Origin of the sequence: Burkholderia sp. WAC0059, from assembly GCF_002870125.1 — a bacterium.
Lineage (GTDB): Bacteria > Pseudomonadota > Gammaproteobacteria > Burkholderiales > Burkholderiaceae > Paraburkholderia.
This window is the reverse complement of the sequence record NZ_PNEO01000024.1, coordinates 1-57,671: the sequence shown is the minus strand read 5'-3', so window position 1 is coordinate 57,671 and position 57,671 is coordinate 1. Positions and strand designations below refer to the sequence as shown.

Below are 57,671 nucleotides of genomic sequence, written 5' to 3'. Positions count from 1 at the left end.
CGCGCCGAAGCTCTTCTCGAGATGCGAAGCGCTGATCATCACGGGGTCTTCGCGGCTCATGCGGCGTGCGCTCCGAGTTTGCGTTCGGCGTATTCGGCCAGCGTCGTGATCGGGAACAGCATCACGAAGTAGAGCACGGCGACCGTCGTGTAGACCTCGAGCGGACGGTACGTCTGCCCCGTGATCGTCGTGCCCTGGTACATCAGGTCGGCGACGGCGATGGTCGAGACGAGCGAGGTGTTCTTCAACTGCGTGACCGTCTGGTTGATGAACGACGGAATCATCACGCGCACGGCTTGGGGCAGCACGATCCGGCGAAACACCGTCAGCGGCATCATGCCGGTGGCGAAACCGGCTTCCCACTGGCCGCGATCGACCGCCGCGATGCCGCCGCGGAAGATCTCGGCGTAGAACGCGCCGGTGTAGAGCATCAGCGTGAGGAACGAGGCCTCGCCCGGGCTCAGCGACGCGCCGATCAGCACCGGCAGCGCGTAGTACATCCAGATGAGCTGCACGAGCAGCGGTGTGCAGCGGAACACTTCGATGTAGACGCGGAACGGCGCGGCGACGAGGCGGTTGCCGAAGGCGCGCGCGCAGCCGGCCGCGAGCCCGATGACGAGCCCGGTCGCGACCGTGCCGGCCGTGTAGAGCAGCGTGAGGACGAAACCCCGCAGGAACAGTGCCCGGTACGCAAAGACGGTCCCGAAGTCCCAGGAATAATGCATGGCGCGAGCCGGCTCAGAAGTGGACGTTGGAGGGGATGTCCGATTCCTTGATGCCCTGCTGCGCGAGGCCTTGCAGCATCCACGCGCGCGTGTTGCCGAGCGAGCGGTTGTAGTCGGCCCACACGCTCAGGAAGTCGCGCCAGCGGCGGTCCGGCTCGAGCCGCACGCCCATGTTGGTCGAGAGCGTCAGTTCCGGATGCGGGATCGACAGCGTGCCGAGCTGCGGGTTCTTCTTGAGCGCGCTGATGGCGAGCACCGTCAGCACGACGACGTAGTCGGCGCGGCCCGAGGTCAGGGCGAGGTACGCCTCGTCGCGCGTCTGGAAGCCGGTGATCGTCGAGTGCGGCAGGTAGTGGCGCGCGATCGTTTCGTGCGAGCTGCCGATATCGACCGCGACGCGCGCGCTCGGCTTGTTGATGTCCGCCCAGTTCTGGACCGGCGGCAGGCCCTTGCGGCCGATCACGGTGTACGACTGCATCAGGATCGGCGTCGTGAAGTCGATCGACATGGCGCGGGCCGGCGTCGGGTTCAGCGCGAAGGCGATGTCGACCTTGCCGCTTTGCAGGTCGAGCACCGAGTTGCCGTAGCTCGATTCGACGTAGATCACCTTCGCGCCGAAATTCGACGCGATGTCGTTCGACATTTCGATGCAGGCGCCGGACCAGTTGTTCGACACGAGGTCCTTGTGGAAGTACGGCTCCTCGCCCGTCAGCGCGGCGACGCGCAGCTCCTTCGACTGCTTGACCCGGTCGAACGTCGACGCGGGCGCACCCTGCGCATGCGCGCCCGTCACCGCCGCCAGCGCCGCGACGCCGGTGCCCGCGAGGACGGATTGCTTCAACAGTTCACGTCTTTTCATCTTCACGATCCCGTTAGTGGTCGGTCCGGCGCGGACGGTATCGACCCGGTCCACCCCGTGCGCCGTGTGCTTTCGGCCATATGGATACATAAATGTATCCATATGGCATGGTCGGAGTCCAATATGCGACTGTCAAGCGCTTTTTGCCGGCCGCCGGCTCGACCCGGGCATCGTGATGCGGCGCTCGCTTCGCGCCGGTTCGACCTCAGCGGAAGCGGCTCGCGGCGAACGGCGTCAGGTCGATCGACGGCTGCGCGCCGGACAGCAACTCGGCGACGATGCGACCTGTCGACGCCGCCGCCGTCAGCCCGACGTGCGCATGGCCGAACGCATAGACGGCGTTGCCGAAGCGCGAGGCGCGCCCGAGCACCGGCAGCGAATCCGGCGTGCTCGGCCGGAACCCGAGCCAGCGATGCTGGCCTTGCACGCGCTCGATGTCGGGCGTCAGCGCGGGATACATCCTCGCGAGCTGGCGTTCGAGCAGCGTGGCGCGAGCCCAGTTCGGCGGCGCGTCGAGCCCGGCGAGCTCGACGGTGCCGGCGCAGCGCAGGCGGCCGTCCATCGGCGTCGCGAAAATCTTTGCTTCCGACCAGAGCGTCGGGACGCGCGGGCCATGCGCCGCGTCCGGCACTTCGACGTGGTAGCCGCGCTCGGTGTCGAGCAGCACGCGGTCGCCCAGTTGCCGCGCGAGCGGCGCGGACCAGGCGCCGAGCGCGACGACGGCCCCGCGCACCGGCAGCACGCCGGCGGCGGTCACGACGCCCGTCACGCGGTCGCCGGCTGTCTCGAGGCCGCGCACGTCGGCGGTCTGGAACCGGCCGCCCGCGTCGATCACGTGCTGGGCCAGCCCCTTGACGAACGCGCCGGGGTCCGTGACGTGCCCGGTCTCGGCGATCCGCCGCGCGCGGATGAACTTCGGCGAGAGGTCGGGTTCGATCGCGCGCAATTCGTCGAGCGCGACGTCCTCGACGACGACGCCGTTGCGCGCGCGCAGCGCGGTCGCGCCGGCGTCGCCGGCATAGCCTTCCTCGGTCGTGTAGGCGACGAGATGGCCGTGCCGATGCAGCATCCGCTCGAGGCCCGCGTCGCGCACGAGCGGCGCGTAGTCGTCGAGACAGCGGCCGAACAGCGCGCGCAGCGCGCGGGCCTGGGCGTCGACCTTGTCCGGGCGGCTCGACGCGACGAAGCGCATGAGCCACGGCAGCATCCGCGGCACGTAGCCGAGGCGCAGCACGAGCGGCCCGTCCGGATCGAGGAGCCATTGCGGCACCTTCGCGAGCACGCCGGGCATTGCCGACGGTACGATCGACGAGCCGTTCAGGCAGCCGGCGTTGCCGTACGATGTCGCCTCGCCGGGCGGCTGCCGGTCGATCAGCAGCACCTGGTGGCCGGCGCGCTGCAGATAGGCGGCCGCGCAAACGCCGATGATGCCCGCGCCCAGCACGGCGATGGGCGCGTTGCTGTCAGACTGGGAGTTCGTGGTCATGGCCCCTCGTATTCGACGGTATCGGCGGGCGCGCGCACGGCGACGCCCTCTTCAGGTGGATTTTGTGTTTGTATACGATATCACATCCATAATTGGATACAATCTAGCATACCGATAGCCGGGATTGACAACGTCCAACCGCGCGGGATAGTTAGACTCGTGCCCCATACCGACAAGCCGCCGTATGCCAGCAGACCCGATCAAGCCCAGGAGTGCCGCCACGCGGACGAATCTCGCCGAAGAGGTGCTCGCGCGCCTGCGGGAAATGGCGATTCATTACGAGTTGAAGCCGGGCGAGCGGCTCAACGAGGTCGAGCTTGCCGAGCGCCTCGGCGTGAGCCGCACGCCGATTCGCGAGGCGCTGTACCGGCTCGAGCAGGAGGGCTTTCTCGTCGAATCGGGCCGCGGCTATAGCCGGCGGCCGCTCAGCGTCAAGGAGACGACCGAGCTCTACGAGGCGCGCTGCGCGATCGAATCCGAGTGCATCCGGCTCGCCATCGAGCGCGCGGACGACGAAACGCTCGAGGGCATCGGCACGTTTCTCGAGAACACGATCCGCAATTCGGCCGACATGCCGGCCCACGAACTCGTCGCGCTCGACGAGGCCTTCCACGAACGGATCGCGATGGCCGCGGACAACGCGGAGTTGCTGCGGCTGCTGCGCAATCTGAATGGGCGCATCCGCTTCATCCGCCGGATCGGGATGGAGATCATCGATCACCACACGCACGCCGAGCACCGCGCCATTTGCGCGTCGCTGCGGCGGCGCGACGCCGCCACGGCCGGGCGCCTGCTGCGCGAGCACATCGGCCAGCGTACCGACCAGATCGTCGAGTCGATCGCGACGGGCCTCGCGCGGATTTACCTCGGCGCGGCTTACGACAGCGCGAAGTCGTGACGGGCACGCGCGCCGCCGCGCGCGTCGAGCGGCGGTCGGAGCGGTCGTGCCGTCCCGCCGGGATCGCTTACCGGCCCGCGGCGGCCGGCTGAATCGCGTCGAGAAACTGCCGCAGCGACTGGCCGATGAAGTCGACCGTGGCCGGATCGTTCAGCTCGCCGTTCGCGACCTTCGCGCCGATCTGCGTGATCGCGATCTCGGGCAGCGGGACGAGGCGGCAGAGCATCGACGCGAGCGTCTCGCGCAACTGGTATTGAGCGCGCACGCCGCCGAGCGCGCCCGGCGACAGCGTCGCGAAAAAGACCGGCTTGCCCTGCATGCAACTGGCGAACGCCGGGCGCGACAGCCAGTCGAGCGTGTTCTTCAGCACGCCGGGCAGGCCGTGGTTGAACTCGGGCGTCACGATGACGACCGCGTCGCAGGCGAGAACGTGCGCGCGCGCGTCGGCGACGGCCTCGGGAAGGGTCTGGCGCTCGATGTCTTCGTTGTAATGCGGCAGCGCGCCGATATCGAGCGTTTCGACCCGCGTGCCCGCGGGCAGTGCGCGAACGATGGACTTGAGAACGAGGTGCGAATAGGACGCGGAACGCAGGCTGCCCGCGATGCCGACGATCTTGAGAGAAGTTGTCACACGAACTCCACGAGAAACGGCGCGGTCACGGCGACCGGCACGATCGGCGTATTATTCGAAAAATAACCCCGGTTTTCTTTCTCCATCCTGCCATTTTTTGATGCGCGGTTGCCATGTTTGATCCGGCCCCTCCGGCCCTCGAGGCCTCGGCGATCGACCATCGGGTCGGCGTCGAAATTGCCCGCCATGCCCACGACCGCGGCCAGCTTTCCCTCGTGCTGCGCGGCACGATGATGGTCACGAGCGAAGACGGGTGGTGGCTCATCCCGCCGGGACTGGCGTTCTGGGTGCCGCCCGACGTGGCGCACGGCGCGCGCTACAGCGAGTCGTCGTCGCTGCTCCATCTGCGTTTCGACGCGCGATTCGTCGCGAGCGTGCCGCGCCATTGCGATTCGATCGTCATGACCGACCTGTTGCGCGAACTCGCGCACGAGGCCGTGCGCATCGACGGGCAGACAGCACAGGCCGATACGCTCGCGCTGATCGCGCAGTTGGTCGTGCAGCAGATCCGCCAGCCGAAGCCCGGCCCCGGGCTTTTCGTGCCGCATGGGCGGGATCGCAGGCTTCAGCATGCCGTCGCCGAGTTGCGCCGGCACCCGGGCGACGACATCACGCTCGACGCGCTCGCCGCCCGCGCGCACACGAGTTCGCGCACGCTCGCGCGGCTCTTCGTCACCGAAACCGGCATGACGTTCGGCCGCTGGCGGGAGCACCTGCGCGTCGTGTGCGCGGTCGACCGGCTTGCGCGCGGACAGTCGATCACGCAAACGGCGCTCGAACTCGGCTACCGGAGCACGAGCAGCTTCACGACGCTCTTCACGCGCCTGCTCGGCATGCCGCCGCGCAAATACATGCTTCGCCTGATGGCGCGCGAAAAGCAGGCGTAGGCGCGTCGGGCCGGTTCAGCGAAAACGCGCGACCGAAAACGGCGCGAGATCGACGTCGCAGCGTCCTTCCACGAGCCATTGCGCGACCGCCTCGCCGATGCCGGCCGAGTGTTTGAACCCGTGTCCCGAGCAGGCCGACACGACGAGGACGCGATCCTTTTCCGGATGCCGGTCGATGATGAAGCCGCGATCGGGCGTGACCGTGTAGAGACAGGCGGCCGCCTTCGCCACCGTGGCCGTTACCCCGGCGAGACGGCCTTCGACGTGAGTCCGGTACATCCTCGCCGATTCGTCCGGCGTGACCGTGCGGTCCACCGAGAAGGGCGTCGTCGTCGAGTCGTATTGCTCGGTGGCGACCTTGAGGCGGTGGTCGCCGGGCGCCGGCGGGAAACCGTAGAAATAGTCGGTTTCCGTCTGGTCGTGCATCCAGATGAAGACCGGCGCACGGCTGCCGTAGGCGCTCGTGTCGTCCAGCGCGAACCAGTGCAGCAACTGGCGCGTGACCGTGAGCAGGCGGTCGAACGGCGCGCCGAGCAGATGAGCGCACCAACTGCCGGCCGAGACGACGACCCGATCGGCGACGATCGCGCCCCGCGCGGTGGAAATGCGCACGCCGCCGCCGTCCTGTTCGATTGCGAGGACTTCCGTGTCGGTTTCGATCGTGGCGCCGAGTTCCGCGGCGCGCTTCAACTGCGCGGCGACGCACGCTTCCGGCATGACGTAGCCGCCGCCGGGCTCGAAATAGGCGCGTTCGTTGCCGGAGAGCCCGACGAACTGCGGGAAGCGCCGCGCGACCTCGCGGCTGTCGAGAATTTCGTGCGGGATGCCGAACGCCTCGGCGCCCTCGATCGAGCGGGAGACGAAATCGGCCATGCCGTGGTGCAGGGCCTGGCTGTCCCGCGGCGACATGATGAGCGCGCCGCAGTCGACGAACAGCGTCTCGCCCGTGGCGGCTTCGAGTTCGCGCCAGATGCGGTGGGAGCGCGTGACGAACGGAATGTAGTCGAGCCCTTCGCCGACGGCCTGTCGCGTGATGCGCGTCTCGCCGTGGCTGGAGCCCTGCGTGTGGGGCGGCGCGTAGCGGTCGATGCCGATGGCGCGGACACCGCGGCTCGCCAGTTGATAGAGCGCCGCGCTGCCCATGGCGCCGAGGCCGACGACGGCGAAATCCACCCGGTTTTCCATGCGAATCCCCTTTCTTCTGTTCGATGATCGGTTTCGGGGAAAGGGTAGCGTTGAACGATATGGATGGCTATACCGGCGCGATAACCGGTATGCCGTCTTCCGCCAAAAGCCTCCTGCGCAGTTCTATACTCCGCCATCGACGCTCCATGGATAACGCTCGCGTGAGGCGCTATTGCTGAGGGTTCTTCCCGTAAGCGCGCGACAGTCGCTCGCCGATGCGCAGACCCCACGCATAGATCGTCAGCGAGGGATTCATCTTCGAGAGCCTCGGCAGCACGCTGCCGTCGACCACGTACAGATTTTCCATCCCATGCACACGACCTTCCGCATCCACCACGGAGGTGGCCGGATCGGCGCCGGCCGCGAGCGTGCCCGCACAATGCGCGAGACCGCTGAGCGGAATCGACTGCCTGAAGTTCAGGAGGCCCGCGGTGCGCAGTGCCCGACGAAAGCTCCGGCACATCGCCTCATGTTCGTCGCGCAACTCGGGCATCCGGTCGACGGCATAGTCCAGCGTGGGCAGTCCGCCAGGCGGCTCGGCTATCACCCGATTTTCCGCAATCGAGCTGTCTTCCGTCTGCAGGAAAAAGCCGTAGCTGTGCAGCGCAAATAGATCGCGGACGAACTTCGGCCACGCCCGCAGGACATAACGCACCGTTTCGACGTCGGCCCAGCCGCCCAGCGGCTGCACAGAGCTATGCGCGAAGGCGTCGCTGGTCCACAGCTGCGTCTTGCACAGACGGTCCTGCTTTCGCCGAACGCCGAAACCGATGACCGCGCTCAGAATGTGGCGCTTGAAGTTGCGCCCCACGCTCGCCGAGGCCGGCAGCCTGCCGGCAAGCCCGACCGCGTCGAAATAGCGTTGCAGCAGCCTTGGCGAATGCAGCGCACCGGCCGCCAGCAACACGGTACTCGCGCGAAACTCCCGGCCGTCCTTGCAGCGCACGCCGACAATCTGTGCCGGTGTGGCGCCCGGCAGCAGGCTATCGACTTCCGCGTTCTTGACCAGTGCGACGTTCGGCAAGGTCAGGATGGGGTCCAGCAAATGAAACCGTGCCTCGGACTTCCAGGTATCCGGCAGCGCGTAACCATCCCAGTGGGTCTCCTGAACCGGATCCTGGTGAATCGCGTTCGAGATTCCAAGCGGCATGGGCCGCGATTGCCAGCCATGGCGGCCGAAAGCGGGTGCCATCCGCGCGAGGTCCGGTTCGGCGTCGAACGTACGGACCTCCAGCAGCCGCTCGGCACGTTCGAAATACGGCGTCATTTCGGCGTATTCGAGCGGCCAGCCCGGCATGGACAAACGTGCGTCCGCGCCGAATTCCGCTTCGTCCGGGCGCAGCAGGGCCGCGCCGTACCATCGCGTCTTGCCGCCGACGTTGAAATGTTCCTCGGGCATGAAAACCCCGCCGTTGCGGTCCTTCCAGGGCTCCTTGCTGTTGAACTTGCCGGCCACCACGAGCGTGGCATCGTAAGTCGATCCGTCGGCCGGCAATTCGTCGCCCTTTTCCAGCATCAGGACACGGTGCCCCGCCCGTGCCAGCTCGAATGCGCTGGCGCTACCGCCCGCCCCGGTGCCGATTACGAGAAAGTCGAATACGTCTTCAGTACGACTCGCGGCCATCTGTATTGCCCTCTCAAAGTGAAGTCGAAACGCTTTCGCCTTCTCCGCCGGCATTCAACGACCGGCGGGCGTCTCCGGTTTCGGCACGACGAACGTCAATAACAGTGCCAGCGCCGGATACAGCACGGACGCGCGGTACAGCGCTTCGAATGACAGATGCGCACGCAGCGCCCCCAGCATGAACGAGCCCAGCCCGTTGCCGGCCATCAGCGCGGCGATCATCATCGCCGACGCAAAGGCAAGGTGCCGCGGAAAACGGCGCGTCGTCAACGCAACCGTCAGCGGGAAAAATGCCGAACAGCCGAGTCCCGCGAGCGCGAAAAGACCGATACCCGTCGCGGCCGAATCGACCGAAGGCAACAGCAGGAACGCGGCGGCCATCACGAGCGGCAGGAACCGCCAGACGGCCCGCTCGGGCAGCTTCAGGATCAGCAGCGACACCAGCAGACGGCCTCCGACCACGCCGGCCCAGAACGCCGACAGGCCGAGTGCCGCCACATCCGCCGGCAGATGGCGGTCCTCCTGCAGGTAGACGGATGCCCAGTTGCCGAACGTCCCCTCCGCAAACGAATAGGTCACGGCGATGATTGCCAGCAGCCAGAACGCCGCGGAACGCCACGGCGCGGTCTCCGCGTGCCGGGCCGCCGCGTCGTCGCGTGCGCCCGGGTCGAACCGCGCAACCAGCGTCAATGCCACGAGCGCCAGCGCCAGCATTCCTTGAGCCAGCGGATAAGCGTTAAAACCGGCATGCGCCAGCGTGAACTGCAACAGCATCGGCCCGAAGATCAGGCCGCTGCCATTGAAGCAGTGGATGCCGACCGTCGCAGCGCCGGTCCGGGTCGGAAAGAACAGGGCCGGGCAGCCGTTCATGGGCGAGCCCATGAAGCCGAACCCGAGGCCCATCGCTGTCGCCGCCGCCAGCAGCATCGGCAACGCCAGCGGGACGGGCACCGACTCCACACTCGCGAGACCCAGTTGCGAGAGCGCGTCGAACAATAACGCGATCCAGAGCAGCCGCTGCATGCCGAGGCGCTGCGCCACGGTCGAGCCGAGCAGCGCGCCGACAATCGTGGCGCCGACTTGCGGCAGGAAAACCAGCCCGTATTGCGCATCGCTGAGATGTTGCGCCATTCTCAGCGTCGGCCCGCTGGCCGCGAAGCTGACGAGCGCCAGCCCCTGCATCGCGGCGCCCAGATAAACGCTGGCGACCGCAAGCCATGCGGACGGACGGCTGCCCGGATCCCGGTGCGAGCCCTGGACGTTCGCCGCGGCCGTCATTGTTCGGGATAGATCCAGGGCAGACTGCCGACGGCGGCCGTCGTCGTCGTCCCGATCGCATATCCCGCATCGGGACCGGCGAGACAGGCCGCCGTCCCCGTCATGTCTTCCGGTTTGCCGGGACGCGCAGACGGAATGTTGCCGGGCAATCCGGCCGGCAACTCCGGGCCCGGGCGCAATTTCGTGTCGATCGGCGTTTTGATCGTGTCGGGCGCGACGTTATTGCCCCTGACGTTGAACCGCGCCAGTTCGACTGCGAGATTGCGCATCATCCTCCTCAACTCCCTTCGCTGGTGAAACGCGGAAACGACAGTTCCTCACACCGAACTCACATGGATCACGCGGCCGGGCCGGTCGGTGTCGAGCAGATGCCTGACGAAAGCCGAGGGAGCAAAAAGCGTTCCCGTGAGATTTTTCGACCGGTTTGCCGTGATGGCGGTACATGTCCGACCCCGTCGAGCCGGCGCGACGCGATCGTTTTGGCCGGTTCGACGAAACTGTAGGGAGGCAGGCAGGGAGACAGGCCGCGTTATTGCTGGGTTCCACCGCAATGGCACCCAGGCGACCCCTATGTCGGGAAGACGCGGGTCCGAGCCGCTCTGTATGCTACCAGGATGTGCGGATCGGCAGCGATTCATTGCACCAGAAAATGCCTACGCGACGCCTGCACGGCGCCGGAAATGAAAAAGGCCTGCAAACGAAATCGCTTGCAGGCCTTTGAATTTCCTGGTGGGGCGTGACAGATTCGAACTGTCGACCTACGGATTAAGAGTCCGCTGCTCTACCAACTGAGCTAACGCCCCGACAGATTGAAGATTATGAAGTATTTCCCGGATTTTGCCAAGCCCCCCGGCGTATTCGCCGGAAAACCCGGTAAAACGCTCCAATTACGGCGTTTCTGCCCGTAGCCAGCCAATGCCGGCGCCGCATGCGCCCGGCACTATTGCTTGCGTCGCCCGCCCTGCAACGCCTCGGGATTCGCGACGCTCGACGTGTCGCCGGCATCGAAGGCCAGGATGTTCCGGAACGCCGCGCTGAAATAGAGCTCGTAGCTTTCGTGCTCCACGTAACCGATGTGCGGCGTGCAGATCACGTTCTCCATGCGCAGCAGGCTATAGCCCTGCAGGATCGGCTCGTTCTCGTAGACGTCGATCGCGACTATGCCCGGCCGGTTGTGCGCAAGCGCGCCCAGCAGCGCGTTTTCCTCGATCAGTTCGGCGCGGCTCGTGTTGACCAGCAGCGAAGTCGGTTTCATGCGCAGCAGGTCTTCCTGCCTGACGATGCCGCGCGTGTCGTCGTTGAGCCGCAGATGCAGCGAGAGCACGTCGCTTTGTTCGAATAGCGCCTCGCGGCTTTCGGCGGCGCCGTAGCCGTCGGCGCGCGCGGCTTCGAGCGAGTGCTCGCGTCCCCACACCAGCACGTTCATCCCGAACGCCTTGCCGTAGCCGGCAATGAGCCGGCCGATCTTGCCGTAGCCCCAGATGCCGAGCGTTTGGCCGCGCAGGACGTAGCCGAGCCCGAAATTCGGCGGCATGGCCGAGGTTTTGAGCCCCGACTGTTGCCACGCGCCCTGCTTCAGGTTGGCCACGTACTGCGGGATGCGACGCTGCGCGGCCATGATGAGAGCCCAGGTCAGCTCGGCGGGCGCGACGGGAGAGCCCGAGCCTTCGAGCACGGCGATGCCGCGCTCGCTGCAGGCGGCGAGATCGATGTGGGTGCCTGCTTTGCCGGTCTGGCTGATCATGCGCAGATGCGGGAGTTTGTCGAGCAGTTGCGGGGTGATGCGCGTGCGTTCGCGGATCAGCACGAGTGCGTCGATTTCCGCAAGACGGCTCGCGAGTTGGCCGAGGCCGCGCACGGTGTTGTTGAAGACCTTGACTTCGTGGTCGGCCAGCAGCCGGAAACAGTCGAGCTTGCGGACAGCGTCTTGGTAGTCGTCCAGGATGGCGATTTTCATGGCTTCAGGGAATGGCGGGGCACGAGGTTGTTCAATGCGCGCTGGAATGATCAAGTGATGTCGCACCGGCGATCTGCACGGCGGGAATCCGGGCGATTCGGGCGCGTGGATCGGTTGGGTCTCGTTTTAGCAGTTTGCCGGGCCGAGAGGCAAGCCGCTTTACAGACAGTTGCGAAACCGCGGGCCGAGGGCTTGACGACGGGGGCGGCGTATCGGCGCGCGTGGCCGGATTCGCCCGGTTCGAGCGCCGGCTTTTGCCATTGGCCGCCCCGCTCACCATTGTTTCCTCGATTTGAACAATATCGGCCAACTCGGTGCATTCGCCGTCACAGTGGCGAAAATCCGGAATAATTTGTCGTGATCATGAGCAACTTCTGCACGAATTCCCGAGTCGTAGCAAAATTCGGTGTCTGCCTTGTCGCATCTGCGGCAAGCTGAAACTTCGGCAGGAGTTGTCCATGGATCATTTGCAGTCGATGCGAGTATTCGTCAAGGTGGCGGATCTCGGCAGTTTCGCCCGGGCGGCCAGCGCGATGGATATTTCCAATGCCGTCGCGACGCGCCACGTGGCGGACCTCGAAGGCCGGCTCGGCACGCGCCTGCTCAATCGCACGACCCGCAGCCTCTCGCTGACCGAATCCGGTCAGGTCTATCTCGAACGCGCGCGCCAGATTCTCGACGAGCTCGAAGACGTCGAGCAGATGGTGGTCGCGCGCAACCACGAGCCCGTCGGGACGCTGCGCATCGTCGCCCCGGTCGTGTTCGGGCTGCACAACCTCGCGCCGGTGCTGCAGACCTATACGCAGCGCTATCCGCAGGTGGTGCCGGACGTGACGCTCGTGGACCGCCAGGTGGATCTCGTCGAAGAAGGGTTCGACCTCGGCGTGGTGGCCGCGCGGCAGATGCGCAGCGCCAGCATCGTCACGCGCCGCCTGACGACGGGCTGCATGACGGTTTGCGCCACGCCGGCCTACCTCGAGAAGCACGGCACGCCGACGCGTCCCGGCCAGCTCTCGGAGCATCCGTGCCTGTCGATGCCCTCGGAATACTGGGGCGACGAGCGCGTGTTCACGGGGCCGGACGGCGAGGTGCGCGTGCGTCCGACCAACGTGATCGTTGCGAACAACACCGAGATGCTGAGACAGTTCGCGCTGCTCGGCATGGGTATCGCCATCCTGCCGAGTTACCTGATCGGCCGCGACATGACGCGGGGGCGGCTCGTGCGTCTGCTCGGCGACTATCGGCTGCCGCAGATCGAGATCAACATCGCGTACCCGAGCCGCCGGCACCTGCCCGCGAAGGTGCGGACTTTCATCGATCACCTGGTCGAGCATTTCAGCCAGACGCCGAACAGCCAGCTCGGCGAGCAATGGGTTCGGGATGGCATGACCGTGTCGACGCCCGTGGACGGGATGCAGGACGAGCAGTCGGCCGGCACCGAAATGTTCGACGGCGCCGAGCCGCTGGCGAGCGAGCTCGGCGACGGGCACGCGCCGACGGCCGCGCGTTCGTCGGCGCCGCGCGGCGGGAGAGCGCCGGTCGTTTCGCCGCTGTAGTTCGTTGCCCGCCGGCCGAGAGACTTCGAATCGGCCGGCCCAGAAAAAAAGGCGCGGCCCCGTTACGGGCTGCGCCTTTTTCGTTCATGGGCTTCGTCATCAGGTCGGGCGCAGAAGCGCCGACCCGTCACGATCCCGTCTTGCGTACCGCAGTCTTGCGCGCGGTCGTCGTTTTACGGGCGGCGGTCGTCGTTTTGGCCGCTACCGCGCCGCGCGCGGTCTTGCGCGGTTCCTCCGCGGCACTTTCGTCGCCGTCGCCGGCCGTGACCGCCGCCGCGGTCTTGCGGGCGGCCGTCTTCGCTGCCGTCTTCGCGGACGGTTCCTTTTTCTCGAATTCGAAGCCGATCTTGCCGTCGTTCTGCTTGACGAGGAACGCCTTGAAGTTGCGGCCCGTGCGCGACGACTTGAAGTTCGTCAGCAAGTCGGTACGGCCTTCGGCCAGCAGTTTCTGCATCTGCTCGCGCGCGATTTCCTGCTGCAGGATCACCTTGCCCGAGCGGAAGTCGCAGGTCTTCGGGTTCGCGACGGCGTGTTCGCAGACGTAGCTCATCCCGTGCTCGTACACGCGGCCCTGGCACTTGGGGCACGCGCCGACGGGCTCCTGCCCGGAGAAGTCGGGCGCCTCGCCGTCCTCGCCGCCCGTGTCCTGGCCGAAGTCGAACTCGAGCTTGTAGTTCTTCGTCTCGTCGTCGAACGAGAGCTTCAGGATGGCCGAGAACGGCCGGCCCATCTTGCTGCGGAATCCCGACAGCGGGCCGATCTGCTTCTTCTGCAGCAGTTCTTCCACCTCAGGAATTTCGAATTGTCGGCCGCCCGGGATCTTCGAGATCGAGAATTCGCATTTCGTGCAGGCGAAGCGGCGATAGTTCTCCTTCACCTGTCCGCCGCAGTTCGGGCACGGCGTTTCGAGCGTCGCGTAGTCGCCGGGGATCGTGTCGGAATCGTATTCCTTCGCGCGCTTGACGATGGTTTGCGTCATGCGGGCGATTTCCTGCATGAACGCGTCGCGGGGCAGCTTGCCGTGCTCCATCTGCGCGAGCTTGTGTTCCCATTCGCCGGTGAGCTCGGGCGCGGTCAACTCCTCGACGCCGAGGCCGCGCAGGAGCGTCATCAACTGGAAGGCCTTGGCGGTCGGAATCAGGTCGCGTCCTTCGCGCACCAGATACTTTTCGCCGAGCAGCCCTTCGATGATCGCCGCGCGCGTGGCCGGCGTGCCGAGCCCCTTGGCGGCCATCGCCTCGCGCAGCTCGTCGTCGCCGACGAGCTTGCCCGCGCCTTCCATGGCCGAGAGCAGCGTGGCTTCGTTGTAGCGCGCCGGTGGCTTGGTCACGAGCTGGTGCGCGGCGATGCTGTCCGTCTTGATCGTCTCGTTCGGCTGCACCGGCACGAGGTTCGCGTCGTCGCCGTCGGTGTCGCGGCCGTAGACCTGCAGCCAGCCCGGCTCGACGAGCACCTTGCCCTCGGTCTTGAAGTGATGGCCGGCCACCTCGGTGATGCGCGTCGTGACGCGGTATTCGGCGGCCGGGAAGAACACGGCGAGAAAGCGCTTCACGACGAGGTCGTAAAGCTTCTGCTCCGGTTCGGACAGGGCCTTGGGCGCCTGCAGGGTCGGGATGATGGCGAAGTGGTCGCTGATCTTCGAGTTGTCGAAGATGCGCCGGTTCGGCTTGACCCAGTTCTTGTCGAGCACCCGCTTTGCGTGCGGCAGGTAGTTGTTGCTCTCCTTGAGCATCTCCAGCGTGCTCTTCACCGTGTCGAGGTAGTCCTCGGGCAGCGCGCGCGCGTCGGTACGCGGGTAGGTCAGTACCTTGTGGCGTTCGTAGAGCGCCTGGGCAAGCGCGAGCGTGTTCTTGGCCGAGAAGCCGAAGCGGCCGTTGGCCTCGCGCTGCAGGCTCGTCAGGTCGAAGAGCAGCGGCGAGAGCTGGGTAGACGGCTTCGACTCCTCCGTGACCTTGCCTTCCTGGTCCCGACAGGCGGCGACGATCGTCTCCGCGGCCGGCAGGCTCCAGAGGCGGGATTCGCGCTTTTCCGGGTCGAATTCGTCGCGCTTGAATTTCGGGTCGTACCACCGGCCCTCGTAGAAGCCGGACGCGCAGACGAACTCGGCGCGCACTTCCCAGTAGTCGCGCGACACGAAGCGGCGAATCTTTTCTTCGCGCTCGACGACGATCGAAAGGGTCGGCGTCTGCACGCGGCCGACCGTCGTGAGGAAAAAGCCGCCGCCCTTGCTGTTGAAGGCGGTCATCGCGCGCGTGCCGTTGATGCCGACGAGCCAGTCCGCCTCCGAGCGGCAGCGGGCGGCGTCGGCGAGCGGCTGCATGTCTTCGTCGCTGCGCAGGTGCGCGAAACCGTCTCGGATCGCGGCGGGCGTCATCGATTGCAGCCACAGGCGCCGCACGGGCTGCTTCGCCTTCGCGTGCTGCGCGATCAGACGGAAGATCAGCTCGCCTTCGCGCCCCGCGTCGCAGGCGTTGATCAGGCGGTCCACGTCCTTGCGCTTCAGCAGTTTCGTCAGCACCTTGAGCCGCGATTCGCTCTTGGCGATCGGGTTCAGATCGAAGTGAGGCGGGATGACGGGCAGATGGGCGAAGCTCCATTTGCCCCGCTTGACTTCGTATTCTTCCGGCGCGGCGATCTCCAGCAGATGGCCGACGGCCGACGAGAGCACGTACTCGTCGCTCTCGTAATATTCGTCATGCTTCGTAAACCCGCCCAAAGCGCGCGCGATGTCGTTCGCGACGGACGGCTTCTCGGCGATGATCAATGCTTTGGACATGACTGATGGTAAGTGGGTAGTTTCGGGCGGAGGCCCTGTTTACGACCGCTTTATAGCACACGGTGGACCAGCGGCGTTTTTCTCGCCCTAAAAAAGCGCCCCATCATAAGCTCGCGCCGGCTCGCCCGGCAAGCGCGGCGCGGCGTCGGGCCGGATGGTTTCGGGCGGCGAGCATGCCAATGCGCCTGTTATGGAATTGATACCTGAACAACTGCGTCGGAACGGGTTCTCGAACTGCCTGGAACCGGGCTTGCCGGGCGCGCCGATGCGGATCAGGGTCCGGGTGCTCGGGCGGCGCTGGATAGCGCCGGACGAAACGTCAGGCGACGGCGAGCGCGGGGCGCAGCTTCGGCGCGTCATGCACGCCCGGCAGCGCGCTCAGGTCGGACAACATGCGTTCGACCACGGCGCCGTGTGGCAACACCGTACCGAAAAAACGCGTGGCCGAACCGTCCTCGATCAGGATGGTCGGAAAATTTTCCACGTCGAGGTCGTCGAAGCGGTCCGCATGCGTTTCGATGTCGATCCAGGCGAAGCACATGTCGGGATGCGCGTCGGCAATACGGTCGAACGTCGCCCGATAGTCGCGACAGGTGCCGCACCATTGCGCGCACAGGCATGCGACAACCAGCGTGTCGCTGTCGTGGACGCGTTCGGCGATCTGGCCGGCGGCGGTGTCGAGGTCAAGCGCGGGCATGGCGGTTCCTTGCGAATGGCGGGCACGTCGATCAGTGCAATTGGCGCGAATGTAGCATGACGGCAGGCTAGGGATGGACGGTACGGACGAACCGGCCGCCCGGCAGAACGGCGAGGTGCCCGGCCAGTTCGAGCTGCAGCAGCATGCCCTGTAACGCGGCCTCGGTCATATCGGTGCGCTGCGCGAGAATTTCCAGCGTGACGGGCGCGTGGCCGATCGCGTCGAGCAGGCGCTTCGCTCCGGGCCCGAGGGCGACGGGGGCGATGCGAGCGGGCGAGGTTGCGGCGGGGCGGATCGGCTCGCCGGTGCCTGCTGGCGTTGGTGCGGCGGCGCTACCGGGTGCCGACGGGGGTGAATGCCGCCGGTTGCAGACTGCCGGCGCAGGTTTTTCCGCGACGACGATTCCCAGTTCTTCCAGCACGTCTCCGGGCGTTTCGACGAGCAGGGCGCCCTGCCTCAACAGCCGGTGGCATCCGCGCGCAAGCGGCGCATGGATGGAACCCGGCAGCGCGAACACGTCGCGCCCCATTTCGTTGGCCAGCCGGGCCGTAATCAGCGAACCGGACCGTGCTGCCGCTTCGACCACGAGCACACCCTCGACGAGCCCGGCGATCAGCCGGTTGCGTTGCGGGAAATGGGCCGCGCGGGCGGGCGTGCCGAGCGGCCACTCGGAGACGATCGCGCCGTGTCCGGCAATACGCGCCGCGAGTGCATGATGGGCTGCCGGATACACGAGATCCGCGCCGGTGCCGATGACGGCTACCGTGCCGCCGGGACCTTCGAGCGCGCCGAGATGCGCGGCGCCGTCCACACCGAGCGCGAGCCCGGACACGACCGCGATACCCGCATCGGAAAACGCGCGCGCGAATCGCCGGGCATCCTCGAGCCCCTGGGGCGTCGCGTTGCGGCTGCCGACCACGGCGATTGCCCGTGCATGCAGCCGATCCGGCCTGCCCCTTATATATAGTAGCGGCGGCGGATCGGGCATCGTCAGCAGGCGCGGCGGGTAGGTCGGGTCGGCGAGCGTCACGACGGCGTTGCCGGGTAGCGCGAGCCACACGCGCAGGGCGGCGAGCCGTTGCGGGAAGTCAGGCGCGGGCGGGGCGAGTACCGCACGGGCGGCTGCTTCTCCACCCGCGACGGCGAGCGCCGCGAATGTCTGGCCGAGCACGCCGGCCGGTAATCCGAAAGCGGCGAGCAGCATGCGCAGGGCCGCTGGCTTCAGGCCCCGGGCCGTCGACAGCCTGAGCCATGCGGCGAGTTCGCCGTCGGTCAGCGGCAGCGGAGCGGGAACGGGCATGGAGCCGTCCTCGGGGACGGTACGCGGTTTGTCGCACGCCATGATAAAATTTTCATCATCCGAAATTAAAGCGATGCCCGCTGCGGGCAACCGCGAACGCTTGCCGGACGGGGCCTCACGAATTGAATCGAGCCGTTTCGTCTGCATATGGTCTGCGTTGCCCAGTGGGCCGGCAAGCCGGCCGAACGGCCAGCCGCGCAATGCAAGGCGGCTCCGGGCATCGGACACATTCCCGTTTGACATCATGGCGCTACTCAACATCATTCATTACCCGGACAAGCGGCTGCACAAGGTCGCGAAGCCGGTCGAGGCGGTGAACGACCGCATCCGCAAGCTTGTCGCCGACATGGCCGAGACCATGTACGGCGCGCCCGGCGTCGGACTGGCCGCGACCCAGGTGGACGTGCACGAGCGCGTCATCGTGATCGACGTGTCCGAGGCGCACGACGAATTGCGCGTGTTCATCAATCCGGAAATCGTCTGGTCGAGCGACGACCGCAAGCTTTCCGAAGAGGGCTGCCTGTCGGTGCCGGGCATCTACGACAACGTCGAGCGGGCCGAAAAGGTGCGCGTGCGCGCGCTCAACGAGACGGGCGAGACCTACGAGGTCGATTGCGAGGGGCTGCTGGCCGTCTGCATCCAGCACGAAATGGATCACCTGATGGGTCGTGTGTTCGTCGAATACCTGTCGTCGCTCAAGCAGACCCGCATCAAGAACAAGATGAAGAAGCTCGAACGGGCGATGTAATGGTCGTTTCGCGCGACGCTTTCCCTGCCGTCATGCCCGCCTGCTCATGAGCCATTCCCTTCGCGTCGTTTTCGCCGGTACGCCGGAATTCGCCGCCGCCGCGCTGGCCGCGATCCACACGGCGGGCTTTGCCGTGCCGCTCGTGCTGACCCAGCCGGACCGGCCGGCCGGCCGTGGCATGAAACTCCAGGCGAGCCCGGTGAAGCGCTATGCCGAGGCGCAGGGGCTGGCGCTCGCGCAGCCGCCGTCGCTGCGTCGCGCCGGCAAATTTCCCGCCGAGGCGGCCAGCGCAATCGATCTGCTGCGCGCGACGTCGCACGACGTGATGGTGGTGGCCGCGTACGGCCTGCTGTTGCCCCAGGAGGTGCTCGACATCGCGCCTCACGGCTGCATCAACATTCACGCGTCGCTGCTGCCGCGTTGGCGCGGCGCGGCGCCGATCCATCGCGCGCTCGAGGCTGGCGACGCCGAAACCGGCATCACGCTGATGCAGATGGACGCGGGCCTCGACACGGGCGCCATGATCTCGACGGCGCGCACGCCGATCGAACCCGCCGACACCACGGCGACGCTGCACGACCGGCTCGCGCAACTGGGCGCGCACCTGATCGTCGAGGCGCTCGGCGAGCTCGAGCGCACGGGGCGTCTCGCCTCCACGCCGCAGCCGGCGGAAGGCGCGACCTATGCGGAGAAGATCGCCAAGCACGAAGCCGCGCTCGACTGGCGGCGTTCCGCGGATGGGCTCGCGCGCCAGATTCGCGCGTTCGACCCGTTTCCCGGCGGCGCGGCGACACTCGAAGACGGCATGCAGCTAAAGCTCTGGTCCGCCGAGCACGCAAGCGGTACTGCCGTGCCCGCGAGCGCTGAGCCTGGCGAGATTCTCGACGTGTCGCCGGCCGGCGTGCTCGTGGCGTGCGGGGAAGCCGGACAGCGCAGCGCGCTACGCGTGACCCAATTGCAGAAGCCGGGCGGCAAGCGGCTTGCCGCGCGCGAATTTCTGGCCGGCCTGCCGCTCAAGGCTGGCCAGCGTTTTCAACCGGCCGCAGCACCCACGGACACACGATAACCGTTCGCGCGGCGGGGCGAAATCGGCCGTCTGGCCGATGCACACGCCGCCGTGCGGGCGCTAGAATCGTGGCAATCTGGTCAGCCATCTTCGGGGGCACGATGCCCGGTATTACCCATTTCGGTTTTTTCGTCATCGCGGTTTTTCTGCTGAATGTGACGCCCGGTCCGGACACGGCTTACATCGTCGGGCGCAGCGTCGCCCAGGGGTGCGGCGCGGGGCTGATGTCCGCACTCGGTATCTCGGCCGGCTGCTGCGTGCATTCGCTGGCCTGCGCGTTCGGGCTCACCGCGCTTCTCGCCGCGTCGGCCACGGCGTTTACCGTCATCAAGCTCGTCGGCGCGATCTACCTCGCCTATCTCGGCGTGCGGCTCATTTTCACGCGCGCGGCCGCGGCGCAGCCCGCGGGCGACGCTACGAAGCCGGCCGGCGGGGCCGCGCGGCCGCTGCGGCAGCTATTTCTCCAGGGGTTCTGGACCAACGTGCTGAATCCGAAAGTCGTGCTGTTTTTCGTGTCGTTCTTCCCGCAGTTCGTGGCGACCGACAGTCCGCACAAGGCGCTCGCCTTCCTCTCGCTCGGCGCCGTGTTCGTCGCGATGAGTTCGGTCTGGAACAGTTTCGTCGCCTGGGTCGCCGGCAGCGTCACGCGCCGGTTCGCGGGCAAGCCCGGCGTCAGGAAGTGGCTCGACCGCACCGTGGGCGGCGCGTTCATCGGCCTTGGCATCAAGCTCGCCACGACCGCGCACTGACTGGAATTTTCCCTGCTCGTCCCTATCTAACGATTGCATTACAGTGCGCCCGCCGGCAGGCGGGCGACAGACGATCGAAGCCGTAGTGGGCAAGGAGCACAGCAGATGTTCAACTGGGTGAAAACCGCGACGCTGATGGCCGCGATCACGGCCCTTTTCATCGTGATCGGCGGCATGATCGGCGGTCAGCGCGGCATGGTATTCGCGCTGGTGATCGCGCTCGGCATGAATTTCTTCTCGTACTGGTTCTCGGATCAGATGGTCCTGCGCATGTACAACGCGCAGGAAGTGGACGAGCGCACCGCACCGCAGTTCTACCGGATGATTCGCGAGCTCTCGACGCGCGCCGGCCTGCCGATGCCGCGCGTCTATCTCATCAACGAGGATGCGCCCAACGCGTTCGCGACGGGTCGCAATCCCGAACATGCGGCCGTCGCCGCGACGACCGGCATTCTGCGGGTGCTGTCCGAGCGCGAAATGCGCGGCGTGATGGCGCACGAGCTCGCGCACGTCAGGCACCGGGACATTCTCATCTCGACCCTTTCCGCGACGATGGCCGGCGCCATTTCCGCGCTGGCGAACATGGCCCTGATCTTCGGCGGCCGCGACGAGAGCGGCCGTCCCGCGAATCCCGTCGCGGGCATTGCGGTCGCGCTGCTCGCGCCGATCGCCGCAGCGCTGATCCAGATGGCGATCTCGCGCGCCCGCGAGTTCGAGGCCGATCGCGGTGGCGCACAGATTTCCGGCGACCCGCAGGCGCTGGCGTCGGCGCTCGACAAGATTCACCGCTACGCGCAGGGCATTCCGTTTCCGGCGGCCGAGGAGCATCCGGCCACGGCGCAGATGATGATCATGAACCCGTTGTCCGGGGGCGGCGTGGCGAATCTCTTCTCGACGCACCCATCCACTGAGGAGCGCATTGCCCGGCTGATGGAAATGGCGCGGACGGGGCGCTTCGACTGACGCGTCGAAGAAGAAATCCGGTGCGGGTTTCGATGGCGGGACGGGGAAGGGAGCGGGAAGGGAAAGATGAAGGGGCAGGCGAAAGCCTGCCCCTTCCCGTTTTACGGATGACGCATGCCGGAAGCGCAGGCGTGCCACGCTACAATGCGACGTTTTGCGGCGCGATGGCACTGCGCCGTGCCGACCGCTTTTCGTCCTTTCATGACCTCGAATTCCTCCACGCCCCGGGCCGGCCGGCCAGCGCAATCGCGCCGCACGCGGCACGCGACCGTTCATCTGGTACCCGATTCCCTCGGCTTCGCGCTCGATCAGGCGGCGCAGGCCGTCGGTGCGGTGCGCTGCGGTTCGGCGTTGCCGGCCGCACTGGCGAGCCTCCAGGCGGCGCTGCCGGCGGGGATCGCAGCGGTGTCGCGTGGTGCCGCGCAGGACATCGCCTACCGGACCATGCGCCGTCTCGGCACGGTCGACTGGCTGATCCGGCAGCGCGTCAGCAAGGCGCCGTCTCCCCTCGTCGCGAATCTGCTCGCCTGCTCGCTGGCGCTGCTCGTCGACGGCGAGGCGGCGTACGCGCCGTTCACCGTCGTCGATCAGGCCGTCAAGGCCGTCGGCGCGCGCCGGGAGTCCGCGTTCGCGAAGGGGCTCGTCAATGCGGTCCTGCGCAGCTTTTTGCGCGAGCGCGACGCGCTCCTCGCCGCCGCGCAGGCGGACGAGGTCGCCCGCTGGAACTACCCGCAATGGTGGATCGACTCGGTCCGTTCGGCCTGGCCCGACGACTGGCAGGCGGTTCTCGAAGCCGGCAACGGCCACGGTCCGCTGACGCTGCGCGTCAACGCACGCCGGTCGAGCGTCGAGGCCTGGCTGGCGCGGCTCGCCGACGAGGGAATCGCCGCCGCCCGGATCGGCGAGGACGCCGTGCGGCTGGCCGAGCCGATGCCGGTCGAGCGGATTCCGGGCTTCGCGGCCGGCGACGTCTCGGTGCAGGACGCGGGCGCGCAACGGGCGGCCCGCCTGCTCGGCGCGCGCGACGGCATGCGCGTGCTCGACGCGTGCGCGGCGCCCGGCGGCAAGACCTGCCATCTGCTCGAACTGGCCGATCTCGACCTCGTCGCGCTCGAAAGCGACGCTGGGCGCGCGAAGCGGATCGACGAGAACTTGGCGCGCCTCGGGCTCGCCGCGCGCGTCGTCGTGGGCGATGCCGGCGAGCCCTCGGCCTGGCACGACGGCGAGCCGTTCGACCGCATTCTCGCGGACGTGCCCTGCTCCGCTTCGGGCATCGTGCGGCGCCATCCCGACATTCGCTGGTTGCGTCGCGCGTCCGATCTGACCGCGCTCGCGGCCACACAGCAGCGCATTCTCGACGCGTTGTGGCCGCTTCTGAAGCCAGGCGGCGAATTGCTGTACGTTACCTGTTCGATCTTCCCCGAAGAGGGCGAGTTGCAGGCGAGCCGGTTTGAACGCAGCCGCCCGGATGCGGTACGATTGGACGCGCCGGGGCAGTTGCTGCCCACGGCCGGCGGCGCGCCTGTCGGGGTGCCGGCCGGGGGGGCTACAGACTGCGGCGCCGCAGAAGGTGCCAGCCCGGGTCCGGAACGCACCGCACTGGACTACGACGGATTCTTCTACGCGCGCTTTCAGAAACGGTGACAATCAAACGCTTCTTTCCGCTGCGGCTCGCGGCCCTCGTCTGGATCGCACTGCTGGCCTTGAGCCTGACCGCGGCCGGGCCGGCGCGCGCCGATACGATCGCGGTGCAGCGCGCATCGCTGCAGGCCGACGGCAACGGCTGGAACCTCGACGCCCGGTTCGACTTCGAACTCAACAGCAATCTCGAAGACGCCGTCAACAAGGGCATTCCGCTTTACTTCACGACCGATTTCGAGCTGACCCGGCCGCGCTGGTACTGGTTCGACGAGCGGCCCGTGAGCGTCTCGCAGAGCCTGCGCCTGTCGTTCCAGCCGCTCACGCGCGAATATCGCGTCTCGAGCGGCGGGCTGCAACTCGGCTTTTCGACGTTGAGCGACGCGCTCGCGGTGATCCGGCACGTCACGTCGTGGCACGTCATCGACCGCGGCCAGGTGCAGGCGGGCGAAACCTACACGGCGTCAGTGCGCATGCAACTCGACATCGCGCTGATGCCCAAGCCGTTCCAGATCGACGCGGTCAACAACCGCGACTGGAATCTCGACTCCGACTGGAAGCGTTTCAACTTCACGGTGACCGAACGTGCTAAATAGAGTGCGCCGCGCCACCAGCCTGAGCAGCTTCGTCGTGCGGCTGCTCGTCTCGACCGTCGCCTTCACGGCCGTGCTGCTGCTCGTGCTGCTCGCCGCCGCGAGCGCGAACACCGAGTTCTTCGACCGCTACTACAGTTGGCTCTACACGGCCAACATCGCGGTCGCGCTGATCTTCCTGCTCGTCGTCGTGGCGCTCGTGGGCGTCATCGCCTTGCGGCTGCGCCGCGGCAAGTTCGGCACGCGGCTGCTCGCGAAGCTCGCGTTTTTCTTCGCGCTCGTCGGCGTCGTGCCGGGCGGCATCATCTACATCGTCTCGTACCAGTTCGTCTCGCGCAGCATCGAGTCGTGGTTCGACGTGAACGTCGAGACGGCGCTCACCGCCGGCCTCAACCTCGGGCGCGGCATGCTCGACGCCTCGCTGTCGGACCTGCAGACCAAGGGCCGGCTCATGGCCCAGCAGATTGCGAACGGGGATTCGACCGGCACGACGCTCACGCTCCTGCGGCTGCGCGACCAGTTCAACGTGCAGGACGCGATGATCGTCGAGCCCGTGCGCAGCATGTCGGGCGCGGCGCCGGACATGCACGTGGTCGCGCAGGCGTCGAGCAACTTCGCGACGCTGTTGCCCGGCGACGTGCCGACCCCGATGATGATCGAGGAGGCGCGCGTGCACGGCTACGCGACGCTCGAGGGCGAGGTGGACGGCGACCCGCGCGAGCACGGACCGAAGGGCGCGCTGCGGCTGCGCGTCGTCGTGCGCATTCCCGACGCGAACGCATCGCTCCTGCAGCCCACCGAGCGCTTCCTGCAACTGACGCAGCCGGTGCCGCCGACGCTCGCGCGCAATGCGGACGCCGTGCAGCGCGCCTATCGCGAGTATCAGGAGAAGGCGCTCGGCCGCACGGGCCTGCGCAAGATGTACATCGGCACGCTGACGCTCGCGCTCTTCCTCGCGACCTTCATCGCGATGATGCTCGCGCTCGCGCTCGGCAACCAGCTCGCGCGTCCGCTCTTCCTGCTCGCGCAGGGCACGAAGGAGGTGACCGAGGGCGACTACACGCCCAAGCGCGAGGTGAAGTCGCGCGACGAGCTCGGCTTCCTCACGCAATCGTTCAACGCGATGACGCGCCAGCTCGCCGAGGCGCGCCAGGCCGTGGAGAAGAACCGCGTCGCGCTCGAGCATTCGAAGGCCTACCTCGAAAGCATCCTCGCGAACCTGACGGCGGGCGTGTTCGTGTTCGACCGCCAGTTCCGTCTCACGACGGCGAACCCCGGCTCCGAGCGCATTTTCCGCCAGCCGTTCCAGACCCAGCTCAGCGTGCCGCTCGACCACATCGCCGCGCTGGTCGACTTCGGCGCGATGGTGAGAAAGGCGTTCGCCGACCAGGAGGCGGCGAGCGGCGAGGGCGACGGCGACCGCGGCCACTGGCAGCAGCAGTTCTCGGTGCCGGCGCCGGGCGAGAGCGAGCCGCTCACGCTGCTCGTGCGCGGCTCGCGCCTCATGTCCGATACCGGCCGCGACGCGGGCGACCTGCAGACGTCCGGCTACGTCGTCGTGTTCGACGACATCTCCGACGTGATCTCGGCGCAGCGCTCCGTCGCGTGGGGCGAGGTGGCGCGGCGTCTCGCGCACGAGATCAAGAATCCGCTCACGCCGATCCAGCTATCGGCCGAACGGCTCCAGATGAAGCTCTCCGAGAAGCTCGCGCCGGCCGACGCCGACGTGCTCAAGCGCGGCGCCACCACGATCGTCAACCAGGTGGCGGCGATGAAGCAGATGGTCGACAATTTCCGCGATTACGCGCGCATGCCGCCCGCCGTGCTCGCCAACCTGCAGCTAAACGAGCTCGTGAGCGAGGTGCTCACGCTCTACGGCATCGAGGAGGGCAAGAGCGCGATTCGCGTGGAGCTCTCCGCGCTGCCCGTGATTCGCGGCGACGCGACGCAACTGCGCCAGGTGATTCACAACCTGTTGCAGAACGCGCAGGACGCGGTGGTGGATATCGAGCAGCCGCGCGTGCTGATCGAGACGCGCGCCGTCGAATACGGCGACCCCGACGAGGAGGGCCGCACGCGCGTCGCCGTGCGCCTGACGGTGTCGGACAACGGGCCCGGTTTCTCGGCGCGCATCCTCACGCGCGCGTTCGAACCTTACGTGACGACCAAGGCCAAAGGTACGGGACTCGGGCTGGCCATGGTGAAGAAGATCGTGGAGGAGCACGGCGCGCGCATCGACATCCGCAATCGACTGAAGGCGGGCGACGTGATCGAGGGCGCGCAAATCTCGATTCTTTTCCTTCAATTGGCGGACGACGCGGCGGCGCCCGGAGCGGGTGCGCGCGCCGCGCAGGGAACGACAAAAGCAACAGTGCAGACGACAAGGGCAGCGTAAATGGCAACCATTCTGGTGGTAGACGATGAAATGGGGATCCGGGAACTGCTCTCCGAGATCCTGAGCGACGAGGGACACGTCGTGGAAGCCGCGGAGAACGCGCAGGACGCGCGCAGCTTCCGCCAGCGCCAGGTGCCGGATCTGGTGCTGCTCGACATCTGGATGCCCGACACCGACGGCGTGACGCTGCTCAAGGAGTGGGCGGCGCAGGGGCTGTTGACCATGCCGGTCATCATGATGTCGGGGCACGCCACGATCGACACCGCCGTCGAGGCGACGAAGATCGGCGCGCTCAATTTCCTCGAAAAGCCGATCTCGTTGCAGAAGCTGCTGAAGGCCGTTGAGCAGGGCCTGGCGCGCGGCGCGGCGGCGCCTGTCGGGAGCGGCGCGGCGATCGACAAGCCGGCGTCGGCGGCGGGCGCCGCGGTCGCGGTGGCCTCGGCGGCCGCGCTGCCCGTGCTGTCCGCGGACGGCATGACCGTCGCGCCGGCCTCGCAAACCACCGCGTCGATTTCGTTCGACATTCCGCTGCGCGATGCGCGCGATGCATTCGAGCGCGCCTACTTCGAATACCATCTTGCCCGCGAGAACGGCAGCATGACGCGCGTGGCCGAGAAGACGGGCCTCGAGCGCACGCACCTCTATCGCAAGCTCAAGCAGCTCGGTGTGGACCTCGGCAAGAACAAGGGGGAGTGAAGGGGCGTGAGGGGCGGAAGGCGGGCACGGTGCTCGCATTCGCGAAAGCGCTTGAAACCGGTGCGAAGCTTCGCTATAATCCCCGTTCTTCGTTGGCCCGGTAGCTCAGTTGGTAGAGCAGCGGATTGAAAATCCGCGTGTCGATGGTTCGATTCCGTCCCAGGCCACCAATAGATTCAAGCATTTAGCCCAGTCCTCGTGACTGGGCTTTTTGCTTTTTCTGGCCAGAATCTGGCCGGCCGGTGGTTTGTCAATGGATGACCATTGCGGTCTGCCACGGCTGGCCGCGTCCGGTGACGTGTCTTTTCGCACCGGCCGGCCGTTCATCCTGCCTCCGCCTGCCTATACCGCAACTCCAGTTCCAGAGGAGTTGCCATGTGGTATCTGCTGCATCCGGCACATCGCCGGCCCACCCCGCCCGGGGCCGGATTTCTTCCCGGCATGCCGGCCGCACATTGCGCCGCGTTCTTCCGGGAGGGCCGCCATGTCCGGTAAGCCCGTCTTTCCCGAAGGTGCCGGGTGGGCCTTCCGCACCCGTGTCGGCGGGCAGCGCATCTACCGTTCAGGTTTTCCGTCCGAGGCGGCCGCTCTCGCCGAACGTGCCTATCTTCGCGCGCAGTACGACGGGCAGCCCCGGGTTGCTGGCCTGGGGCCTTTCCGGACGACGGTGGCCGTCGCATGGTCCAGCTATGCGCTCGAGCGCCTGAAGATGCTCAAGGGCGCGCGCCAGGACGCCAACCGGATCAACCGTTACCTGCGCGCCGCGGGGCTGCCGGTCGTCAGGCTCGGGCCACCCGATCCGGAGGCGACCGGCGGCGCGTGCCGCTGGAGTGTCTGGCTGGAAGCCGAATCGGGCCGCACCATCATCAACAGTCTGAAAGTGCATCGTGCGCGGCAGGCCGACAGGACAGCACGGTCCGACGCGTTGCGTGCGCAGCTCGCGGCGACACTGGTGGCCAGCGTTACCACCCATCAGTTGGAACAGCTGGTGGGCGCGATGATTGAAGAGGGCGCTAGCGCCGCGACCATCGACCACGAGCGTGCGGAATGGCGGCGGCTTTTCAGCCATGCCCGGACGGTCTGGCACTGGGCTCACCCGGCCCGCAATCCGGCAGGCGGCCTGAAAACGCCGCGCGTCGACAACGCGCGCAACCGCGTGCTGACCAATGATGAATGGCGCCGGCTGGCGGTGCATCTCGTGGCCTACCGGAACCGGAACGTCCTGCCGCTGCTGTGCCTGATGCTCGAGACGGCGATGCGCTCGTGCGAGCCGCTGGCCGGCGCGAGGTGGAGTCACGTCCGGTGGGGGCGGCGGGTACTCTCGCTGCCCGACGGCAAGACGGGCAGGCGCGATGTTCCGCTCAACCCTGGTGCGATGGCGCTGCTCGGCGAAATGAGGAAGACCGCAGACCTGGCCGGTGACGATGGCCCGATCTTCCCGGGGCTGACCTACGAGCAGATGAAAAAGGCGTGGGCCGAATGCTGCCGCAAGGCCGGTATCGAGAACGTAAAGGCGCATGACCTGCGCCATACGTCGGCAACGCGATACGCGCATGAGTTCAACGGCAATCTGCCGGTCATCATGCAGATCACCGGGCACAAGACCGTCAAGATGGCGATGCGCTACATCAACATCACGAGCGACGATGTCGTGCGTCTGATGCACGGTGACGACGGTGATGTCGGGCAGCTTCCTGCCGGCTACCGGATGGCGTTGCGTGAACCGGTGACGCCACCAGAAATTAAGGAATCCTGTGTCGGTGGCAGGGATCATTCACTTTCGTCAGCGCCGGGCGCGGCAGATCCAGACGAGACATCGCCGGACGGACCCCAGCCCCCGTCCGGTGGCGGTGCGCGCGTCATCCGGGTGGATTTCGGCCGCCGTGCCGCCTAGCCACTGAGCCGGCCGTCTCCGGCGGCCGATTCCGTTTTGCGGTCACGCGATCGCGAGACATCCCGAGGTCATATTGTGAAAACACCCGGCAAGACCACGAAGAAACGCGCATCCCGTGCGCGCCCACCTATACCGTCCGACCGCGATCCGCAACGGCCCTTGCCGCCGGCGGTGCGGGACCTGGCTGACCTGCTGGCGGATATCGTCGCAGCGAAGCTCAAATCTACCGTGAAGCCGCCGGCATGCGGCCAGTGAACATGGAGACTACGGATGCAGAAAGCAACACCAAGAGTAGCGGTTTACGCCCGTTACTCCGATGACAAGCAGCAGGCGACTTCGGTTGAGGACCAGATCCGGCGGTGCCGAGAAGTAGCAGCCCGGTATGGCCTCGCGATCGACCCGGAGCTGGTCTTCAGTGACTCGGCAATCACGGGACGGGAATCCGGGGAAAAGCATCGCGAGGGTTTTCGCCGGCTGCGCGAAGCTTGGGACGCGCGCGGGTTTGATGTACTGCTCGTGGACGAATTCTCGAGGCTGAGCCGCGATGCGGTTACCCAGGCCAAGCTCCAGCGGCAACTGGAGAACGACCGGCGCGTCCGCATGATCACGGCCGACGGTGTCGACACGGCCCGAGAAGGCTGGCAGCTCCAGCTCGGACTCCATGGTGTCATGGCTCAATATGAGTCGCGGCGGACCCAGTTCCGTGTGCCGCGCGGGATGCAGGGGCAGCTCGAACGGGGCTACATGATTGCCGCGGCGCCGTTCGGTTACGACAACGCCAGGCGGTTCGACGATTTTGGCACGCGCATCGGCACGCATTGGGTCATCAACGAATGGGAGGCCCAGATCGTCCGGAAGGTATTTGAGATGCGCGAAGCCGGCAGCTCCATGCACCAGATCGCCGCGTGGCTTAATACGGAAGGCATCCCGTGCTCGCGCGGTGCACGTACCGAGGACGGCGGGTACTGGCGCCCGTCTCGTGTGAAGATTCTGCTCGGAAATCCAGCGTACCGGGGCGTCTTCATCTGGCATGGCTCGACGACCTATCGCAGCCGCATGGAGAAGCTGGGTGACCCCGTCGAGACGGTGGAGTACCCACGTCCGGAGTTGCGCCTGGTCAGCGATGAGACCTGGTTCCGCTGTAACAGCCGGTCGATCAGCCGGACGGGTTATGGCGGCGGCAAGCATGTACTCGCGGGTCTCGTGACCTGCGGTTTCTGTCGTGGCACGCTGGCGCTCACGGCGCGCAGCAAGCGCTCGTTGTCGATGTATTGTCCCGCGTGCACCGTGGCGAAGGCGGTCAAGGGTGTGCCGCGGCTGACGTCGACCGTGCGTGCGACAGGTGTGCAGCAGGTCCTGTCCGAGGCGATCAGGTATTTCCTGAGCCCGGAATTCCTCCAGGCCTTCCGGCATTCGCTCGACCTGCGGATGAATGGCGACAACCAGGGGGAGATCGACGCCTGCCGTTCGAGGCTCGACAAGTTGCGCGCGACTCAGGAGCGGTTGTCGCGCATGCTCCAGCATGTGACAGACGATGATCCTGTGCTGGAGGCGCGATACGGCGAGGCACGGAACCAGGTGGTCGAGACGCAGCGGAAGCTGGCTGAACTTGAGGCTGCACGGGCGAAAGTGAACGCTGCGGATGTCGAACGGCAGAAGACCGTCGATCCGGCTGCGGAGCTTGTCGCTATCTTCGACGCAGAACTGCCGCCTGAGCGCCTGCGTGCTGTGCTGGCAAGGCTGTTCCCGCAGGTAGTGTTTGTGAGGGCAAGCCGCCACTCGAAGGTCGGGCGACAAGCATGACCTCGTTCTTCCGTATCCGCTTTGCGGCTGGGGCGGCACTGGCCACAGTCAGCGGAACGGAGGTCATCATCGGCGATGAACTGGAGTGCCGCTTCAAGCTCCGGTGTATTCCTCGTAACAGGGCACGTGACCGTGCACCCGAGTGGATGGTCGAGGCGCTGGGTGATCCGGCACCAGCCGGTAGCACGGATAACAGGGTGGTGGTCACCGAAACCGCATGATCCGAGTCCGGGGCAGGACTGTCATGAGCGAGTTCTGCCCTGTTTTGCCGGGGTTTTTGAGTGTCGAGTTTGTACAGTTGTGTTCCCAGAACAGTACAAAATCGACACGAGCTGCAGGCCTGCGAGCCATCCTGTATCAACGTTTCCTGGCCGGATGTTGACGACGTTTTTCCATCGGCTGTCTTGTCGTCTACCGGGTTTGATCTTGAACGACAAGCCTAACGCTGGAGGATCATCTGCGTCTGATACAAGGCCCACAGCAGCTGGGCGGTCTTTACCTGCCCGTCCTGTTCCGGACGGCCCAATAGCGCTTCCGGTGCGGGCTAGGAGGACAGGTCCAGGCGGAACTGGCGGAATGCCGCTGCGACCTCATCCGGTTGTGTTGTGATTAACCCGTGGAGGAAATCATCCGGTTTTAGCATCGTGATGCCCAGGCCGGCGAGTACCGCCTTCCTGAAATCCCTGGTATTGCGCGTGACCAGCGCGATCGGCGACGTGCCGGGGTAGGCATTGGCGGCGATCAGATAGTGCGCACACGCCGCGACGTGCGTGTCTTTCACCGGGCGGACCGCGGGTGCCACGGCCTGAAACTGGGCCTGCACGTCTTCCACCGCCACCATTGCATAAGGCAGGGCGTCGCGCATACGCGTCTCGTTCGCCCTGGCCTCTTCCAGTGTCTTTTTGCGTCCCGTATCTACCAATGCCCGGCTGACCTCATCGAGGATCAGCAGCGACCAGTGCAGCTTGATGAGCCCCTGGTAGTCGAGGTAGATCAGCAGCCCGCGCGTGGTGGCCGGGAAAAGGGTATCGGCATCCGCAACAACGGGAATGCTCACGACGGGAAGATTTCCTCGTCCAGATCCTGGGCCAGGCGTTTGAGTGCCTTGGCCTGCCGTGTCCGTTCGGTCGCCTGCCAGCGGATCACGGCGCTGCGCAGCACACGGCGCTGGTTGCCGACCATCTGATGCAGGTCCACTGCGCCGGAGTCGATCAGTCTGGCCATGTAGGGCCGGCTGACGCCAGCAAGTTGCGCCGCCTCCTCGGTGGTGAGAATCGGATCATCCGTGTGGGACTGCGCAGCCTGTCGGGTCGTCGGCCTATGCTCCGTGGGCCGTAGTTGCACAATTGCGTGGTTTAGTACCTCGACCAGTTCGTGCGTGATGGCCTCGTCGGCTTCCTTGCTGAGTTTGACGTGGCGCCGGACAACAGACACGACGGCTCCCACGTCGAACGACAGTTCGAACACGGGCATGACATGGGCCGGCTCCGCGCGCGTCTTGCCCATCCGATTGTGGGCTGGGGCAGCGCGCCGCTTGCCAGAAGAGGAAGTCTGCTTGGTCGTCATGCTTTACATCGTAGCATGGCCTCGAAACTCTCGAAATAATCGAAACGCCGTGCTGGCAATCGAGGCGCGCCTTCCACTTTTTCAGGTGTACCGGATTCGGGTAAATTGGCTCGCAATAAAAGGCAAATTTCTGCCTGAAATATGGGAATTTCCTGTTTTTCAGGCAAAATATTGCCCATAATTTCAAGGCGTAGATTGCCGGATATTTCGGAGCAGGGGGACGTCAATGGCGCTCAACAGGACAGCGGCGGAATGGGAAGTGGAGGTGGGGGCCAGCCTGAGAAAGCTCCGCCTTCATCGAAATCTCGATCAGGCGACAGTAGCTGAACGGGCAGGCATTAGCGTCCGGTCGCTCCGAAATCTCGAAAGCGGAAACGGCTCGTCATTGCGTACGCTCATCGAGGTCGTACGTACTCTCGGACGGACATCCTGGTTCGAAACGATCGCTCCCGTCCCGACGGTTAATCCCGTGGCGATGCCGAGGGGCGGGAATGCCAGGCAGCGTGCCAGCAAACCTCGGGAGAAGATGTCTTCGCAAACCACGGATTAGCCAGTAATTCATTGGCTAGAACGGCCGGTGCGGGAGAGCCGCTAATGGCATGGGTCTGTTTTGACGCCAGTTACCCACTGAAATAATATTATGGTGGGTAACTTGGAAATTCCAGCCATGCCGGCCCTTCACCATCTGGCGCTTCAGACCCTTTACTCCTCGGTTGTCGAAGGAGCGCAGGCACAGTCCGTCACGTTTCAGACCCCCGGCACGCGGGTCCAGCGGACCATCAGGGGCCGGATGTACACCTACTGGCGTACTTATCTCGCCAGTGGTCAGCGGCACGACGAGTACCTGGGCGCCGCAGGCGACCCCGACACGGATCGCGCGCTGGAGGAGCGCCAGCAGCAGGGCCAGGAGGCCCGTGACAGGACGACGGCCCTCAGGACGCTGCGCCTGTCAGGTTTCTCGGTCGCCGACAATTCGTCGGCCCTGACCGTCGCGTTGCTGTTTAGCGCGGGGATTTTCAGGCAGGGCGGCGTGCTGGTCGGCTCCCACACCTTCGGCGCGCTGCTGAACAGCCTCGGCGTGAAACTGGCCAGCAACTATCCGACCGAAGATGGCGACACCGGGACCGCGAACCGCGTGGCTCTCGCGGTTCCCGGCGACCGCCGCGTTCTGGACGTCCTGCGGGACACCGGGCTCCTGTTTCTCGAGACGGCTCCCGAGCCCGGCCCTCGCAAGTTGTCCACATCGTTCAGGCGGCGCGGCAGGCCCCTGAAGGTCGACCTGTTCGTCCCCGATACCGGCGACGACTACGAGATCAGATTGCTGCCCGGATTGAAGATGCATGCGACGGGGCTGCCGTTTTTTGAATACCTGATGGAAGGCGTGGGCGATGGTTGCCTGCTTGGCAAGGATCGTGTGATTCCTGTGAGGCTTCCCGCGCCTGCGAGATTTGCCCTGCATACACTGGCCGTCAGCTCATTGCGTCCGGCTGAGCTTGGGATGAAGGGCCGCCGGGACCTGGCGCAGGCCGTCGTGATGCTGGATGCTGTGCTCGCGCACTACCCGGGGTGGGTGGAAGAGGCGATCGACGCACTGCCCGACGCCGCGCGTGCATGCGTCGGGCTGGCCGCCGGCCATGCACTGGCGTATGCCGGAAAGGCCGGCGATGCTGCGCGCGACACGCTTGAGGACTTGGCAGCACTGGCACCCGACCACGAGAGTTCACCCGAGCCAACGCCGTTCGTTCAGCCGCCAGTATAGGGGCGCGGCACGCGCCGATGACTGCCTGATCAGAGGTCGTGTTTTGAGTGAACCGACTCGACGTGATAGTTCGTGTGAGACAGGCTGACTGTGCCCTTCTCACAGTCGAAGGCAATCCCTCCGTCTCCGTCCCCGCTGGCCTTGTCGTTGGAGTGATACAGGCTGACGGCGCGGGTGGCAAATTCCTTCAGTGCATCGTGCAACGAGTAGCTGCACGCGACATAGACGGGAACGGATTCCCGGTCTGCGCAGAGGTACTCGCGCATGACGGAGACAACGGCCTGGCCGTCGGGAATATCGTTGTCGTCCTGGTCGACGACCAAGATATGGTCGATGATGCACCGGCCATTGTCGCTGTAGTAGACAACTCCTGCGAAGGCGGCACCAGCATCGCGTAGAGCCGTGAGCAGTGTGGCGCGGTTGTGGACGAGGGCGGGGTCGTGTTTGGGAGGAAACTGGGACATGAATGGTCTCCGGGAAGAGCGCGGACATGCCGCGGTATAGCGCGGCAGACCAGCCATGAGCTGGTTTGTCGGGTTATGTCGCGCCGGTTGCATATTTCTTCTTCCGGCGGACAGTCATCCCCATGCCTCTCCCGGAAGGCGCGACTGGCAAAATATAGTTCTTATTGATTTAATTTATTAAATCAATAAAAAAATATCATTATTTGCCGTATCCAGCGATCGCTTCGGTCAAGGCGGAAAAAACAGGTATCGGAAACTGGGAGATTTCAGTCCGGAAGGCCAGATCAGAGCTGCGGGGTATCAGTTTGCGCGTTTCTGGCAGCCCCCTATACTCGGCTTGTCAGACCTCATGTGCAGGCTGACGTTGACCAGGTGTGTCAGGACCGCCTCTATGGAGCTTCGGCGCGCACCACCGGACAACGGCAGTGATGACCATGAGGGGCGGGACGAGCGTGGCCGAGCTGAAGCCGCCCGCGTAAGCGTACGACGCCACAGAGAAACCGGGAATCCGGGAGTAATGGCGCCGGACGTGTTTCGCTAACTTGACCGCCGACGCGGACGGGGAATGACCGGTGGCGCGTCGGGGAGATCGCAGCCACGGGGACCACCTGAGAACGGCGAGCACGCAGGCGACTTTAGCAGTGTGCGGTGGGTAGAGGCTGAAGCGGCCATCTGTTCAAATTTTTGCGGCGTACGGCGCAGAAATTTTTTTCGGATGAGGCAGGGTATCCCGGGCGTGGAGAAGCGCCGTAGGGAGGGCCGGCCCATCCCTCAGGTTGGAGTTCCTCTTTGAAGGATATCCTTGAGTAGGAATTCAAACCTGAGGAATTCCGCAGGATGGGCAATATTGAAGATTGAGTATTGACAACCAGGAGGAGGGGTTATGTTTGCTGGAGCCTTTCCTTTACTCCAGCTGGAAGGACTCAATACCAGCCTGAGCAACTCAATTTCGCGAAAGGAGCTCAATTCCCGGATAGGGGCATTGGCAGAAGGGGTACCTGCCACGCGGCAGTCTGCGCAACACCATCCTCACTGGCGAGGCTCAGTTTACCGGCGAGCGGGTTCAATTTCGGGATACCGGCCGCAGGCCGCCAGCCAGCATCTGGATGCCCGGAAGACGCAATCCGGGGTGCGCGCCATGAGCCAGCCCAGGGAGCGTCACTTGTCCGGCAAGGTCGAGCAACTCAATCCCGTCGTGGTACGAGATCCGGGTTGTCTGTCGGCGCATCAGCGCCTTCATGGCGGAGCACGATCCAATCGGACTCTCGCTGGATCAAGGCTGCTGACGATGGCGCCCAACCGGATCGCTGCAGCCTGCGGGACGTCGACGTCATCCGCCTGAGACGGTAGCTCCAGCCACGCAAATTCCACGGACATACTGCCCACTGTGCTCCCCCATGCACATTTCCAGGCTTCGATGTCGGTACCGCCGGTCGAGCGTGTCCCGATGCGGCGATGTTCACTCCCTGTCCGCGGACGCCGTCGTGCTTCGGTGCCGAATTGCCTGCTTGACCGGCAAGCAAGGCAGGCAAGGTAGCCTTGGCAGGTCGCGACAAAGGCCGAAATCGGGCCGTAGAGCGGTTTCGAGGCTCTCGCCAGGGTGTAGTAGGGCACCTCGGCGCGGCAAGGAGCGCTGGATGCGGGATCTTCCAGGTAATTCCGTGCCCAGAATCGATTTGCAGCTTGTGACTCTGCCTGCCACCACAAACCAGCCTGGACCTGAGTCCGCCTGAGTCGGTCTTTTATGGAAAATTATGGGATTCCCATAATTTTCCATAAAACAGCCTGCAGCTCCGCCGGCCTCAGCCCTGCTTTCAGCACGCAGTATTACCGTCGACATGCGGAGCGACCGGATTACTACCGCCTGGACGCGGAAAAACGGGAGTTAGCCCCTTGGGGCAAGGTGAAGATATTTCAGCACGACGGAAAGCAACTGGATCAGGGGATGCCGAAGCTGGAGCCGAATATTGGCGTGCGGTCGCATATCTGCTCCAACGAGCTGGAGATATGCAGGGCGAAATAGACACGCTCTGCGAGACGTTGGAGATTTGCCGCGCGGGGACTCGCCCAAAATTCGCAGAGGTGATGAAAGTTGTTCCTGGTTCCAGGGGCGAACCTGGACATACTGAATTTTGTACGTTGCTTGAATGCTTGTCGCTCAAGCCGTTGAGTTCATCGATATTCAGATTTCGCCCGGTCGCTATGATTCAGTCAGTGAAGTTGTCCACGCCGGTCTGCAATAAAGAAGGCATAACTTGGTCAAACAAAATTTCCCTGTGCAACAACCCCGTTTTTGCGCTGTGCAGAGGACTGCCAGGGGCGCTAGCATCGTAGTAGTATGTCTACAGCAGGAGCGTGTCATGAACCAGCCCACAGTCGTCCCTGAAGACTTCCCGCGAGACCTCTATCGAGGGGCGCTCGCCGGATCACAGCCCAAGCTGCTCCTACGAAAAATCGCCGGGAAGTATTACGCCGGGCTCACGGACGAGGAACTCTGGGCGCGCTACAAAATCTGTGAAGACATGGCGCAGCATCTCTCGACCTACGTGACCGGTAAAATTGCTGAGGGCTGGGAACAAGAAGCAGCGATGCGCAGATTGGAGCGCGCAGTCGCAAACAAAGTTTACATGCTCGAATGGGACTTCTCTGTCCTTGAAGTTGCATGGTTGATGCGGCGTGTCAGGGAGACATTGGGTTTTCCGCCGCTGCTCGACGAGCCTACTGGCGAAGTGCCGGGGGTACAGCGGATCTCTACCGGAACCTATTCTGGCCCCGACATGAATACGCCAACGGCGGTTGAACTGTTCTTGTCACAACCTCAGCGGATTGGAGTGGCGAAGGGGCGATTCGAGACATCGGACGATATTGACGCCTTTAACGAGGAGGTCGCCGCGATGTTTCGTGGCGATACGCCAAATCACGATACGGGTGGCCCTGAGAAAGCTCGGTGACTCCTTGCTCATTGAAGGTGCGCCTGACTCTGCGGAGTTCAGGGATGCAGCACTGCCGGCAGATTCTCGCCCACGTCGACAGTTACTGCAACGTAAAAGTTTGCGCGCTGGAGCCCGAGGGCCGATCGCAAATGACATCACGCACAACCCACGCCGTTTAAGGCGTAAAAACATAGACCTGATAATAACCATTATCAGGTCTAGCCTGGTCCGGTTGACTACGACGCATGCCCTGGCAGCACTACACGAATGCCCGGATTCGGGAATCGCGCTGGCCGTCCACAATCAGTTGCTTGCCTGACGTTTTGGGCACGGTCGCTCGAAAGCACGGCATGGCCAGCCACCGAGCTGCCGGGCACCGATGTTGTCGAGCTTTGCCAAATTCGACTGCTGTGTCTCCCCGAGCGAACGTCCCCCGTCAACATGCCGCGGTTCTGTTCGATGTTTCTCCCATGCGCCTGGCCGCTGCAGCAATGCTCCAGAACACCGCGAAGATTCGCTGGTACCCGTCCCCCCGTGGCAGATCGCCCTCAGCGCGCCGCGAGCGGTGCCCCGGGCACACCTTGTCGATTTTTCTGCCGCCTGTTGAGCTGGGTGGCATATGGACCGTCTGGCATGGGTGTCGGCGTCGCCTGAATGCCTTTTGCATAATCAGGGTATTGATTAGGTGTTAACCCTTGCTCGCACTAATCTGGCGCATTCAAATTGCCTTTTTTTGTCTTTCAAATATTTAATAGAAAATTTTTCTATTTGCGCAAACGTTTTACTTCCGGATTGGGTTAAAGCTTTTTAAGCGCGTGTCGTAATAACTGGTCAGAATGTTGCCCGATTAAGTTGAAGTGAATAAATAACGGCAGCCAGCCATTATCCTGGTGGCGGCCGGATGCAATAACCACACGCGATGACCAGCCATTATTCTGCCCGGCGTTCAGGCATAGGGGGCCTGCACGCCGTATTGATCGTCCTGTTCTGTCTTGCCATGTCCCTGTCCTGTGCTGCGCAGGCCGGGGGGATCGTGGTCGACGGCGGTACGTCAACCCTCGTTTCGACCGCCGCGAACGGACACCAGACCGTCAGCATCGCGCCGGCCGTCTCGGGCGTATCGCAGAACACCTACCGTTCATTCAGCGTGGGCACCGCCGGCGCCACGCTCGACAACACCGGCATCAATGCACGGACCATTGTCAATCAGGTGACGGGCACCGATCCGAGTCTGATCGAAGGGCCGCTCGACGTTGCCGGACCCCGGGCGAACGTGATTCTGGCCAACCCCAACGGCATTACCCTCAACGGCGGATCGTTCATCAACACCGGGCACGTTGCGTTAAGCACAGGGCAGGTCAGTTTCGACGACATCGAAATCGCGCCGGGCGTCTATCAGCGCAACGTGGCACTCAACACCACGCAGGGGACCATCGTCGTCGGGCCGCAGGGTCTGTCGAGCGCCCTTGTGGATCTTGACCTGATCGCGAAGAACATCGAGGTGAACGGGCCGCTCGTCAACACGTTCACCTCGTCCACGGCGCTCCTGCGTCTGGTGGCCGGTACGAGCGCGGTGACGCTCGATACCGGGCTTTCGCCAGAAGACAATGCCAACGACTGGCTCTCGGTGCAGTCGGGGCAGCCATTATCCACGGCGAAGAACTTCGCGCTCGACATTACCGCGGCGGGCAGCGTCACGAGCGGCCGGGTGGAGCTGATCGTGACCGACCAGGGGCCCGGCGTGCGCAGCGCGGGACCGCTCGATGCCTCGCTTGGGGATTTCACGCTGACCTCCAACGGCAATGTCCAGATCTCGGACAGCACGGTAACGGCCGCGCAGGACGTCAGTTTCCAGACCCAGGCCCCGATCGCGCTCGACGATGCGCAGGTCCAGGCAACCGGCGGGGCGGTGACGCTGGCCTCTACCCAGCCGATCAGTCTGACCGGCAGCAGCGTGATGGCGAACGGCGGTATCGACGTAAGTGGTTCGGCCATCACGCTGGCGGCAGACGCCGCATCCACCGGTTCGACGGTCGCCTCGGCATCGGCCGGGGTCGTGCTGGATAGCACGGGCGACATCGACAACATCGGTTCGCTGGTGCAGGGCGAAACGCGGACCGCCGGGGATGTCAGTTCCATGGGGGCCGTGACGCTGGATGCAGCCGGCAACGTACTCAACCAGTCGCTGACCACCGGGGGACTCGGCATTCTGTTCGGAGTGAACGACGATGTTGTGGTGACGGCGGGCGGCAATGTGACCAACGAGGATGCACGGATCCTGTCGAACCAGAACGTCACGATTGCAGCGGGTGGCGACGTCGACAACATCGTCGATCACACGGATGGAGTCGATAACGGCGCACCCGTGAGTTCGTCGAGCGAGGGTTTCTGGCTGCCGTTCTTCCGGCATCGCAGCAGTAATTTCTCGGTCGACTACGGCGAGCTGGACAACCCCAGCGCACTTTCCTACATCACGGCAGATTCCGGGAACGTCACGATCAGCGGCAACAACGTTTCGAACATCGGCGGCTCGATTCTTTCGGATGACGGGGCGATCTCGATTACGGCAAGGCAGAACCTGCTGGACCAGGGCGTATTCACCGGGCAGGCGTCGTTTCACGAATCCTGCTTCATTTTCTGCAGTTCGAGTGCATCGAGCGACGTTCAGGTATATGGCGGCGTAATCGAAGCCGGCGAGAACATCAGTCTGCAGGCGGGAGGACAGATCACCAATACGGGCGGCACCGTCGATGCGGTCGGCCAGCTCGTCCTCAACGCGCCGGAAACCCTTGCACAGGGCGTGGCCGGCTACACCGCAATCAACGAGGATCACGATCTCCGGGCCTGGTTCGGCGACTCGTGGGGAGAAATCTACGCGACGGACATGGGCGGACTCTTCATCGGGGGATCGGGGCTGGTCGATCTCTCCGGGCAGGGCGATATCGACGGCGGGGAATTCAGCGCCCCCGCGGGCGTTCATGCCGCTGGCGGCATGGTGACGATCCGTGCGCCGTATACGCAGCCCGTGACGATCAACACGCACAACAACATCGGACTGGTGTCATGGTTCGGGTTGTGACGGGGCACAGGGTGAGGCGGCGCTTGTCCGGGATGGTCGTCTGCGGCGCGGGCGTCCTGTCCGGCGTCATGGCCGCTCCCGTGCGTGCGCAGGCCATTGCAGGGCTGGCTGGTGCTGCGATTGCGGCGCGGCCGACGCAGGACCCGGGGCAGCGTCTGCTGCAAGACCAGCGCGACCAGCAGCGTCAGAACGAGATCCAGCAGGCGCCCGCACAGATCTCGGTGCAGCAGCCCGCGATACCCAATCTGCCCGCCGGGGCCGATGTCGAGTCGCTGCCCGACGTGGCGCCGATGTTCCTGATCATGCACGTCGCATTTGCCGGCGACAGAGTGTTGGGGCAGCGCGAACTCGACGAGGTTGCGAAGCCGTTTCTCGGAAAGAAGCTTGGACGCAACCGGATCAACCTGCTGCTCAGGCGTCTGACCGAGGCATTCATCGCTCATGGGGATATCACGACGCGTGCCTATCTCGGTCCGCAGAATCTCGCCGGCGGCACGCTGACGATCAACATCGTGGCCGGGCACGTCGCGGCTTTCACGCTGAACGGCAAGCCCCTGCGCCCGCGCGATCCGAAGGCGGGTTTCTTCGATACCCATGGCGGCGGTCTCGTAACCGATGCCGGTACGGCCTGGGCGTTCGGCGATAGCCAGGGAGACGTGTTGAGTCTGCCGGACCTGGAGCAGGGCGTTGACCAGATCAACCGGCTGCGCCGCAACCAGGCCGAAATCCAGATCATGCCTGGCGAGGCCCCGGGCGACTCCGTCGTTGCGATCACGAACCACTATGGCGACCGCGTCTATTACAGCGCGGGCATGGACAACTACGGGAGCTCGCAGACCGGCACCCTGCGCTACCGGGCCGGCGTCGAGGCGGACAACGTCGTGGGACTGCAGGAGTCGTTGTCCCTGAACTACATCGGCACGCAGGACAGCAACGCGCTCGTGTTCTCGGGGGCAGTGCCGTTCGGCTACCAGACGTTCAGCTATACGACGTCGATCTCGGAGTACCAGCAGGCCATCGGCAATACGGCACTCCTCGATGGCCGCACCTTCAGCCAGATATTCGGCTGGAACGACGTGCTGACGCGTTCGCATGATGGCCGCATGAGCCTTGACGTGACGCTGACAAAAATGCGTACCGAACGTAGCGTGAACGGCATCTTTCTGTCGCCCCAGGACCTGACGGTTCTGAGGGTGGGGCTCAACGGACTGCGCCGTTTCACGGAAGACGACCAGCCGGCCGCCTTCACGTGGGATGCCGGCGTCTCGCAGGGACTGTCGTGGCTCGGCGCGAGCCACGACGAGCCGGATATCGACAGTACGGACGCGCATAGCCAGTTCACGCTGCTCGACACGACGAACACGCTTCAGGAAGCACTCGGCCACATTGGCGGAACCGCGTGGCAGTACCGGGGAACGCTGCGCGCCCAGTACAGCCGCGTTTCGCTGTTCGACAACGAGCAGATCTACCTCGGCGGCATGGACACTGTGCGCGGTTTCACCGAAGGCGGCGAGAGCGGTGACAGCGGCTTTTATTTGCGCAACGAGGCCGTCTGGCAGAACGTGCCGGCCTGGCACGGTGTTCATCTCGAACCGTACGTCTTTCTCGACGGCGGCAAGTCCCATCTGGTCGCGCAGGGTGGCTGGCCGACGCTGGTCGGTACCGGCATCGGCGTTCGCGCGGCCTGGCGTCTGAGTTCGCAGGCGTTCACGAGCGAGGTTCTGCTGGGACGGGCCCTTGTACAACCCGCGGCGCTGGGGAGCAAGTCCACGGTGCTGATGGCAACACTCAACTGGTCAGATTAGGAAAGGAAGGAGGAGCAGTGAAATCTCGTTCAGACAACGTGCGGGCAGTGCGTCCCGCAATTCGTCGCGCCCGGATGGGCCAACGGCTGGGAGCCGGATTGCTGGTTGTGGCGCTGGGCATGGCTTTCGGGCCGCTGGCGCACGCGGCCGTCAAGTCCAAATCGAGGAAGGAGCACGCGGCTTCGGAGGCGGCCGCCGCCGAACCGGCATCGGGGCCGCTGCCGGCCGGCGTGATCGCCAGCGTGAACGGCGTGCCGATCATGCAGACCCAGCTCGATGCGGCCGTGCAGGCAAGCCATGCACCGGATACGCCTGCGCTGCGGACAAACCTGAAGAACCAGCTGATTGCCCGCGAGCTGTTCCGGCAGGCGGCCGAGCAGCAGCACTACGACGAACACCCCGATGTGGTGGCCGCCATCGATCAGGCGAAGACGGCTCTTGTTGTGCAGGCGTATCTGCGCGACCAGATCAAGCCGGCACCGGTGAGCGACGACGACGTCAAGGCCCAGTACGACCGGATTCTGGCGACGCTCGGCACGAACGAATACAAGCCGAGCGCCATTGCAGTCAAGGACAGCGACACGGCCGGCAAGATTCTGGTCCAGCTCAGGAAGGGCGCCGATTTCGCCACGCTTGCGAAGCAGTACAGCCAGGGCCCGAATGCTGCCCAGGGTGGCTCGCTGAACTGGATTTCCTTCAAGACGCCGATCCAGGCGGGCAATACCCAGAACTGGCCCCAGCCGCTTGCCGAGGCGCTTGTGAAGCTGCCCCAGGGGGCCGTGTCCAGTGAGCCGGTGGAAGTGAACGGCTCGTACTGGATTCTGCGCGTGGACCAGGAGCGGCCGACCCAGATTCCGCAGTTCGACCAGATCAAGGACACGCTGCGCCGCCAGCTCGAACAGGTTGCCCTCCAGAAGGCGACAGCCCAGGTCGTCCTGAATCTGGTTCGCAACGCGCATATCCAGCAACAGTAAGCGGTATGGCGACGGGCAGCAGGTGCGGCGGAGCAGGGGACAGGGCTGTTGCGGCTACCTCGGTGCGCATCGGGCGAACCGGCCCGTCGCGTGCCGGATGAGCCGCGGCGGACCAGCCGGCACGGCAGCCGTAGAAAAAACAGTAAAGATCGGATAACGGCATGGACACGTCGAAACGGGGCGATGTGAGACAACTTGAGCGGGCTAACGCCTTGCGCGATCTGTCGCGTGCGCGCGTGCGGCTGCCGTTGTGGCTCGTGCCGCGCGGGACGCCGCGTCCGTACCGCGTATGGCAGCGCGCCGTTTCCGCGCTTGTCGCCGCGACGCTCTTTACCGGCCCGATCACCATCACCGTCGAGCAGGGCGACGATGCAGCGGCCGTGCTGGCCGAGGGGAGCGTACGCCCCGAGGCACCGGCCTGGCAGACCGCGCTCGATCTGGCTGCGCTGCGCGTGCGATTCTCGATGCAGCTCGCGCAGGCAACGCCGATCGTCGATCCGACGGCCCCCATCGCGTTCCAGCCGAAAATTACGCAGTCCACCGGCTCCGGCGGCGGCGTGCCGGTCGTGAACATTACTGCGCCGAATGCGGCCGGCATTTCGCTGAACCAGTACCAGAGTTTCAACATCGACCCGGTCGGGCTGATTCTCAATAACAGCCTGATGTCGGGTACGTCGCTGACGGGTGGCAACGTGGCGGCGAATCCGAACCTCAACGGACGCACCGCGAGCATCATCGTCAACCAGGTGACGTCGAGCGGCGCCGCCTATGCCAGCCTGCTCAATGGTCCGCTCGAAGTGTTTGGTTCGCCCGCGACGGTCATCATCGCGAATCCGAACGGCATCACGACCCAGGGCACGGGCTTTACGAACACGATCGGCGTGACGCTCTCGACGGGCGTGCCGCAGTTTCTCGACAGCGTCGGCGGCACACAGACCAGTTTCAGCAATGCCTCGGCCGTCGGTTACAGCGTCACGGGCGGCCATATCCAGATCGAGGGCGACAGCGGGGTCAATGGACCGGGCGCGGGCATCGAGGGCACGGTCGGCACGATCGACCTGATCGGCGAGACGATTGGCGTCGATGCGCCGCTCTATGCGGGCTCGCGCATCAACGCGGTCGCCGGGGACCAGTTCGTGATGCCGTCGGTGGTCGACTCGACCGGCACCACCTGGGCGACTTCGGCCAACGGCGCAGCCAATACGGCCGCGGTCATCAACGCAGCCAACGGGCATGCGAACAATGGGCTGGCCGTCGACGCGACCGCCTATGGCGCAATGACGGCTGGCCAGATCGAGGTGATCGGCACGGCTGCTGGCATGGGCGTGCGCGCGGATGCCCAACTGGCTGCGAACACGGGTGACCTGACCCTGTCGGCCAACGGGGACGTGACGGTTGCCGGCACGGCGGCGCAGCAGCAGGCCAGTATCCAGTCGTCCGGCGACGTGTCGATGACCGGCACGCACATCGGCGTCGGCGGCTATGCGATCAACGCGGCAGGCGATGTGAGCTCGACGGGCGCGATCCAGTCTGGCGCGGCACTGTCGATCAATGCCGGCGGCGACATCAACGTGGCTAATACCCAATCCGCGACCGATACGTCGATGACTGCGGGCGGAAGCCTCACGGCCGGTAGCATGCAGAGCGGCGGCGGCTTGACGCTGACGGCGCAGGGCAACGACGGTACGGGCGACATCACGCTGAACGGCACGTCGGTGGTGACCGGCGCGGCCATGCTGCAGGCCGCGCAGGATATCGACGTGAACGGCCAGACGAGCAGCGGGTCGCTGCAGGCGAGCGCTGGCCAGAACCTGAACGTGAACGCGGCGCTGCAGACTTCCGGCGACCTCGCGCTCGCGGCGACGGCCGGCAACCTCGCGGCGAACGCCAACGTCAACAGCGCGGGCAATCTCGCGCTGTCCTCCGGACAGGCCATGACGGTCGCCGCACAGGCGACGGCCGACGATGCCGTGACGCTCGCGGCCGGGCAGGGCATTTCGGTGACGGGGTCGCTTGCAAGCGGCACGACGCTCACGGCGAATACGCCGGGCGCATTCAGTGTGGCCGGGTCGCTGCTCGTCGGCACGGACGCGACGATCAACGGCGGCAGCGTCGACGTGCCGGGCGTACTGATCGTCCAGCAGAACGGTACGCTGAACGCACAGGGCGACATCACGGGCAGCGGCTCGCTGGCGTTCGGCGAGAACGGCACCCTTGCCAGCGGGCAGGACGTGGCGCTGACCGGCAAGCTGCTGTCGAACGGACTGCAGGTCAATGCAGCCAACAGCGTGACGCTGGGCGACGTGCAGGCGGGTGGCGCCTTCTCGGTGGCCGCCAGCGGGGCATCGGGCAACGGCGACGTGACGTTCAACGGCAATGCGGCCGCGGTCGGTGCGACCACGGTGCAGGCGGCGGGAGACGTGGTTGTCAACGGCACGCTGGCCGGTGGTGCGCAAGTCGCGCTCGGCGCCCAGGGCAACGTGAGCGTGGCGTCGTCTGCCACCGTGCAATCGGTCGGCGATCTGTCGCTCTCCGCGGGCAGCGGCATCACGTCGAACGGTTCGCTCGACAGCGGCGGCAACCTGGTTGCCCAGGCCGGGCAGGACATCGCACTGAACGGCCTGACGACCGTGACAGGCAACGGCACCCTGACGGCAGGCGGCGACATTACATTCGCCGGTAACAGCAGCTTTACGGGCGACGCGACGGCAAGCGCAGGCAACGATATTGCCGTGCCCGGCACGCTCGACGGCAATACGGTGACGCTGAATGCGGGTAATTCGGCATCGCTGAACAACGTGCAGGCAAACGGCGCGCTCGCGGTCACGGCGAACGGTCAGGCGGGCGGCGGCGACATCGCGGTGAACGGCACCGTGACGTCGCAGACGGGCAGCACGCTGAATGCCGCAGGCTCGGTGTCGGTCGCTTCGACTGCTTCACTGGGCACAGCCGCGGCGCTGAATGTGACGGCGGTGTCCGGTACGTCGATTGCCGGCACGGTCCAGTCCAACGGCAGCATGAGCCTCGCGGATACGGCGGGCTCGCTCACGAGCACCGGCACCATCGAGTCGGGCACCGATCTGGCGATCAACGCGGCCCAGTCGATCGACCTCGGCAGCAACAGTACGTCCGCGCTCGGCGACCTGACGCTGACGGCCGGCCAGGACATCACCGCGAACGGCACGGTGGTCGCACAGGGCAACGGCACGCTCAACGCGGGCGGTGCGATTACCGGCGGCGCGGCCTTCGCGTTCGGGCTCGCGGCGAGCCTGAGCTCGGGTGGCGACACGGATCTGACCGGCTCGCTGCGCGGTGAAACAGTACAGACGGCGGCCGGCGGCGACGGCACGTTCCAGGACGTGCAGGCAGGTTCGACCATTGCGCTCGGCGCGACGGGCAACCTGACGCTCAATGGCACACTCGCAGGCGGTTCCACGGTTGCGCTGACGGCTGGGCAGAACATCGGCGTCAACGGCATCCTCCAGTCCACGGGCGATACGACGCTGAACGCGCTGGCGGGGACGGCCAGCGTGGCAGGCTCGCTCAACAGCGCGGGCGCGCTCGCTGCCCAGGCTGGCACCGACATCGATATCGGCGGCGCGGCGAGCGTGGCGCTCGACACGACGCTGCAGGCCGGGGGCGATGTGAACGTGACCGGGTCGATTAACGGCCAGGGCAACGGCACAGTGACGGCCGCGGGCGACATCGGCGGCGCGGGTACGCTTGCGTTCGCGCAGGCGGCGACGCTTACTGCCGGCGGCAGCATCGCACAGGGCGGCCTGATCCAGGGGCAGTCGGTGCAGGTGTCGGCGGCCGGCGACGCGGCTGTAAACAATGTCGAATCCGCCTCGACGCTGGCACTGGACGCGGGCACCGGCGGCAGCGGCAGCCTGAGCGTGAACGGTGCGGCCGCGGCGGCCGGTGCGGTGACGGCGGCGGCGAACGGGGACGTAACGGTGGCGTCTGCGGGCAAGCTGGCGGCCGGCACGACAGTCGGCGTGACGGCGCTGGACGACATCGACGTGGCGGGCGCGATCGAGTCGAACGGCAACGCCGTGCTGGATGCCCAGCAGGGCAGCCTGAACGCCACGGGCGGGATCAACAGCGGCGGCACGCTCGACATCACGACGGGGCTCGACCTTTTGCTCGGCGCGAGTACGAGCGCCGTCGGCGACGTGACGCTGGACGCAGGTCGCGATGCCGTGCTCAACGGCACGCTGGTCGGTCAGGCAAACGGCTATGTCAATGCCGGGCGCGACATCGACGGGCCCGGCACGCAGTCGTTTACCGACGCTGCCGTCTATGACGCCCAGCGTGACATCGCCCTGACCGGCTCGCTGGGTGCGAATTCCGTGCAGGCAACGGGCGGGGATAACGCCGCGCTGGACAACGTTGCCTCGGCCACGACGCTGACGCTTGCTGCGAACGGCAATCTGGGCGATGGCGATGCGTCGATCACCGGAACGGCCACGGCGCCTGGTACCGTTACGCTGAATGCGGCTCGCGATGTTCTCATCAGTGGCTCGCTCGGCAGCGGCGATGTCATGACGCTCGCCGCGCAGCGCAACGTGACGGTCGCCCCGACCGGCACCGTGGAGTCGGTCGGCGATCTCGACGTCACCGCCACGACCGGCAGCGCCACGCTGGGCGGTACCACCACCACGTCCGGCGCACTGAACGTGAGCTCGGGTCTCGACACGACGCTGGGCGGGCAGGTGTCGGCCGCGGGCAACGTCACCGTGCAGGCCGGGCGCGACATCGATCTGACGGGGGCTGTCGCCGGACAGATGGCCGGCACGCTGACGGCAGGCCAGGACATCACCGGCGCAGGCTCCGCCGCGTTCTCGCAGGCCGCGACGCTGGATGCGGCGAACGATCTTTCGCTGACCGGTTCGCTCCAGGGTTCGAGCGTCCAGGTGACGGGCGGCAACAATGCCGGGCTGGGCAGCGTGCAGGCCGTGAGCGGCGACCTGGTGGTGAATGCCAACGGCAATGCAGGGGAAGGCGACGTTACGTTCACCGGTACGGCGACGGCATCCGGCAACGTGACGCTGACCGCGGCGCGCGACGTCAGCGCGGCCGGCACCATCAGTAGCGGAGGAACGACGGTCGTGACGGCGGCGGCCGACATGGCGCTTGCCGACGTGAACTCGACCGGCGACCTTACGCTGAACGCCGGGGGCAGTCTTTCGACCGGCGACGTGACGACCAACGGCAACCTGGTTGCGACGGCCGGGAATGATCTGTCGATGAATTCCGCGCTCGCGAGCGGCACGCTTGCCCTCACGGCGCAGGGGCTTGACGGGACCGGAGACGTTACCGTCGCGGGGGCCCTGGGCGCCGGAGGCGCGATGACCGTTACCGCCGCACGCGATATCGCGGTTGGCGGCGACGTGACGAGTGGAGCGGCGCTTGGCATGGGGGCCGTTCGCAACCTGAGCGTCAGCGGCAGCATCGACTCCGGAGGCGACACCACGCTCAGTGCGCAGAACGGCAATCTGGCTGTGGCCGGTACGACGGAGAGCGTCGGGAATCTGGCGGCCAGCGCCGGTGGCTCGCTTGCGCTGGGTGGCGGGCTCGTCAACGGAAGCACGGTGTTGAACGCCGGCGGCGACATGGCGCTGACCGGTTCGCTCGCCGGGCTCGACGCGGCGGCGATCACCGCAGGGGGATCGATCAGCGGCGGCGGGGCCCTGACCTTTGGCCAGAATATTTCGCTCAGCGCCGGTGGAGGCATCACGCTCGGCGGTATCGAGGGCGCCGGCCAGTTGACGGCCACGTCCGCCGGCGACATGTCGCTTGGCGCGACGACGGTGGTCGGTGCCCTGAGCGCGACCTCGACGGCCGGCAGCATTGCGTTCGGCGGCGACGTGACCTCGGGCGGCAATGTGCAGATAACGGCGGCGCAGGGCGCCTCGGTCGCCGGCAGCGTGTCGTCGATGGGAGACGTGAATATCCAGGGCACGGGTGGCAACGTTTCGGTGTCGGGCGGTGTCTCCTCAAACGGCGACACGACGCTCGCGGCGGGGCAGACGCTCACGCTGGGCGGCACGAGCACCGTCGCCGGAGAGCTCTCGCTCACGGGCGACAACGTGACGATCTCCGGGGAGCAGGGTACCTCGGAGAATCTGACGGTATCCGCCCAGGGCACGCTCGACGCCAGTCAGGCCGCTCTCGTATCGTCCCAGAACATGACGCTGGGCGGTGCGAACGTCGTACTGGGTACCGCCATCGTGGGCGGCAACCTCACGGCGCAGGCATCGAACAGCCTGTCGGTCGCGGCGGGCGACGTGGACGTGGTGGGGACCACTTCTCTTGAGGCGCAGAACAGCTTCGACAACGCGGGCGATATTCTCTCGGGCGGTAACCTGCTGGTGTCGGCGGCCAGTGTGACGGACGAGGCAGGGGCCTCGCTGGCTTCCACGAACACCACGACCGTCGACGCGACGAACTTCACGAACGCGGGGCTTGTCAACGGCATCACCACGACGCTCAACGTGGCCGGCGCACTGGACAACAGCGACGGCTCGTTGATGGGCGTGAACGGTCTCACCATCAATACCGGCTCGCTCGACAACCAGAACGGGCTCATCTTCGCCGGCAATACGACCGGCAGCGCATCGACCACGTCGAACATCGCGCTGACGATCAGCGGAAGCGGCGACGCATTCAACAATGCCGGCGGCCAGCTACTGGCGCAGGGCAACCTCGCTATCGATGCGCCCAATGCGACGCTCGACATGTCGCAGGGGACCATCAGCCAGGCGGGTCAACTGGCGCTGACCGTCGGCACGCTCGACATTGCCGGCACTTGGGATTTCGGCGGCACCGGCGTGACGGTCGACGCGCTCGACGGCATGGTCAACAACGGCACGATCGACGGATCGGCGCCGCTGACGATCTCGACGGGCGGCACCTTCACGAACAACGGGCAGGTGATTGGCGACGGGGTGACCTTCAACGGGACGCTGGACAACGCAGCCGGCGCGCTCCTGCACGCGAGCGACGACCTCGCGATCAACGGCAATGTGACCAATGCCGGTACGGTCGAGGCGGGCGGCACCCTGAACGTGACGGGCAGCGCCTACGACAACCAGATGGGGACCACCCAGGCGGTGGGCGACATCAGCTTCAATCTCGGCAGCGGGACGCTGCAGAACACGGGCGGGTCGATCTACGCGGGGAACGACATCACCATCAACGCGGGCACCGTGATCAACGACCAGGCCGCGCCCACGGGCTCGGTGACGACCACGCAGGCGATCAGCGATACCTCGGTGCTGATGTCCGGGTCGGTCGGGACGGCCGCGTATGCCTTCGTCTGGGATGCCTATGCGGGCGGGGATACGGATTCCGGCGGGACAGTCACCGAAACGATGGCGGCCACGCTGGGCGACCTGCTGTCGCCTTCGGGAGCCGCGACCGATACCGCCCTGAGTGACTATGCTGCCTACGGATATGGCGAGTGCGAAGCATTCTGCGAAGTCACGGGAGAGCAGCCCGACGTCAATTCCGGGACGGTGACGTTCAATGAACAGCAACTGGTAACCGGAAGTCAGCCGGAAACCGGTGCGCCCTATTACAACACCTTCTGGTTCGTCGGGTCGGGTCAGGGGACCAACGTCACGCTGACGCTGCCGACGGAATACGAGACCACGACCACGGAGCAACTGGGGCCGAGCGGCGTCATTTCGGCGGGCGGCTCGATCTCGCTGACGGCCAACACGCTTTCCAACCAGAGCGGGGAGATTGCCGCCCAGGGGAACGTGTCGCTCAATGTCCAGTCGCTCAGCAACGGCGCCCTGCCGGCGGCCGAGGCAAGCCAGAGCACGATCTTCGTCAATCAGGCAGCCTATACGGCGTTTCTCGACCAGCTGGCCGCGCTCGGTACGATTGCCGTTCCTGTGGGTAATTCACAGGAAGAACTGGAAACGCCGACCGAGTTCACGATCGACACGAGTGCCACGGCACCGACGGCAGCCGGCACGACGGTCGCAACATTACCCACCGGCCTTGTCGTCGCCGGCGATAATCTGACGGTGAGCGGCGGCAATCTGGTCAATGCCGGTCTGCTCTACGCCGGCAACGACGTGAATATCACTGCCGCCAGCCTGACCAACGAGGGCGGCAACCAGCAGAACTCCTCTTCCCAGGTGGGATGCGCGTCGGGCGTGCCGGAGGCGGACTGCGGCTACGCCGTCGGCCAGCCGCGTGGCGACAACCCCGTCACGAGCTCGTTCAGCTACAGCCAGGACGACGCGACCATCTACGCCGGCAACGATCTCGTCATCGCGGCCGGCCAGATCAACAACACCTACGGCAACCTGCTGGCCGGTTACGACATCGTGATCGGCGGGGTCGGTACGACCGCAACCTCCACGACGCCCGCGCAAAGCCTGAACAACACGTCCGGCAACATCGTGGCCGGCAACGACATCACGCTGAACGTGTCGGGCTCCATCACCAACGATCTGCCGCCGCCCGTCCTCGTCCACGACAACTACGGCACGCAGCAGCAGTACAGCGGCTGCATGACCGCAGGCGGCTACAAGGAAAGCTACTGCGAGGCATATGTCGACCAGCAGTCGGGCAGCCAGTCCGTAATCAGCGCGGGCAACAACCTGCAGATCAACGCGGGCAGCCTGACGAACATCGGGAGCCTCATTTCGGCGGGCACGAGCGCGACGATCAACGTTGCTGGCCCGGTCGTGAACGAGGCCCAGACGCTGAATGCCTACTGGCATTCGGAATGGGTGCAGGAAACAGGCCTCTTCAGCAGCGACATCCGTCATAACACCTGGGCCTGCGGCTCCGTCGCCGAGTGTACGGCCCTGTACGGCAGCGCGTATACGAGCGTGGGCGGCGAGATCGATCCGCCCACGCCGGTGGGCAACGTCGCGGCGACCATCGAGGCGCCGAACCTGTCGATTACCTCGGGCGGCGAGATCCAGAACGTCGGCAACGTGGTGGGCACGTCGGTTTCGCTGACGGGCCAGAAGCTCATCAACGGCATCACGACGGCGAACACCTATACGCCGACCGTGAACGCGCCGTCGCAGGTGATCTCGCTCAGTCCGCTGACCATGCCGAACCTGAACCTGTCGACGCCGCGCACGGTGGGCACGCCGCTGCCCACACCGGTGGCAGGTGAGGCGTCGTATGTCGACGGTACGCTGGGCGCTTCGCAGGCGTCGATGCTCGGACCTCAGCAACTGCTCAATGCACTGCCGGCGAGCCTGCAGCCGTCCACGACGCTGTTCTACTACAACCCGCAGGAGGAAGACCTGCTGCTGCAGCAGTCGGCACTGCAGCAGACGGGCGAGGCGAGTTTCATCAACGGGCTGTCCTACGACGGCACGACAGGGATGTCGGTAACGGATCAGGAAAAGGCGATCCTTTACGAGAACGCGATCAACTACGCGGAGCAGAACAACCTGCAACTGGGCACGGCGCTCACGCAGACGCAGATCAACGCGCTGACCGAGCCGATGCTGTGGTACGTGGAGCAGACGATTCCTGATCCGACGTGCACGGCGACGGGCGTGGGCGTATGCCCGACGATCACGGCGCTGATGCCGCAGGTGTACCTGCCGCAGAACTGGAACGCGCTGTCGGCGGGCGGGAACATCGAGGCGAGCCAGAACCTGACGCTGAATTTCGGGAGCGCGTCGACGGGCGGGAGCATTACGAACACGGGGACGATCTCGTCGGGCGGGACGCTCACGGTGAACACGGGGACGCTGACGAACGAGGCGAACCAGGTCAACGTGGGGCAGATCTGGAACTCGGTGACGGGCGGCTATACGGACACGACGGGCACGGAGGTACAGCCGGGCGGTTTCATGAGTGCGGCGGACATGAACCTGAACGTGCAGACGCTGAACCAGATCGGCGGAGCATTGCAGGAACTCAATGCCGACGGGACGGTGAACGAGGCGGGCACGCAGCAGGTGCTGGCGGCGTTGCAGCAGCAACTGGGCGGGGATTTTACGCAGACGTCGGTCAGTAACAATCTGAATACGAGCTTTACGGCGCAGGGGGGCGGGCTGCCGGGGTTTGTGGCACTGGCCATTGCCATCGTGGCATCGATCCTGACCTATGGCGCGGCGAGCGCGGCCATTGGCGCCACACTTGGAGCTGAGGCGACGACATTTGCGGCTGCAACGGCAACAGCAACTGCTGGCCTGGGCAATATTGCCTTGGCGGCCGGCATGGCTGGCTTGGCTTCCAGTGTTACGAGCCAGGTGCTCACAACTGGCTCGGTGGACTGGGGGAATGCCTTTGAGTCGGCTGCGGTTGCTGCAGTAACCGCAGGCCTGACCAACGGGATTACATACAACACGAGCAGCGGACTCGGGTTTTCTACAGGGCCGATCACGGCCGGGGGGGCAACCAGTTCGTTGGTGCAACTGGCGGGCGTGCAGACGGTCGGGGGTAGCTTGGTGCCCCAGGCCGGCGCCACGACCGCGGCGAGTCTGCCTGGAGAGGCACTGGCGATTGGAGCGGATGCAACGCTTTCGGCTGGTGTACAGACTGCGATTGAAGGTGGGAGCTTCCTTGGTAATCTCGAGAGCGTGGCTACCAGCGAGGCTGCGGCGGCGGGTGCTTACGAGATTGGGAATATTGAGCCGACGCTGACCCAGGATTTAGGGCAGACGGGGGGAGAGCTGGCCTATATTGCAGCACATGGAGCGTTGGGATGTGCGGCGTCAGCAGCAGAAGGAACAGGATGCGCCGGAGGGGCCATTGGCGGGGCGGCCAGTGCGGCGATCACGCCGTTTATTCTCGATGGCGTTGACCCGAGCGGCGCAGCACTGAGCCCCGGACAGTCTGCCTTGGTGACGGCGCTTTCGATGCTGTCTGGCGCAGGCGTAGCAGGAGCACTTGGGCAAAACACGACGGCAGCGGCGATATCGGCTGAAAACGAGTCGCTGAATAACGATCAGGCAACTCCATCACACGTGAAGGAGGCGATCGGCGTGGCACAAAGTGCGATCTCGTGGCTGGACAGCGCGGGCTCGGCTTTTGCATCGGCGCTTCTCAATACGGGACAACAAGCCGCCCTGCAGGTGTTTGACGGGCTGTATGACGTGGGTGGTCCGGGTAGTCTTGGGCCGCAGAGCGCACTGGATCAGTCGCTGGCGCAGAATGGCCTGGCGGGCACTGTACAGGCAATCGGCAGCAATATTACCAATACCATCGAGGCTGCGTTACAGGGCAATCCGACGGCGATCGGATCATTGACTGGTAGCGTGGCAGTGGGCGCTGTACTGGGTGGTGTGACCGGAGCAGCAGAAGCGGGTGTGGATTCGGCCGGCGTTGAGGCGGTTGCCGGTGCCACAGACGGTGGAACGGTAGCAGGTGAGACTGCAGGAGCTGGTGGTGGAGCGGGCAATCTGACTACTCCGTGGCCCTCTCAGGACGTGCAACCATTGCTATCCTTTGTTCAATCTGGCGAAACTACTTGTGGGCAAACGTGCGCAGCAGCTATGGCGCAAAGCATGGGGTATACCAATGTTACCGAGCAGACGCTAAATCAAGCTTTGGGAACAGGTGTAACAAACGAAGCTCAACTTGCTCAGGCGGTTCAAGCTGTGACTGGCGAACCAATGGTTGGTGGTGCGGTGAATTTTGACCCTTCGACTCTGACTAGCAGCCAAATGCAGGGTGTAATCAACAATTTAACTGGTGATGGTTCACAACCAATTATGACGCTTCTAAACGCCCCAGGCCAGTCATTAACAAGCGTGGGACATTGGGTTATGGTTGATGGTCTGGATGCGGCGGGTAACGTCGTTATCAAAGATCCGGCAGGATTGCAGTACACGATGACGCCCTCTAACTTCGCCAGTAGTTGGAAATCTGGCGCACTTGTGATGCCATCCAAATGAAAGATATTGACAATACCTATTTCGATATCTGCGAATTTATTTATTCGGATGATGTTAGGGAGATTGTGATTTCACTCAAAGGGGATTTGCTGAGGGTTGGCGAAGTTCGTGTCGGAGATTCGGATGTGTGGATTGTTCCGAGTGGTAAATTGGCTTCTGCTTTAGAGGGATTGTATAAAAGCGTATATCCAATGTTCTTCGGGATTTTATTGGAAGCGCTACATAGGCATCACGCCACTGTGCCAATTTATGGAATTTATTTTAGGGATGTTGATCGTTCTTTTGAGAATGGGGAGGGTAATTTTCATCGGCTGATTGAGGAAATCGCAAGCGACAAATATAAATCGGGACGGGGATAGGCAGAAACTGGTGTCGATGTTGCCACAGATAGTGCTACGAGTACTTTGCCGGAGGGCTACACAACCAACGCTAATGGTACTGTCACAGGGCCAGGAGGCGGCTCGCTGACGATAGCAGGAAGCGCTGCGGATGGCTCACTGATATTCCAGAGGGCTAACGACGGAGGATATTTCACCGTAGATCCTGTTACGGGAACTCAAGTTTCGTCACCAGCACCTTCAACGTTGGCTGGACAGACTGCGGGGAGTATCGTGGCAGCCAACAATGCAGCGAGTACAGCGGCTGAGAACGCTGTCACTCAGTATATTGGCAATCAATCGGGCATTACTGTTACAAATCAGGTGCAATTGACCAACGGGACTACGACGTGTGTTGCCGATTGTTTTATAAGTGGCCCGGCCAATGCTACAGTTCAATTGCCAACCGGTTTTGTTGATAAAAACGGTAACCCGATAACATCAATCAGCTTGAACTCGTCGGGTCAGGCTATCATAGAGATTAAAACCGGAAATGGACCTCTGACGAGCAATCAAACCGTGGTATATCCTGCTGCGCAGGCTGGTACTGCGACAGCCACTGGTACTGCGGCCGTCAATAGCGGGATAAACATCACCGGCTCTCCCACGCCTGTTTTCGTTATCCGTCAACCTTGAGGTGGGTATGGGAACGTTTAAATCTGACTTGTCTGGTATTTGTAAAGAAGTTGCGGGAGAGTTTCAGGGTTGGAGTTTTGTATCTGATGTCTTCAAAAACAAAACGCTGGAGCATACGGAATTGCAGGTAGCTCCGTGTTTTGGTTTTAAACATGGTGACAGTACTCCCCTGCAGCCAACGACTGCAATTTTTAATAAAAAGGCTATGGCTCTGAGCAAACAGATTCTCGGGACTGATGGGCCCACTTCGGTCATTCTGTTTAAGCACTTGATGGATGACCTTAAGAATACCCCCGAGAATTTGCGTGGACATTGCTGGATAGTAAAAGACAAGCAATTGTTTATGAAGCTGGCCCCCTCTGCGAAAGAGATGGAGGATAAATATGTCGACATATCCGAAGCTCGCTCAGTCCTAAAGGCCGCGCTTCAGGACGGTATTTTGATACTGAAAAAGTATTTTGATTTTAGTGGTGAGGAGAGGTTGTTGAATGGTTTACCTCCTAAATATGTGCCATCAAATCATATTGTTTATGACGAAATGGAGCGGTATAAGGGTGTGATGGTGTGTATTGTTCGAATCTTGTCGGGAGATTTTGATTTTGTTGAGCGGTATGCGAGCGATGATTTTGTGACGACGTTTCCGAAGCGCAGGGCCGAGCTGGATAAAGTCATCGCGGCATTACCAGACCTGAAGAGGCGTTACATTGAAACGGGGTCAGTTATTTAGGCATTTCACTTTGGGGATGTTGCCACAGACACCACTACGGGGGCCGCTGCTTCCACAGGTAACGCACCACTTGGGCTAGGATCAACAGGGCGGACTATTCCAAATAGCCTGAACGAGCAACTAGCGATGCAACAGGTTATGTCAGACCCAGCAGCCGGAACTGTGGTGCCTCTGACTATTGGCGATTCGCGTTGGCCAGCTTCCGAGGGGTGGGTAAAGATGGCACAAAACGTCAACGGAGTTGAGGTCCACTATGTAATGAACACGAATACCGGTGCCGTGGACGACTTCAAATTCAAGTGAAAATCATGCGCGTAATTTGTAATAGCAACAGTGGACAGCCGCTCCCGACCAATTTGATTGGCTTGGGCTATACACCACAATCATGTTTCACTGTCTCGGTACGCAGGGAATACTACGTGTTTGCCATGGCTCTTTGGCGGGGGGTAATACTACTTCTGTTGGCAGACGATCATCACCTACCAAATTGGTTCCCTGTGCATCTATTCTCAGTGGCTGATCCTCGCCTGCCAGAGGATTGGGTGTTCTCGCAGAGTGAGCGCGAAAGTGGGATGTTGCAAGCGCTTTGGGGGTATGAACGACTGGTTAGCGATACGATGCACTATAGCGGTCTCATAGAGAGAGAACCGGAGGCGCTTCGATGCTTTTACGAGGAAGAGCGACGCCGGCTTCATTGCGACTGAATTGTTGCCACAGACAGTGCAGCGAATCCCTTTGCTACAAATCCCGGCGAAGCAGTATTTTGGTCGGGAAATACAAATGGTGTTGGGGGCGCCGAGGTGGCTGGCTGTATTGCGACTTCATGCGGAGGGACAACTTTGGAGCAGCTTTTGACATCAAAAGGTATTAGCCTTCCTGCTTGGAACGCCAATGATCCGGCGGTTGTCGCTGTGAGCGGCCCCCGGTAAACAGTGCCATGATGTAAGCGAGTTTTCGGCGGACTTTTCGAAGGAAAGGAGCCGTGCGATGAAACGCAAACGCTTTAGTGTCGAGCAGATTGTGGCTGTGTTGAAGCAAGCCGAAGCGGGCATGGCA

The 57,671-nt window shown here is 64.5% G+C and carries 43 protein-coding genes and 2 tRNA genes (1 of these 45 running past the window's edge); 26 read left to right on the top strand and 19 right to left on the bottom strand.

Going from position 1 to position 57,671, the window contains the following annotated elements:
* The 4 genes from CY652_RS20965 to CY652_RS20950 all read right to left on the bottom strand — a co-directional run.
* On the bottom strand, positions 1-60 hold the 5' portion of the coding sequence (locus CY652_RS20965) for an amino acid ABC transporter ATP-binding protein (RefSeq protein ID WP_102132645.1). The gene continues 720 nt to the left of window position 1, outside the view; 60 of the gene's 780 nt are visible here — the first part of the coding sequence; the start codon lies at positions 58-60; its stop codon lies off the left edge, out of view.
* Positions 57-725 carry an amino acid ABC transporter permease gene (locus CY652_RS20960; protein ID WP_102132644.1) on the bottom strand — a complete coding sequence of 223 codons (669 nt, stop codon included), beginning with the start codon at positions 723-725 and terminating at the stop codon, positions 57-59. Before CY652_RS20960 ends, CY652_RS20965 begins: the two co-directional genes overlap by 4 nt.
* Before the next feature lie 13 nt (positions 726-738).
* Complete coding sequence (locus CY652_RS20955) at positions 739-1,584, bottom strand: transporter substrate-binding domain-containing protein (protein WP_102132662.1); 846 nt, start codon at positions 1,582-1,584, stop codon at positions 739-741.
* Positions 1,585-1,789: 205 nt separating this feature from the next.
* Positions 1,790-3,070 (bottom strand): NAD(P)/FAD-dependent oxidoreductase, encoded by a 1,281-nt coding sequence (locus CY652_RS20950; protein WP_102132643.1) that lies wholly within the window; start codon positions 3,068-3,070, stop codon positions 1,790-1,792.
* A 184-nt stretch (positions 3,071-3,254) separates the two neighbouring features.
* Here CY652_RS20950 and CY652_RS20945 point away from each other — a divergent pair, with 184 nt between their 5' ends.
* Entirely contained in the window at positions 3,255-3,968 is a 714-nt protein-coding gene (locus CY652_RS20945; RefSeq protein ID WP_102132642.1) for a GntR family transcriptional regulator, read from the top strand.
* A gap of 67 nt (positions 3,969-4,035) precedes the next feature.
* Here CY652_RS20945 and CY652_RS20940 read toward each other — a convergent pair whose 3' ends face one another.
* A complete protein-coding gene (locus tag CY652_RS20940; protein WP_102132641.1) occupies positions 4,036-4,599 on the bottom strand; it encodes an NADPH-dependent FMN reductase in 564 nt (187 codons plus the stop codon).
* Positions 4,600-4,712: 113 nt separating this feature from the next.
* Here CY652_RS20940 and CY652_RS20935 point away from each other — a divergent pair, with 113 nt between their 5' ends.
* On the top strand, positions 4,713-5,486 hold the full coding sequence (locus CY652_RS20935) for an AraC family transcriptional regulator (protein WP_102132640.1): 774 nt from the start codon (positions 4,713-4,715) through the stop codon (positions 5,484-5,486).
* A gap of 15 nt (positions 5,487-5,501) precedes the next feature.
* Here the strand turns inward: CY652_RS20935 and solA are convergent, their stop codons facing one another.
* From solA to CY652_RS20905, 6 genes are all read right to left on the bottom strand, one after another.
* Positions 5,502-6,671 (bottom strand): N-methyl-L-tryptophan oxidase, encoded by a 1,170-nt coding sequence (gene solA, locus CY652_RS20930; RefSeq protein ID WP_102132639.1) that lies wholly within the window; start codon positions 6,669-6,671, stop codon positions 5,502-5,504.
* A gap of 169 nt (positions 6,672-6,840) precedes the next feature.
* A complete protein-coding gene (locus CY652_RS20925; RefSeq protein WP_180970709.1) occupies positions 6,841-8,295 on the bottom strand; it encodes an FAD-dependent oxidoreductase in 1,455 nt (484 codons plus the stop codon).
* A 54-nt stretch (positions 8,296-8,349) separates the two neighbouring features.
* Positions 8,350-9,573 (bottom strand): MFS transporter, encoded by a 1,224-nt coding sequence (locus CY652_RS20920; RefSeq protein ID WP_102132637.1) that lies wholly within the window; start codon positions 9,571-9,573, stop codon positions 8,350-8,352.
* Entirely contained in the window at positions 9,570-9,845 is a 276-nt protein-coding gene (locus CY652_RS20915; protein ID WP_102132636.1) for an SDR family oxidoreductase, read from the bottom strand. The genes CY652_RS20920 and CY652_RS20915 overlap by 4 nt, the downstream gene beginning before the upstream one ends.
* A gap of 455 nt (positions 9,846-10,300) precedes the next feature.
* Positions 10,301-10,376 (bottom strand) — tRNA-Lys (locus CY652_RS20910).
* Positions 10,377-10,513: 137 nt separating this feature from the next.
* A complete protein-coding gene (locus CY652_RS20905) occupies positions 10,514-11,530 on the bottom strand; it encodes a D-2-hydroxyacid dehydrogenase family protein (protein WP_102132635.1) in 1,017 nt (338 codons plus the stop codon).
* Between the two features lie 458 nt (positions 11,531-11,988).
* Between CY652_RS20905 and CY652_RS20900 the strand changes: the two genes are divergently transcribed.
* Entirely contained in the window at positions 11,989-13,086 is a 1,098-nt protein-coding gene (locus tag CY652_RS20900) for a LysR family transcriptional regulator (RefSeq protein WP_102132634.1), read from the top strand.
* Between the two features lie 127 nt (positions 13,087-13,213).
* Here CY652_RS20900 and CY652_RS20895 read toward each other — a convergent pair whose 3' ends face one another.
* The 3 genes from CY652_RS20895 to dprA all read right to left on the bottom strand — a co-directional run bounded on the left by CY652_RS20895 (position 13,214) and on the right by dprA (position 17,901).
* The gene (locus tag CY652_RS20895) at positions 13,214-15,862 is read right to left on the bottom strand and encodes a DNA topoisomerase III (protein ID WP_102132633.1); all 2,649 of its coding nucleotides are present in this window, start codon (positions 15,860-15,862) and stop codon (positions 13,214-13,216) included.
* A gap of 319 nt (positions 15,863-16,181) precedes the next feature.
* Positions 16,182-16,559 carry a thioredoxin family protein gene (locus CY652_RS20890; protein ID WP_102132632.1) on the bottom strand — a complete coding sequence of 126 codons (378 nt, stop codon included), beginning with the start codon at positions 16,557-16,559 and terminating at the stop codon, positions 16,182-16,184.
* Between the two features lie 67 nt (positions 16,560-16,626).
* On the bottom strand, positions 16,627-17,901 hold the full coding sequence (dprA, locus tag CY652_RS20885; protein ID WP_258002392.1) for a DNA-processing protein DprA: 1,275 nt from the start codon (positions 17,899-17,901) through the stop codon (positions 16,627-16,629).
* 202 nt (positions 17,902-18,103) lie between these two features.
* Between dprA and def the strand changes: the two genes are divergently transcribed.
* The 12 genes from def (at position 18,104) to CY652_RS24225 (ending at position 30,625) form a co-directional block, all read left to right on the top strand.
* A complete protein-coding gene (gene def / locus CY652_RS20880; protein WP_102132630.1) occupies positions 18,104-18,607 on the top strand; it encodes a peptide deformylase in 504 nt (167 codons plus the stop codon).
* Between the two features lie 46 nt (positions 18,608-18,653).
* A complete protein-coding gene (fmt, locus tag CY652_RS20875; protein WP_102132629.1) occupies positions 18,654-19,673 on the top strand; it encodes a methionyl-tRNA formyltransferase in 1,020 nt (339 codons plus the stop codon).
* Between the two features lie 101 nt (positions 19,674-19,774).
* Positions 19,775-20,422, top strand: coding sequence for a LysE family translocator (locus CY652_RS20870; protein WP_102132628.1), 648 nt, complete (start codon positions 19,775-19,777; stop codon positions 20,420-20,422).
* Positions 20,423-20,527: 105 nt separating this feature from the next.
* Positions 20,528-21,385: a zinc metalloprotease HtpX gene (htpX, locus tag CY652_RS20865; RefSeq protein WP_102132627.1), complete on the top strand. Its 858-nt coding sequence runs from the start codon at positions 20,528-20,530 to the stop codon at positions 21,383-21,385.
* Between the two features lie 201 nt (positions 21,386-21,586).
* On the top strand, positions 21,587-23,029 hold the full coding sequence (gene rsmB / locus CY652_RS20860; protein WP_102132626.1) for a 16S rRNA (cytosine(967)-C(5))-methyltransferase RsmB: 1,443 nt from the start codon (positions 21,587-21,589) through the stop codon (positions 23,027-23,029).
* A complete protein-coding gene (locus CY652_RS20855; protein WP_102132625.1) occupies positions 23,026-23,619 on the top strand; it encodes a DUF4390 domain-containing protein in 594 nt (197 codons plus the stop codon). Before rsmB ends, CY652_RS20855 begins: the two co-directional genes overlap by 4 nt.
* Positions 23,609-26,011 carry a sensor histidine kinase gene (locus CY652_RS20850; protein WP_102132624.1) on the top strand — a complete coding sequence of 801 codons (2,403 nt, stop codon included), beginning with the start codon at positions 23,609-23,611 and terminating at the stop codon, positions 26,009-26,011. The genes CY652_RS20855 and CY652_RS20850 overlap by 11 nt, the downstream gene beginning before the upstream one ends.
* Complete coding sequence (gene esaR / locus CY652_RS20845; protein ID WP_102132623.1) at positions 26,012-26,707, top strand: response regulator transcription factor EsaR; 696 nt, start codon at positions 26,012-26,014, stop codon at positions 26,705-26,707.
* Between the two features lie 94 nt (positions 26,708-26,801).
* Positions 26,802-26,877, top strand: a tRNA-Phe gene (locus CY652_RS20840).
* A gap of 314 nt (positions 26,878-27,191) precedes the next feature.
* The gene (locus CY652_RS20835) at positions 27,192-28,601 is read left to right on the top strand and encodes a tyrosine-type recombinase/integrase (protein WP_180970708.1); all 1,410 of its coding nucleotides are present in this window, start codon (positions 27,192-27,194) and stop codon (positions 28,599-28,601) included.
* Positions 28,602-28,871: 270 nt separating this feature from the next.
* Positions 28,872-30,404: a recombinase family protein gene (locus CY652_RS20830; RefSeq protein WP_102132621.1), complete on the top strand. Its 1,533-nt coding sequence runs from the start codon at positions 28,872-28,874 to the stop codon at positions 30,402-30,404.
* On the top strand, positions 30,401-30,625 hold the full coding sequence (locus tag CY652_RS24225) for a hypothetical protein (protein WP_146010170.1): 225 nt from the start codon (positions 30,401-30,403) through the stop codon (positions 30,623-30,625). Before CY652_RS20830 ends, CY652_RS24225 begins: the two co-directional genes overlap by 4 nt.
* Before the next feature lie 323 nt (positions 30,626-30,948).
* Here the strand turns inward: CY652_RS24225 and CY652_RS20825 are convergent, their stop codons facing one another.
* Both CY652_RS20825 and CY652_RS20820 read right to left on the bottom strand, forming a co-directional pair.
* On the bottom strand, positions 30,949-31,461 hold the full coding sequence (locus CY652_RS20825; protein WP_102132620.1) for a PIN domain-containing protein: 513 nt from the start codon (positions 31,459-31,461) through the stop codon (positions 30,949-30,951).
* The gene (locus CY652_RS20820) at positions 31,458-31,970 is read right to left on the bottom strand and encodes a helix-turn-helix domain-containing protein (RefSeq protein ID WP_102132619.1); all 513 of its coding nucleotides are present in this window, start codon (positions 31,968-31,970) and stop codon (positions 31,458-31,460) included. The genes CY652_RS20825 and CY652_RS20820 overlap by 4 nt, the downstream gene beginning before the upstream one ends.
* A 226-nt stretch (positions 31,971-32,196) precedes the next feature.
* On the opposite strand from CY652_RS20820, the gene CY652_RS20815 reads away from it, so the two are divergent.
* Positions 32,197-32,520, top strand: a complete 324-nt coding sequence (locus CY652_RS20815; protein WP_102132618.1) for a helix-turn-helix domain-containing protein — start codon at positions 32,197-32,199, stop codon at positions 32,518-32,520.
* Positions 32,521-32,622: 102 nt separating this feature from the next.
* Positions 32,623-33,729: a GSU2403 family nucleotidyltransferase fold protein gene (locus tag CY652_RS20810; protein ID WP_258002391.1), complete on the top strand. Its 1,107-nt coding sequence runs from the start codon at positions 32,623-32,625 to the stop codon at positions 33,727-33,729.
* Between the two features lie 29 nt (positions 33,730-33,758).
* On the opposite strand, the gene CY652_RS20805 is transcribed toward CY652_RS20810, so the two are convergent.
* Positions 33,759-34,193 carry a hypothetical protein gene (locus CY652_RS20805; protein ID WP_102132617.1) on the bottom strand — a complete coding sequence of 145 codons (435 nt, stop codon included), beginning with the start codon at positions 34,191-34,193 and terminating at the stop codon, positions 33,759-33,761.
* A gap of 1,063 nt (positions 34,194-35,256) precedes the next feature.
* Complete coding sequence (locus CY652_RS24580) at positions 35,257-35,433, bottom strand: hypothetical protein (protein ID WP_180970707.1); 177 nt, start codon at positions 35,431-35,433, stop codon at positions 35,257-35,259.
* Positions 35,434-36,340: 907 nt separating this feature from the next.
* On the opposite strand from CY652_RS24580, the gene CY652_RS25155 reads away from it, so the two are divergent.
* The 9 genes from CY652_RS25155 to CY652_RS20770 all read left to right on the top strand — a co-directional run bounded on the left by CY652_RS25155 (position 36,341) and on the right by CY652_RS20770 (position 56,615).
* The gene (locus CY652_RS25155; RefSeq protein ID WP_102132616.1) at positions 36,341-36,436 is read left to right on the top strand and encodes a type II toxin-antitoxin system ParD family antitoxin; all 96 of its coding nucleotides are present in this window, start codon (positions 36,341-36,343) and stop codon (positions 36,434-36,436) included.
* Between the two features lie 117 nt (positions 36,437-36,553).
* On the top strand, positions 36,554-37,144 hold the full coding sequence (locus tag CY652_RS24575; protein ID WP_180970711.1) for a hypothetical protein: 591 nt from the start codon (positions 36,554-36,556) through the stop codon (positions 37,142-37,144).
* A 901-nt stretch (positions 37,145-38,045) separates the two neighbouring features.
* On the top strand, positions 38,046-40,205 hold the full coding sequence (locus CY652_RS20790; protein ID WP_102132615.1) for a two-partner secretion domain-containing protein: 2,160 nt from the start codon (positions 38,046-38,048) through the stop codon (positions 40,203-40,205).
* Positions 40,206-40,273: 68 nt separating this feature from the next.
* Entirely contained in the window at positions 40,274-42,010 is a 1,737-nt protein-coding gene (locus CY652_RS20785; RefSeq protein ID WP_374703685.1) for a ShlB/FhaC/HecB family hemolysin secretion/activation protein, read from the top strand.
* A 74-nt stretch (positions 42,011-42,084) separates the two neighbouring features.
* Complete coding sequence (locus CY652_RS20780) at positions 42,085-42,984, top strand: peptidyl-prolyl cis-trans isomerase (RefSeq protein ID WP_102132613.1); 900 nt, start codon at positions 42,085-42,087, stop codon at positions 42,982-42,984.
* A 161-nt stretch (positions 42,985-43,145) separates the two neighbouring features.
* On the top strand, positions 43,146-54,875 hold the full coding sequence (locus tag CY652_RS20775; RefSeq protein WP_102132612.1) for a two-partner secretion domain-containing protein: 11,730 nt from the start codon (positions 43,146-43,148) through the stop codon (positions 54,873-54,875).
* On the top strand, positions 54,872-55,234 hold the full coding sequence (locus tag CY652_RS24220) for a hypothetical protein (protein ID WP_146010169.1): 363 nt from the start codon (positions 54,872-54,874) through the stop codon (positions 55,232-55,234). Before CY652_RS20775 ends, CY652_RS24220 begins: the two co-directional genes overlap by 4 nt.
* 252 nt (positions 55,235-55,486) lie before the next feature.
* Positions 55,487-55,888 (top strand): hypothetical protein, encoded by a 402-nt coding sequence (locus CY652_RS24215; RefSeq protein ID WP_146010168.1) that lies wholly within the window; start codon positions 55,487-55,489, stop codon positions 55,886-55,888.
* A gap of 7 nt (positions 55,889-55,895) precedes the next feature.
* On the top strand, positions 55,896-56,615 hold the full coding sequence (locus CY652_RS20770) for a hypothetical protein (protein WP_146010167.1): 720 nt from the start codon (positions 55,896-55,898) through the stop codon (positions 56,613-56,615).
* Between the two features lie 867 nt (positions 56,616-57,482).
* Here the strand turns inward: CY652_RS20770 and CY652_RS24685 are convergent.
* On the bottom strand, positions 57,483-57,671 hold a 189-nt coding region (locus CY652_RS24685), incomplete at its 5' end, for a hypothetical protein (protein WP_219723793.1).

Bases quoted from the DNA above. Each gene is read 5' to 3' on its own strand.
- CY652_RS25155 (WP_102132616.1), top strand. From the start codon at position 36,341: ATGCTTGTCGCTCAAGCCGTTGAGTTCATCGATATTCAGATTTCGCCC.
- fmt (WP_102132629.1), top strand. From the start codon at position 18,654: ATGAGCCATTCCCTTCGCGTCGTTTTCGCCGGTACGCCGGAATTCGCC.
- dprA (WP_258002392.1), bottom strand. From the start codon at position 17,901: ATGGCGTGCGACAAACCGCGTACCGTCCCCGAGGACGGCTCCATGCCC.
- CY652_RS20945 (WP_102132642.1), top strand. From the start codon at position 3,255: ATGCCAGCAGACCCGATCAAGCCCAGGAGTGCCGCCACGCGGACGAAT.
- CY652_RS20950 (WP_102132643.1), bottom strand. From the start codon at position 3,070: ATGACCACGAACTCCCAGTCTGACAGCAACGCGCCCATCGCCGTGCTG.
- CY652_RS20785 (WP_374703685.1), top strand. From the start codon at position 40,274: ATGGCCGCTCCCGTGCGTGCGCAGGCCATTGCAGGGCTGGCTGGTGCT.
- CY652_RS20820 (WP_102132619.1), bottom strand. From the start codon at position 31,970: ATGACGACCAAGCAGACTTCCTCTTCTGGCAAGCGGCGCGCTGCCCCA.
- CY652_RS24225 (WP_146010170.1), top strand. From the start codon at position 30,401: ATGACCTCGTTCTTCCGTATCCGCTTTGCGGCTGGGGCGGCACTGGCC.
- CY652_RS20915 (WP_102132636.1), bottom strand. From the start codon at position 9,845: ATGATGCGCAATCTCGCAGTCGAACTGGCGCGGTTCAACGTCAGGGGC.
- CY652_RS20955 (WP_102132662.1), bottom strand. From the start codon at position 1,584: ATGAAAAGACGTGAACTGTTGAAGCAATCCGTCCTCGCGGGCACCGGC.
- CY652_RS20920 (WP_102132637.1), bottom strand. From the start codon at position 9,573: ATGACGGCCGCGGCGAACGTCCAGGGCTCGCACCGGGATCCGGGCAGC.
- CY652_RS20905 (WP_102132635.1), bottom strand. From the start codon at position 11,530: ATGAAAATCGCCATCCTGGACGACTACCAAGACGCTGTCCGCAAGCTC.
- CY652_RS20890 (WP_102132632.1), bottom strand. From the start codon at position 16,559: ATGCCCGCGCTTGACCTCGACACCGCCGCCGGCCAGATCGCCGAACGC.
- rsmB (WP_102132626.1), top strand. From the start codon at position 21,587: ATGACCTCGAATTCCTCCACGCCCCGGGCCGGCCGGCCAGCGCAATCG.
- esaR (WP_102132623.1), top strand. From the start codon at position 26,012: ATGGCAACCATTCTGGTGGTAGACGATGAAATGGGGATCCGGGAACTG.
- CY652_RS20805 (WP_102132617.1), bottom strand. From the start codon at position 34,193: ATGTCCCAGTTTCCTCCCAAACACGACCCCGCCCTCGTCCACAACCGC.
- solA (WP_102132639.1), bottom strand. From the start codon at position 6,671: ATGGAAAACCGGGTGGATTTCGCCGTCGTCGGCCTCGGCGCCATGGGC.
- CY652_RS20895 (WP_102132633.1), bottom strand. From the start codon at position 15,862: ATGTCCAAAGCATTGATCATCGCCGAGAAGCCGTCCGTCGCGAACGAC.
- CY652_RS20900 (WP_102132634.1), top strand. From the start codon at position 11,989: ATGGATCATTTGCAGTCGATGCGAGTATTCGTCAAGGTGGCGGATCTC.
- CY652_RS20790 (WP_102132615.1), top strand. From the start codon at position 38,046: ATGACCAGCCATTATTCTGCCCGGCGTTCAGGCATAGGGGGCCTGCAC.
- CY652_RS20925 (WP_180970709.1), bottom strand. From the start codon at position 8,295: ATGGCCGCGAGTCGTACTGAAGACGTATTCGACTTTCTCGTAATCGGC.
- CY652_RS20935 (WP_102132640.1), top strand. From the start codon at position 4,713: ATGTTTGATCCGGCCCCTCCGGCCCTCGAGGCCTCGGCGATCGACCAT.
- CY652_RS20830 (WP_102132621.1), top strand. From the start codon at position 28,872: ATGCAGAAAGCAACACCAAGAGTAGCGGTTTACGCCCGTTACTCCGAT.
- CY652_RS20780 (WP_102132613.1), top strand. From the start codon at position 42,085: ATGGGCCAACGGCTGGGAGCCGGATTGCTGGTTGTGGCGCTGGGCATG.
- CY652_RS20775 (WP_102132612.1), top strand. From the start codon at position 43,146: ATGGACACGTCGAAACGGGGCGATGTGAGACAACTTGAGCGGGCTAAC.
- CY652_RS20835 (WP_180970708.1), top strand. From the start codon at position 27,192: ATGTCCGGTAAGCCCGTCTTTCCCGAAGGTGCCGGGTGGGCCTTCCGC.
- CY652_RS20815 (WP_102132618.1), top strand. From the start codon at position 32,197: ATGGCGCTCAACAGGACAGCGGCGGAATGGGAAGTGGAGGTGGGGGCC.
- def (WP_102132630.1), top strand. From the start codon at position 18,104: ATGGCGCTACTCAACATCATTCATTACCCGGACAAGCGGCTGCACAAG.
- CY652_RS20870 (WP_102132628.1), top strand. From the start codon at position 19,775: ATGCCCGGTATTACCCATTTCGGTTTTTTCGTCATCGCGGTTTTTCTG.
- CY652_RS24580 (WP_180970707.1), bottom strand. From the start codon at position 35,433: ATGAAGGCGCTGATGCGCCGACAGACAACCCGGATCTCGTACCACGAC.
- CY652_RS24220 (WP_146010169.1), top strand. From the start codon at position 54,872: ATGAAAGATATTGACAATACCTATTTCGATATCTGCGAATTTATTTAT.
- CY652_RS20770 (WP_146010167.1), top strand. From the start codon at position 55,896: ATGGGAACGTTTAAATCTGACTTGTCTGGTATTTGTAAAGAAGTTGCG.
- CY652_RS20960 (WP_102132644.1), bottom strand. From the start codon at position 725: ATGCATTATTCCTGGGACTTCGGGACCGTCTTTGCGTACCGGGCACTG.
- CY652_RS24575 (WP_180970711.1), top strand. From the start codon at position 36,554: ATGAACCAGCCCACAGTCGTCCCTGAAGACTTCCCGCGAGACCTCTAT.
- htpX (WP_102132627.1), top strand. From the start codon at position 20,528: ATGTTCAACTGGGTGAAAACCGCGACGCTGATGGCCGCGATCACGGCC.